The organism is Streptomyces sp. CNX435 (assembly GCF_059570575.1).
In genome coordinates this window covers 57,672-112,783 of sequence record NZ_JCANTA010000021.1, presented here as the reverse complement: position 1 = coordinate 112,783, position 55,112 = coordinate 57,672, and the positions used below count along the sequence as shown (strand labels likewise).

Genomic DNA, 55,112 nt, shown 5'->3' with positions numbered 1-55,112 from the left:
GCAGAGGTGCGCCTGGCTCGCCAGTCGGTGCTGTCCCGGCCTGATTCCCCACCCAAGCTGTGGGCCGTCATCCACGAGGCGGCCCTGCATCAACGGTTCGCCGTCCGCCCGGCTACGATGCGCGACCAGCTCAGGCGGTTGCTCGATGCGTCTGAACTCCCCAACGTGACCGTCCAGATCATGCCCCTTGACAGCACCCCGCACCCTGGACTCGTAGGTGAGTTCACCATCGCCACCTTCGGGCCGCCACTGCCGGACCTCGTCGCCCTGGAGAACCTGGGCAGCACGGCATACCTTGAAGGCGTGGAGACAGTCACTTTCACGCAGGCGTACGAGCGCATCCGGGCCACCGCACTCCCACCGGAAGACTCGCTCGTCCGCATCACCGAGCTGAAAGAAGGCCACAGGCAATGAACAACAAGACCGACCTTTACGCGCTCGACCTCACGAACTGCACCTGGCGCAAGTCCTCGGCCAGCGGGGCGGAGGGGAACTGCGTAGAAGTCGCCGAGATCCCGGGCGGCGCACGCGCGATACGCGACTCGAAGAACCCGGAGCGGGAACCGCTGCGGTTCACGGCGTCGGAGTGGGCGGCGTTCCGGGCCGGCGTGATAGCCGGGGAACTCTGAGGTCCGTGGCTGGTTCGCAGAGCTGAGCCGCGGTTACGTCTCACATTTGGCGAGTCGCTGCCTGTGCGTGGGGCTGGGTTCCGGCCCCGATGCCCGATGTCGTGCAACTGGAGAGCCAGATCGGGTCCGCCTACGCGGAGGGAACCGAAGACGTCGGCATCTTCGCGGACAGTTTCGAACGCATTGTCGCCGCGGCGCTCTCAGAGGACGATACGGTGGTTCTGATCTCGCGGATGGAGAGGGAGCAGCGGAAGTGAACGACCACCGCAAGGCAGAGCTGTACGCCTACGACCTGCGCACATCTACCTGGCGCAAATCCTCCGCCAGCGGCGGAGAAGGCGAGTGCGTCGAAATCGCCGAACTGCCCGGCGGCGGACGGGCTATACGCGACTCGAAGAACCCGGAGCGAGAGCCGCTGCGGTTCACGGCGTCGGAATGGGCGGCGTTCCGGGCCGGCGTGATAGCCGGGGAACTCTGAGGTCCGGCCCGGGAGCACCCTCGCAGCCGAAGCCGATACGGCCCGGGACCACCCCCGCGGGTGCGGGGAGCACACTTCGTGGCCTGCAGTTTCTCGTTGACCCTGCTGGGATTTCAAGCACTTTCGTGGATTAGTGCATACGGGGTTAATGCCTACGAAACGGCCCCGACCCCTGCATACCACTGCCACCGTCTCCAGACGTCGGCGCCAGCAACCGCCCCCCGCCCCGACCGCTCGGATAACGTCGTGCGTACGGCGGCCCATCGGGGCATGATCGGCCGGGGGCCTGCGCGGGCCTTCGGGACCACATCCACCCACCGAGACCGGAGGGCAGCACGTGAGCAAGCCGGCCCATTCCCTCGACGACGCGTTTCTCGCGCTGCCGCTCGGCGCCCTCGCGGACGCCGCGCTCGCGCGGGCGCGGGCGCTCGGCGCCGAGCACGCGGACTTCCGCCTGGAGCGGGTGCGCAGCGCCGCACTGCGGCTGAAGGACGCCAAGCTTGCGGGCTCCATGGACACCACCGACCTCGGCTACGCGGTGCGCGTGGTGCACGGCGGGGCCTGGGGCTTCGCCGCCGGGGTCGATCTGACGATGGACGCCGCGGCCCGGGTGGCCGCCCGGGCGGTGGCCATGGCGAAGCTGTCGGCGCGGGTCATCGCCGCGGCCGGGGCGGACGAGCGGGTGGAGCTGGCGCCGGAGCCGGTGCACGCGGAGAAGACGTGGATCTCCGCGTACGAGGTGAACCCCTTCGCCGTACCGGACGCCGAGAAGGCCGGGCTGCTGACCGAGTGGAGCGAGCGGCTGCTCGGCGCGCAGGGCGTGTCGCACGTGGACGCCTCGCTGCTGGCGGTGCAGGAGAACAAGTTCTACGCCGACACCGCCGGCACCTCGACGACCCAGCAGCGGGTGCGGATGCACCCGGAGCTGACCGCGGTGACGGTCACCGACTCCGGCGACTTCGACTCGATGCGCACCCTCGCGCCGCCCGCCGGCCGCGGCTGGGAGTACGCGACCGGCACCGGCTGGGACTGGGACGCCGAGCTGGCGCAGATCCCCGGCTGGCTCGCCGAGAAGATGGCGGCGCCGAGCGTCGAGGCCGGGTCGTACGACCTGGTGGTCGACCCGTCGAACCTGTGGCTGACCATCCACGAGTCCGTCGGCCACGCCACCGAGCTGGACCGCGCCCTCGGCTACGAGGCCGCGTATGCCGGCACCTCCTTCGCCACGTTCGACCAGCTCGGCCACTTGCGCTACGGCTCCGGCCTCATGAACGTCACCGGCGACCGCACCGCCGAGCACGGGCTCGCCAGCATCGGCTACGACGACGAGGGCGTGCAGGCGCAGTCGTGGGACCTGGTCCGCGAGGGCGTGCTCGTCGGCTACCAGACGGACCGCCGGATCGCGAAGCTCACCGGCGCGGACCGTTCCAACGGCTGCGCCTTCGCCGACTCCCCCGCCCACGTGCCCGTACAGCGCATGGCGAACGTCTCGCTGCAGCCGGCGCCCGAGGGGCCGACGACCGAGGAGCTGATCGGCGAGGTCGAGCGCGGTATCTACGTCGTCGGCGACCGCTCCTGGTCGATCGACATGCAGCGCTACAACTTCCAGTTCACCGGACAGCGGTTCTTCCGGATCGAGAACGGCAGGCTGGCCGGCCAGCTCAAGGACGTGGCGTACCAGGCGACGACCACCGACTTCTGGGGCTCGATGTCGGCGATCGGCGGCCCGGAGACGTACGTGCTCGGCGGCACGTTCAGCTGCGGCAAGGCCCAGCCCGGCCAGGCCGCGTCCGTCTCGCACGGCTGCCCGTCCGCCCTCTTCCGGAACGTCAACATCCTCAACACCACCCAGGAGGCCGGCCGATGACGCGGACGCCCCGGACGACCGAGCCTCACGAGACCGTCGAGCGGGCCCTGGAGCTGTCGCGCGCCGACGGCTGCGTCGTGATCGCCGACGAGGAGTCCAGCGCGAACCTCCGCTGGGCCGGCAACGCGCTGACGACGAACGGCGAGACGCGCGGCCGTACGCTCACCGTCATCGCCACCGTCGACGGCCGGGAGGGCACGGCGTCCGGCGTCGTCTCCCGCGCCGCCGTCACGTCCGACGACCTGGAGCCGCTGGTACGGGCCGCGGAGGGCGCCGCCCGCGAGGCCGGCCCGGCGGAGGACGCCCGCCCGCTGGTCGAGGGCGTGCCGCACTCGGCCGACTTCGCCGCGCCGCCCGCCGAGACCACCTCCGACGTGTTCGCCGCCTTCGCGCCGGCGCTCGGCGAGTCCTTCGCCCGGGCCCGGGCCGGCGGCCGGCAGCTGTACGGCTTCGCGAACCACATGGTGACCTCCACCTACCTGGGCACCTCCACCGGGCTGCGGCTGCGCCACGACCAGCCGACGGGCACGCTGGAGCTGAACGCCAAGTCCCCGGACCGTACGAGGTCCGCCTGGGCGGGCCGCTCCACCCGGGACTTCACCGACGTGGACCCCGCCGAGCTGGACGCGGAGCTGGCGCAGCGGCTGGCGTGGGCGGAGCGCGCGGTGGAGCTGCCCGCCGGGCGGTACGAGACGCTGCTGCCGCCGAGCGCGGTGGCCGACCTGCTGGTGTACATGTTCTGGTCCGCCGGCGCCCGGGACGCGCACGACGGCCGCACGGTGTTCAGCAAGCCGGGCGGCGGCACGCGCGTCGGCGAGAAGCTGGCCGGGCTGCCGCTGACGCTGCGCAGCGACCCGGCGGAACCGGGCCTGGAGTCGGCGCCGTTCGTCGTCGCGCACGCCTCCGGCAACGACTCGTCGGTCTTCGACAACGGGCTGCCGGTCCGGCCCACGGACTGGCTGCGCGAGGGCACGCTGCAGCACCTGCTGACGAACCGCTTCACCGGGGACCTCACCGGCCTGCCCGTCACGCCGGAGGCGGACAACCTGGTGCTGGACGCGGGCGGCACGAGGTCGCTGGACGAGATGGTCGCGGACCTGGGGCACGACGGGCCGGGGCTGCTGCTGACCTGCCTGTGGTACATCCGCGAGGTGGACCCGGCCACGCTGCTGCTGACCGGGCTGACCAGGGACGGCGTGTATCTGGTGGAGAACGGCGAGGTGACCGGGGCGGTGAACAACTTCCGCTTCAACGAGTCGCCCGTCGACCTGCTGGCGCGCGCGGCGGAGGCGGGGGCCACCGAGCGGACGCTGCCGCGCGAGTGGGGGGACTGGTTCACGCGGGCGGCGATGCCGCCGGTGCGGATTCCGGACTTCAACATGAGCTCGGTCAGCCAGGGCGTCTAGGCGGCATTACCCTCGTACGCAGCCGCGGGTGCGGCCGCGTACGAGATCGAGGAGATACGAGAGACGTGACGGACATCGTCGACGAGCTGCGGTGGCGCGGGCTGCTGGCCCTGTCCACCGACGAGGACGCACTGCGCAAGGCGCTCGCGGACGGCCCGGTCACGTTCTATTGCGGCTTCGACCCGACGGCGCCCAGCCTGCACGTCGGCCACCTGGTGCAGGTGCTGACCGTACGCCGGCTGCAGCTGGCCGGGCACCGGCCGCTGGCGCTGGTCGGCGGCGCGACAGGGCAGATCGGCGACCCCAAGCCGGACGCGGAGCGCACGCTCAACGACCCGGAGGTCGTCGCCGGCTGGGTGGAGCGGGTCCGGGCGCAGATCGAGCCGCTGCTCGACTTCGAGGGCCCGAACGCCGCCCGGGTGGTCGACAACCTGGACTGGACCGCGGGCCTGTCCGCGATCGGGTTCCTCCGGGACATCGGCCGGCACTTCCGGGTGAACAAGATGATCGCCAAGGAGGCCGTCGCCCGCCGGCTGGAGTCCGAGGAGGGCATCAGCTACACCGAGTTCAGCTACCAGATCCTGCAGAGCCTGGACTTCCTGGAGCTGTACCGGCGGCACGGCTGCACGCTGCAGACCGGCGGCAGCGACCAGTGGGGCAACCTGACGGCGGGCACCGACCTGATCCACCGGGTGGAGCCCGACGCCGTGGTGCACGCGCTGGCGACGCCGCTGATGACGAAGGCCGACGGCACGAAGTTCGGCAAGACGGAGGGCGGCGCGGTCTGGCTCGACCCGGAGCTGACGACCCCGTACGCCTTCTACCAGTTCTGGCTGAACGTCGACGACCGCGACGTCTCCCGCTACCTGCGGATCCTCAGCTTCCGCGGTCGCGAGGAGCTGGTCGAGCTGGAGCGGCAGACCGAGGAGCGGCCGCAGGCGCGGGCCGCGCAGCGGGCGCTGGCGGAGGAGCTGACGACGCTGGTGCACGGCGCGGAGCAGTGCGCGGCGGTGATCGCCGCGTCGCGGGCGCTGTTCGGGCAGGGCGAGCTGGCGGAGCTGGACGAGGCGACGCTGCGGGCGGCGCTGGCGGAGGTGCCGCACGCGCGGGTGACCGAGCTGGGTCCGGTGGTGGAGCTGCTGGCCGAGGTGGGCCTGGCGCCGAGCAGGTCGGCGGCCCGCAGGACGGTCAAGGAGGGCGGGGCGTACGTGAACAACGTGAAGGTCGCGGGCGAGGACGCCGTGCCGGCCCCGGCGGACCTACTGCACGGGCGCTGGCTGGTGCTGCGCCGCGGCAAGCGCAACCTGGCCGCGGTGGAGCTGGCGGCACCCGGGGCCGGGTGAGCGGCGGAATGAGCGATCGGATACGCGGCCGGATACGCCGCCGGACATGCGGCCGGTCGGCGGGCCGTACGCGCAGCCGCCCGGGCTTATTACGACCCGCCGCCCCGCGGGCACGTACGCACGCGGGGCGGCGGGGCGGGACCGCCTCAGCGGGGGCTGCGCTTCTTGTGGCCGCGCAGCTGGTCGTACAGCGGAGTGCCCAGGGCCACGACGGCCACGGCGCCGGACAGCTGCAGGATGTGCCGGATCCAGTCGATTCCCCTGGTCTCGTCCACTCCGATCCCGGAGGCCACGGAGTTGCCGACGATGGCCCCGATGATGCCGAAGACCGTGGTCAGCCAGAGGGGGATGGCCTGCTTGCCGGGCAGGATGGCCCGGGCGATGACGCCCAGGACCAGGCCCACGATGATGGCCCACAGCCAGCTCATGTCGCCTCCTTGTGCGGCGGTGTCCGCCTGCCGTGCCAGTTTCCGGCAACGGCCCGGGGGGCGCATTCCGGCCACGGCCGTTCGGGTTGCCGGCCCAGGTGGGCCGCCCCGGCTTCGAGTGACGGGTCTGTGCGGCGTACCGTGGGGAAGTACCCAGCACCAGGGGGTGGAGCGTGAAGCGGAAGCGCCACGGCGATAGCGACGTGTTCCGGATCACCGGCGCGCGGCAGAGCCTGGACGACGACGTACGCGGCCGGCAGCGGCGGTACGTGATCTCCATGCTCGTCCGTGCGGCCTCGGTGGTGGCCGCCGCGCTGCTCTGGAACGTCGAACGGCACATCGCCGTCGTCGCGCTCGTCCTCGGCATGTTCATCCCGTATTTCGCCGTCGTCATCGCGAACGCGGGCCGGGAGAACGTCCGTTCGCTGCCTTCCACCTTCGCCGTCGCGCCGCCACGGACGGTGATCGCCCCGCCGCCGCGGACCGCGCGGGAGACCGAATCCCCTGGTGAACGAGGCGAGGCCGAGAGCGAGTCGACGACCAGCGACAGCGCTCCGCCGACGGTTTGATCACCAAGAGTGCAAGCTCAGAAAAACCTCAAATCAAATATGCGGATCCGGTGCCGAGCGGGCGGCCCTGCGTGACATACTTCGTACGCGCTCCGCATCCCCCGTCGGAGCGACGGACCGACGCCGGGCGGCTCCCCCCGTGGCTGCCCGGCGTCGCCCATTTTCCGGGACGTAGGCTGGGGCCCCGTGAACACCGCTGATCCCGCTCTCATCTGCTCCGCCAAGGCCTGCCGTACGCCCGCGGTGTGGGTGCTCGCCTGGAACAATCCGAAGCTGCACACGCCGGAGCGCCGCAAGACGTGGCTCGCGTGCGAGGAGCACCTCGAATATCTCAGCCGTTTTCTGGGCCTACGCGGGTTCCTCAAAGAGGTCGTGACGCTGGCGGACTGGCAGGACGCGGAGAAGAGCGCGGAACGGGACGCCGAGCAGAGCGCCGGGAAGGACTCCGGCGGCGGCAGCGACCGGCCGGAACCGGAAAAAGGCTGAAAGCCCGCCGCACGCCCGGCCGTCCGGTCGTCCGCGGGTGCGCCGCGTCACCCCGCGTCACCCGCCGATCGCGGACATCGGCCGGTCCGGCTGGACGAACGAGGGGTCGTCGAGCCCCGCGCCCGCCTTCTTGCCCCACATCGCCTCCCTCCACAGCCGGGCTATCTCCGCGTCCGGTGCGCCGGCGCGCAACGCGCCCCGCAGGTCGGTCTCTTCGCGGGCGAACAGACAGTTGCGCACCTGCCCGTCGGCGGTCAGCCGGGTGCGGTCGCAGGCGCGGCAGAAGGGGCGGGTGACGGTGGCGATGACGCCGACGCGGGCCGGGCCGCCGTCCACCGACCAGCGCTCGGCGGGCGCGGAGCCGCGCGCCGCCTCGATCTCCGGGGTCAGCTCGAAGCGGGTGCGCAGGGAGGCGAGGATCTCGCCGGCGGTGATCATCCCGTCGCGCTGCCAGCCGTGCTGTGCGTCGAGGGGCATCTGCTCGATGAACCTCAGCTCGTAGCCCTCCGCGACGGCCCAGGCGAGCAGGTCCGGGGCCTCGTCCTCGTTGAGCCCGGGCATCAGCACGCTGTTGACCTTCACCGGCTCCAGACCGGCGGCGCGGGCGGCGGCGAGGCCGCGGAGCACGTCGGCGTGGCGCTTGCGCCGGGTGAGCCGGTGGAACACGTCGGGCCGGAGCGTGTCCAGCGAGACGTTGACCCGGTCGAGGCCGGCGGCCCTGAGGGCCGGGGCCGTACGCTCCAGGCCGATGCCGTTGGTGGTCAGGGAGAGCCTCGGGCGGGGCGCGAGCGCGGCGCAGCGCTCGATGATGCCGACGAGCCCGGGGCGCAGCAGCGGCTCGCCGCCGGTGAAGCGCACCTCGGTCACGCCCAGCTCGACGACCGCGAGGCGGACGAGGCGGACGATCTCGTCGTCGGTGAGCAGCTCGGGCTTGCCGAGCCACTGGAGCCCTTCTTCCGGCATGCAGTACGTGCACCGGAGGTTGCAGCGGTCGGTGAGCGAGACGCGCAGGTCAGTGGCGACTCGTCCATATGTGTCACGCAGCATGGTGACGGCCCCTCCCACGGCGGTTCCTGACCTTGGCAGCCTACGCCAGGCGCCTGACATTCAACAGTTTGTTGAGATCGCGGGGCGACGGGTCCCGCCGCACGGGCGTCGTGCGCGCGTCGTACGCGCGTGACGACAGGGCCGCATGGGGCCTGACGTGCACGACACGCCAAAAGACTGTGCAGGGGGATCTATTGATGGGCGCGGGTGATCAGCGCTACGTTCGCTTGCCGTGTACCTGACCGCGGATTCGCCCGCGGCGGATTCCGACTGATGATCTGGAGATCCCATGACTCATCTCCGACCCCGCGGCCGGCGCCTGCTGGCAGTGCCCCTCGGGCTGACCCTCGCGGCGGCGCTCGGCCTCCTGCCGGGGGCGGCCTCCGCCGCGTCGGCTCCCGAGCCCGCCGGCGCCGCTGCGGCGGCCGACGAGACCCTTTCGTATGTGGTCAACACGAAGACCGACGGCGAGACGATCGCCCGCGTCGAGGACGCGATCGCCGACGCGGACGGCTCGGTGGTCGTCACGTACAAGAAGATCGGCGTGTTCATCGCCCACTCCACCAACCCGGACTTCGCGGCGGAGCTGCGCGACGTGCGCGGCGTGCAGTCCGCGGGCGCGACCCGTACCGCGCCGCTGAAGCCGTCGGGGACGCTGGAGACCAGCGCACCGGACGTCTACGAGGGCGCCGCCAGGGCCCGTTCGCAGGATCCGGACGTCGAGCCGCTGGAGAACGAGCAGTGGGACCTGCCGGCGATCGGTGCCGACAAGGCGCACAAGGTCTCCATCGGCAGCCGGGACGTGACCGTCGGTGTCATCGACACCGGTGTGGACGACACGCACCCCGACCTCACGGCCAACTTCTCCGCCGAGCAGTCCGCCAGCTGTGTCGGCGGCGTCGCCGACACAGCTGAGGGCGCCTGGCGGCCGTTCGACCCGGAGGGCGACTACCACGGCACCCACGTCGCGGGCGAGATCGCCGCCGCACGCAACGGGGTCGGCGTGGCCGGCGTCGCGCCCGGCGTGCAGGTCGCCTCGCTCAAGGTGAGCGAGGCCGACACCGCGCTGTTCTTCGCCGAGGCCGTCGTCTGCGCCTTCGTCTTCGCCGCCGATCACGGCATCGAGATCACCAACAACAGCTACTACGTGGACCCGTGGCTCTACAACTGCCTCGACGACCCCGACCAGCGGGCGATCGTCGACGCGGTGAACCGGGCCTCGAAGTACGCCATGAACAAGGGCACCCTGCACCTCGCCGCGGCCGGCAACTCCAACGACGACCTGGCCTCCGACGAGCTGACGGACGCCTCCAGCCCCGACGACAGCACGCCGGTGGAGCGCACGGTCGACCCGTCCGAGTGCTGGGACGTGCCGACGCAGCTGCCGGGCATCGTGACCGTCTCGGCGACCGGCGTGAACGACGACAAGTCGTACTACTCCAGCTACGGCAACGACGTGGTGGACCTCGCCGCACCCGGCGGCGACGGCTACCAGATCCCGGAGACGCCGTCGAAGAACGGCCGCATCCTGTCCACCCTGCCGGAGAACAAGTACGGCTGGCTGCAGGGCACGTCGATGGCCACCCCGCACGCCGCGGGCGTCGCCGCGCTCCTGAAGAGCGAGCACAAGCGGCTCTCGCCCACCCTGCTGCACATGATGATGAAGGCGCAGGCGGACAACCCGGGCTGCCCGGAGTTCTACGACCCGGACGGCAACGGCGTGGAGGACTCCACCTGCACCGGAGGCAAGCGGGGCAACGGCTTCTACGGAGCCGGGATCGTGGACGCGTACGACGCCGTAGGGCGGTGAGGGCCGGCCGGTGACGTAGTACGCAGGACGCCGACGGCGCTCAGAGGGCGGCCCGCAGGGCCTCTCCGCCGGGCCGGGCGGCGGTGCCTCAGAGCGCCGCCGCCCGGCCTTCGCCGTCCGCGGCTCCGCCAGGCATGGTTGCCCACCGGTTCACCACCTCTGCCCGCCGGGCGACGCGCGGCGGGCAGAGGTGGGTCGGGCGGTTCAGGCGGTGCGGGCGGGGGCCGGGGGGTGGCTGGGGGCGGGGCTGGGGACGCGGGCCGGGCGGAGGGTGGGGGAGGCGGGGAGTTGGTCGGTGTGGCGGCGGGCGAGGCGCAGGACCGCGCGCAGCGTGGGCTCCGCCGAGCCCGGGTCCGGGCGCCAGCGGGCCTCGATGGCCACCGGGCCGGGGCGGGTGGCGAGCGGGAGGTCGACGAGCCCGCCGTCCTCCAGGTCCCGTACGACCGCCAGCCGCGGCAGCAGCGCCAGTCCGCGGCCGTGCGCCGCCAGGCGGCGCAGCGCGGGCAGAGAGTCGGCCGCCGTGGCGGCGCGGGTGCGGCCGGGGAGGTCGCGGCTGAGGCGGTCGTAGAGCACGGTGGAGCTGCAGCCGGGCTCCGCGACGAGGAAGTCCGCGGCCAGCACGTCCGCCTCCGTCACCTCCGCCGCGCCCGCGAGCGGGTGGGCCGGCCCGGCGACGACCACGACCTCCTCGTGGCCGACGACGACGCTGGGGCCCGCGGCCCGGCTGCCGTCGTCGAAGTGGAACGCGAGGTCCAGTTCCCCGGCGGCCAGTTGCTCCGCCAGCAGTACGCGCGGCCCGACGACGACGCTGATCTCCGCGTCCGCGTCCGGCCCGCCGGCGCCGTAGTCCAGCGCGGTGACGATGTCCGGCAGCCACTCGCCCGCCAGCGCCTCCGGCGCCCCGATGCGCAGCCGGGGCCGGGACGCGGCGGCGGCGCGGCGCATGCGTTCGTCGACCTCCAGCGCCTCGCGCGCGTACGGCAGCAGCCGGCGGCCGGCGTCGGTGAGGGAGGCGCCGGTGGAGGTGCGGACCACGACCGTCACGCCGAGTTCCTGCTCCAGCCGGCGCAGTTGGGCGCTGAGGCTCGACTGCGCGTAGCCCAGGCGCTCGGCCGCCGCCGATATCCCGCCGGTCTCGGCCACCGTCACGAAAGCGCGCAGATATCGTGAGTCCACCCTGGGATCGTGTCACCGCCCTCTTCGCCCGCGCCATCACTTTTTGCATGGACGCGCCACACGGTACGCCCTGCGGTCAGGCTGAAGTGGCCCCGGGGGCCGGGAAGTTGGCCGTCGGCCGCCGTGCCGGGCGCGCTCCCTCGTCGCCGCTCCCGGCACGGGCCGTCATACCGCGGCGTCGAGCCCGAATCCGTCCAGCTCGATCCCGGACCACGCCAGCTCGACGAGCACGTCCACCGCCCGCCGGCTGTCCGGCACCTCAGCGATCAGCACCGCCGGGTCGGCGCCGGCCAGCGGGGGGATCTCGAGTACGAACGCGAGCAGCCGCCGCGCCTCGGCGCGGCGCGCGGGTGCACGCAGCCGGAGCCGCAGGTACCGTGCGCCCCCCGCCGCCACCTGCCACGCTCCGGCGCCCCGCGGCGGCGCCGGCTGTGGGATCCGTACCCGCTGGACTCCGTCTGCTCCGTGAAGGGGCATGGTGGGCCTCCCGTCTGCCGTGCGCGTGCCGGCCGTCTCCCGGCCGGCTGCCGTCGGGCTCCACGATCCGCCCCTCCCCCGCCGCCCGTCATCGTCCGCCGAGTGGCTCCCGCGCTGCCGCCGGGGGCGTACGGGCCCGCCGGCTGCAACCTGCGCAGCAGCGCCCGCTGCGCCTGACGGAGGACGCCTGACCGGCGCCGATTGGTTACGGTGCAGGGCATGACGGCGGCCACGCAGACGGAGGCGACCAGCGAGCGCACGGTCTTCCACTACCTCACGGCGGCGATCGAGGGCGGGCGGGAGTCGGCGCGCCGCTCCCGCGTGTGCACCAAGGACGCGGGCTTCGCCGCCGCGGTGGCGCTCGCCTCGGTGGGCACGATGCTGCTGGCGCCCGACGGGCGGCACGGCTTCGACGCGCTCGCCTGGGTGCTCGGCACGGTGGGCAGCGCCGCGCTGGTGGTCTCGAACCGCTTCCCCCGTACGGTGCTGGTGGTCGCGGTGCTGGCCATGCTCGCGTACCAGCTGCGCGGCTACCCCGACGGCAGCCCGGTGCTGCCCGTGCTGGTCGCCGTCTACCGCTGTATCCGCAGCGGGCACCGCGTCTTCTTCGCCGTCACCGCCCTCGCCTCCCTCGCCGTCGGCCTCGGCTCGCTGCCCCTGCTCCCCCTCGGCGACGAGGCGCTGCGTGCCGCGCTGGAGAAGCGGTTGCTGTCCTTCGGCTGGGTGGTGGCGTGTGCGATGGGTGCCGCGATGCGCATCCAGCACGAGGCGATGCTCGCCCAGGCCGAGGAGCGGGCGGCCGAGAACGCGCTGCGCAGCGCCGACGAGGAGCGGCTGCGTATCGCCCGCGAGCTGCACGACACCCTCACGCACAGCATCTCCGTGATCAAGGTGCAGGCCGGGGTGGCCGTGCACCTGGCGAAGAAGCGCGGCGACGAGCCCACGTCGGCGCTGCTCGCCATCCAGGAGGCCAGCGGCGACGCCGCGCGCGAGCTGCGCGCCACGCTGCACGTGCTGCGCAACGCGGACGGCGGCGGCGCGGGCGTCGGCCTCGAACGGTTGCCGGAGCTGGTCGAGCGGGCCCGGGGCTCGGGGGTGCCGGCGACGGTGGCCGTGGCCGGCGAGCGGCCGGCGCTGCCGGCGGAGGTGGACCGGGCGGCGTACCGGATCGTGCAGGAGTCGCTGACGAACGTCGCCCGGCACGCCGGGCCGGCGGCGGCGGTGGCCGTGCACGTGTCGTACGCGCCGGACAAGGTCGTCGTCCAGGTCGACGACGACGGCGCCGCCGACCCCGGGGCGCCGCCGGAGCCGGGCATCGGGCTCACGGGGATGCGCGAGCGCGTCACCGCGCTCGGCGGCGCGCTGCACGCCGCGCCCCGCCCGGAGGGCGGCTTCCGCGTACGCGCCGAGCTGCCGCTGCGGCAGCCCGGCGGGCCCGCCGCGGAGGCGGCCCGGTGATCCGGGTGCTGCTCGTGGACGACCAGGCCCTCATCCGGGGCGGGTTCCGGGCGCTGCTCGACGCCGAGGACGACGTCGAGGTGGTCGGCGAGGCCGCCGACGGCGCCGAGGGGGTGCGGCTCGCCGCCCGCCACCGGCCGGACGTGGCGCTGGTCGACGTGCAGATGCCGGTGCTCGACGGCATCGAGGCGACCCGCAGGATCGCCGCCGACCCCGACCTGGCCGGCGTGCACGTCGTCATCCTCACCAACTACGGCGTGGACGAGTACGTCTGGGGTGCGCTGCGCGCCGGGGCGGCGGGGTTCCTCGTCAAGGACATGGAGCCGGAGGACCTGCTGCACGGCGTACGGGTCGCCGCCCGCGGCGACGCCCTGCTGTCCCCCGCGCTGACCCGCAAGCTGATCCAGGAGTACGTCTCCCGCCCCGCCGGCGGCGCCCCCGACGCGGAGTACGTGCTGCGCGACCTCACCCGGCGCGAGCGGGAGGTCGTCACCCTCGTCGGCGGCGGCCTCAGCAACGAGGAGATCGCCGCCCGGCTGTACATCAGTCCGATCACCGCAAAGACGCACGTCAGCCGGGCGATGACGAAGCTCGGCGCCCGGGACCGGGCCCAACTCGTCGTGATCGCCTACGAGACGGGCCTGGTCACCCCGCGCGGACCGGCGGCCGGACAGCCGTCCGGCTGACGCACCCGGGCACCCGGACGCCCCGCGTACGGCACCCGGGCGGCACTCGTACGCCACGCGTACGGCCCCCGGCGGCACCCGGGCGCGCGGCGGTGTCAGTGGCAGGCTCTATGCTCTGACTCCATGCTCGAAGACCGCGCGGCGCACCTGAGTCCCCGTCAAGTCGCGCGGCAGCAGCCGCTTCCGGGCACCGATCCGGTCGCGCTGCAGCCGACCCTCCCACTGTCCGCGCCGGCCGGGCCGGCCGGCGCGGACGAGATCGCGGACCCCGCGCGTACCGCCGGGACCGGGGCAGGGCCGGGGACCGCCGACGGCACCCGACCCGACGCCGCGGGACACCCCGGCATCCCCGCGCCCGGCGCCCCGGCCGACGGCTGGCCCGCCGACTACCCCGAGGCGTACGCCGTCGTCGACGTCGAGACCACCGGGCTGCGCGCCGACGACCGCATCGTCTCCGCCGCCGTCTTCCGCCTCGACGCCCGCGGCGTGGTGGAGGACAGCTGGTACACCCTGGTCGACCCGCAGCGCGACCCCGGCCCGGTCTGGATCCACGGCCTCACCCGCGAGATGCTCGCCGACGCCCCGCTCTTCCCGGAGATCGCCGAGGAGTTCGCGGCCCGGCTGGAGGGCCGGGTGCTCGTCGCGCACAACGCGGTCTTCGACTGGATGATGATCGCCCGCGAGTACGCCCGCGCCGGGCTGACCGCGCCGGTGCGCCGGCGGCTGTGCACCATCGCGCTCGCCCGGCAGCTGCGGCTGCCGCTGCCCAACGCCCGGCTGGCGTCGCTGGCCGCCCACTTCGGCGTCGCCCAGCGCCGGGCCCACGACGCCGAGGACGACGCCCGCGTCCTCGCCGAGGTCTTCCGCCCCAGCCTGCGGCAGGCCGCCGAGGCCGGCGCCCGGCTGCCGCTGCTGGCCTGCCAGCCGCTGACGGAGTGGGCGGAGCCGGCGGCGGCCGGAGGCGGCGGCGGCACCCGTTCGCCGGGCGGGCACGGCGCGTACCAGTGGCGCACCTGGCGGCCGAACCGCCGGCTGCCCCCGTCCCCGTACCCCAACCCGGGTCGGTACGTGCGCGGCGGCCGGCTCAAGCAGGGCATGCGCGTGGCGTTCTCCGGCGACACGTCGGTGGACCGCGGCCTCCTGGAGGACCAGGCGGTCGAGGCCGGGCTGCACGTCGCGAGCAGCGTCTCGCGCCACACGAGCCTGCTCGTCACCAACGACCCCGGCGCACCGACGAGCAAGGTGACGCGGGCCGCGGCGCACGGCACTCCGGTGATCGACGAGGCCGCCTTCCTGCACCTCATGCGGGACGTCGAGCCGGCCGACGCCCTGCCGGAGGGGGACGGCGGCCCGGGGTAGCCGCCCCGCCCGGGGTCCCCTCGGGCGGCGGTGTGCCGGGGAGTACGGTCAAGGGGTGTACCGCTTCCTGTTGTCCCGGCAGTGGGTGATCGTCACCCTCGTGGCCGTCCTGCTCATCCCCGTGATGATCCAGCTCGGCTTCTGGCAGCTGCACCGCCACCAGGACCGGGTCGCACGGAACGACCTCGTCGCCCAGAACCTTCAGGCGAAGCCGGTCCCGGTGGACCGGCTCGCGCGGGAGGGGCGCGCGGTGCCGCGCGGGGACACCTGGCGCAGAGTCACCGCCACCGGTTCGTACGAGCCGGAGCGGGAGGTCGTCGTACGGCAGCGGCTCGGCACCGACGACAAGCAGGGCTACTTCGTCGTCACCCCGCTCCGCCTCGCCGGCGGCGCCGCCGTCCTCGTCAACCGCGGCTGGGTGCCCGCCGGCGCCGACCTCACCACCTTCCCCGAGGTGCCGCCCCCGCCGGCCGGCGAGGTCACCGTCACCGGCCGGCTCCGCCCGGACGAGACGACGGACAGCGGCATCCGCGACAAGGCGGGGCTGCCCGACCGCCAGGTGATGCTGATCAACAGCGAGTCCGTCGACGCAGCTGCCGACGGGCTCCCCGGCCCGGTGCTCGGCGGCTTCGTCGAGCTGACCGGCACCGCGCCGGAGCCGGGCGGCAAGCAGCCGGAGCCGGTCGGCGAGCCGGACCACAGCAGCATCGGGGTGCACATCGCGTACGCCATCCAGTGGTGGATCTTCGCGGCGGCGGTGCCGCTCGGCTGGTGGATTCTCGTACGCCGCGAGCGCCGCGACCGCGACGCGGCGGCGGCCAAGGCGGCGGAGGAGACGACGGCGGACGGCCCGGCGGTGGGCGACGCGGAGCAGGCCGCGGACGACGCGGGGAAGCCGGCCGCGGACGACGAGCGTGCCCCATCCCTGGCGCCCGCCGAGCAGATGGCGGCAGACTGACCCCATGGATCTTGGACTCAACGACCGCGCCTACGTCGTGACCGGGGGCTCTCGCGGCCTCGGTCTCGCCGTCGCCGAGCAACTGCTCGCCGAGGGCGCGAGGGTGGTGCTCAGTGGCCGCGACAAGGACCGTGTGACGAGCGCCGCCGCCGCACTCGGCGAGTCCGCCGTCGGCGTCGCCGCCGACAACGCGGACCCGGCCACCCCGGACCGGCTCATCGCCGCGGCCCGGGAGCGCTTCGGCCGTTTCGACGGCGTGCTCATCAGCGTCGGCGGCCCGCCCGCCGGTAACGCCACCGCCAACACCGACGCCGAGTGGGAGGCGGCGTTCGGCTCCGTCTTCCTCGGCGCGACGCGGATGGCCCGGACGGCCGCCGGCGAGCTGGCGGCGGGCGGGGTCATCGGCTTCGTGCTCTCCGGCTCCGTCCACGAGCCGATCCCGGGGCTCACCATCTCCAACGGGCTGCGCCCCGGCCTCGCCGGGTACGCCAAGTCCCTCGCCGACGACCTCGGGCCCCGCGGCGTGCGCGTCGTGGGGCTGCTGCCGGCCCGGATCGACACCGACCGGGCCCGCGAGCTGGACGCGCTGTCCGGCGACGCGGCGGCGGCACGGGCGCGCACGGAGGCGAAGATCCCGCTGGGCCGCTACGGCACGCCGCAGGAGTTCGGCCGCACGGCGGCGTTCCTGTTGTCGCCGGCGGCGTCGTACCTGACCGGGGTCATGCTGCCGATCGACGGCGGCATGCGGCGGAGCATCTGAGCCCGGCAGGCTGCCGGACGGCGCGCACGCGCACGGACGTCGGTCGCGGACACCGGTTGCGCGGGGTGTGACGAGCGGCGCGGGGTCATGCGGCCGATCGCGCGCAGGACCTATGGGCCCGCGCCCCCCGCGGCGTCACGAGACCCGCTCCGGGCGGTGCTTGGCCGAGCGGAAGCGGATCTCCGCGGGCAGCCGGGCCAGGCCCACCGACGTGCGGGCCGGCGCGAGCGCCCGCTCCTCGATGTGGTCCACCGCCGCGGCGGGATGGGCGCCGGGGCCCAGCAGCACGCCGAAGCTGGCGCGCGGCGCCGTACGGCGGCCGGTGAGGGTGACGCGGGCCCGCTCCACGCCCTCCAGCGCCCCCGCCTCCTCCGCGAGCACCTCCTCCAGCGCGGAGCCGCGCAGCAGGGCCAGCGGGGCGGCCGGCAGCGTGAGCGTGGCCGGGCCGCCGGGCTCGGCGCCGTCGGGGTCCGAGCCGGAATCCGGGCCCGGGTCCGGGTCCGTAGCGGTGGCCCAGTCCCCGCCCCGGCCGCGGTCCGCCGCGGACGCGTCCGGTCCGGCCACGGCGCCGCCGCCGGTGTCGACGACGACCTCGCCGAGCCGGGCCCGGCGCAGCTGGGCGGTCAGCCACCAGCCGCTGCAGAGCACGAGCAGCGACAGCCCGCCGACCACCGTCGGCCACCACCAGCCCGCGTCGCGCCGGCGCAGCCGCGTCTCGCGGCTCAGCAGCACGTCGTCGGGGCCGTCGGCGTACGGCGCGAAGCCCGGCCGCGGCAGGTCGAGGCCGGCGGCGAGCACGGCGATCCCGGCCGCGGCGACCGCGAGTCCGATGAGGGCGAGCAGGATCCGGTTGACCACACGCAGCATCGCGCTCACCCTTTCGCCGGCGGCCGGCGTACGTGCACGGACAGCTCGGGCGTGCGGGCGAGGCCGAGTTCGCGGATGCCGTCGCCCAGCACGGCGGCGAGGTCGGCGCGGACGTCGTCCAGCTCGCGGAAGTGGGACTCGGCGCGGGCGCCGACCCGGCGGCGGCCCACCGTGACCCGCACCGAGCGCACGCCGGAGATCTGCATGGCCCGGTCGCGCAGCACGACCGACGCCGCCCGCCGGTCGAGCCCGGCCCGCAGGTCCGGCGACGCGTGCCGCATCGGCAGCACGCCGCGCAGCCCCGGCGTCACGGCCAGCAGCACCAGACAGGCGCCGACCAGCACGGCCAGCCCGGCGGCGGCCAGGACCCAGGGGTCGTCGAGCGGGCGGGCGGCCAACTCGTCGGCGACGCGGCGGCGCCAGCGCATCGCGGGCCGTTCGGCGCGTACGGCGACGATGTCGTAGAGCAGCAGCCCGACGCCCGCGGTGGCCGCGGCGGCGGTGAGGGCGGCGGGCACGCGGCGTACGGACCAGAAGCGGGCCGCGGCGTCGCCGAGCCCGCCGCCCGCGCCGGCCGGCCCGGCCGCATACCCCGACGCCGACGTGTTCTGCCGCCACTCGTCCGGCTCCGCGGACGCCTCGCCCGCGGGCCTGGACTTCGTCTTCCCGGCGCTCATCGCACCCTCCCCCGCGGCGCGTTCGGCCGCTCCGTGGCGTGCAGCCGCTCGACTTCCACGGCCACCTCCGGCACCTCAAGCCCGACCAGGGCCCTTACCCGCTCGGTGACGGCCCGACTCACGGCGCAGCACTGGGCGCCGAGGTCGGACGGGAAACCGAGGTGGACGCCGACGCGGACGCGGGCGGTGTCACCGCGTACGACGACGGCGGCGTGCGCGGCGTCCGTGCCGGGCGCGCCGAGCAGCGCCTCGCGGGCCGCCTGGGAGGCGATCTTCGCGATGACACGGTCCTCGATCCGGGTCGCGCCCCGCTCCCCCGCCGGCACGCCGGGCCCGGCGGCCTCCGCGTGCGCGGCCGACCCGTCCCCGTCCCGTGCCGACCCGTCCCGTGCCGCCTCTTCCTGCTCGGCGTGGTCGTTCGCGAGGGACGCCACCGGTCACCGCCGCCGGTCGTCGCGCTCGTTCGGCCGGCGGAAGAAGTCCCCCGGCTCCAGGTCGCCGTCCAGCACCCGGCCGACGACGAAGCCGATCGCGCCGAGCGCCGCCACCAGCAGGAAGGCGCCGAATCCGCCGAAGTAGCCGGCGAAGCCCAGCGCCATGCCGGCCAGCAGGCCGACCACTGCCATGCTCATCGCACGCACCTTCCCGAAGCTCCCCGGGGCGGCCTGCCCGCCCCGCCGTCACTGCAGCCGCGGCTGCTCGGCGGCCTCTTCCTCGTCGTCGGGCAGCTTCACGTCGGTCACCGCGATGTTGACCTCGACCACTTCGAGGCCCGTCATCCGCTCGACGGCGGAGATGACATTCTCCCGTACGGCGCGGGCGAGTTCGGTGATGGAGACCCCGTAGTCGACGACGATCTCCAGGTCGAGGGCGGTCTGCACCTCGCCGACCTCGGCCCGCACCCCGGCCGGCGACCGGGAGGTGCCGGGCGCGCGGTCGCGTACGGCGCCCGTGGTGCGGGAGAGCCCGCTGCCCATGGCGTGCACGCCGACGACGTCGCGCGCGGCCAGGCCCGCGATCTTCTCGACCACGCCGTCGGCGATGGTCGTACGCCCTCGTGTCGCCGGATCGCCGGTGCCGCGCCGCGTGCCCAGCACCTTCGGCGGGGCCGGTGCCGACTCCCGCGTGGCCTCCCTGACCGTGGACTCGCTGCTCACCGTCTCCACCCTTCCTGGTGCCCGTGCCGCTCGTTTCGCTCCCCCACTATCCGTCCCCTGCCCGGGGTGGGCCAGGGGAATGCGACAGCCGGCCCACCGGAGATCGGCGATCGGGTGGCGCGGGTGGGGGAGGATGGACGCATGACGGCGCGGAGCTGGGAGCAGGCGGTGCGCGAGCAGGTGGGGCTCGGCAGGCTGCTGCCCCTGGGCGACGCGGCGGACGGCGCGTGGCTCGCGGAGCGCGCGGCGGCGGGTGTGCTGCGGCGCGCGGCGGCGGCCGTACGCGGGGCCCGGGTGACGGTGCTGCGGGTGGAGCCGGCGGACCGGAACGCGGAGGGCGTCGGTGGCGAGGCGGGACCGGTGGGCGACGCGGGGGCGGCGGGTGGTCCCGGCGAGGCGCGGCGGAACGGTCCGGGTGCCGGGTCCCGCGCGGAGTCCGTACGCGACGGGGGCGGCGGCGCGGTGTCGGCGGGGGCCGAGGTGCGGTACCTCGGCGAGCGGGGCCGGGGCAGGGCGGACGCGGGCCGCCGGCCGGCGGTGGGGCCGCCGCCCGTGAGTGCGCTGCCGTACGGGGAGTTGCGGATCACGGCGGAGTGCGAGGCCGCGACGGACCGGCCGATGACCGCCACCGCGGAGGCCCTGCGCGAGGCGCTGTGGCGGGGCGCCGAGGAGCGTCTGGGGCTGCGCGTGGCAGCGGTCGACATCCACGTGGCCGGACTGCTGGGAGCCCCGCAGAACGCCGCTCAGCCAGACGACACGTACGACACGCAGACGGCGGCTCCGGGCGGCAGCCCGCGCGCCGAGGCGCTCCGCGTACCCGGGGTGCTCGACCTCGACGTCCGCGAAGACGGCGACCACGCCGAGGTACGCGCCGTCACCGATGCCCGGCACCGCGCGCTCGACGTCGCCACCGCCGTACGCGTCCGTATCCCCGCGGCGACCGTCACCGTCCTCATCACGGACATCCGGTAACCCGCCGGGCACCCGCACAAGCCCACGCACAGCCCCACGGGCCCGCACACGCACACGTCCCCGCCACACGGCCCGCCGCCGGGGACCGCCCGGCCGCTACTCCCCCACCCCCGCGAGGTCCCGCAGCCTGCGGCCCTGCGCCGCACGCTCCGCCGCGCGCTGCTCGTCGTCCGTCCGGCCCGCGGCCTCCCGCAGCAGCGCCTTCGTCTCGATCACCGCGTCGCGCGGCGCCGCCAGCAGCGCCGCCGCCAGGTCCGCGACCGCGGCGCGCAGCTCCGCCGCCGGGACGACGAGGTTCGCCAGGCCCACCCGCTCGGCCTCCTCCGCGTGCACGAATCGTCCGGTGACACACATCTCCAACGCCCGTGCATATCCGACGAGTTGTACCAGCGGACGGGTTCCGGTGAGATCGGGCACCAGCCCGAGCGAGGTCTCCCGCATCGCGAACTGCGCGTCGTCCGCGCACACCCTGAGGTCGCAGGCAAGTGCCAGCTGAAAACCCGCGCCGATGGCATGTCCCTGCACCGCCGCGAGGGAAACGATGTCATTCCGCCGCCACCAGGTGAACGCCTCCTGGTATTCGGCGATGACGGCGTCGAGGTCTCCGTCGGAATAGCGGGCCAGCTCAAGGAATGACGGCTCGTCCGCAAAGCCTTCGGGGGTGAATGCCTGCCGGTCGAGTCCGGCGGAGAAGGATTTACCCTCGGCGCGCAGCACCACCACGCGCACGCTGCCGGGGAGTTCACGCCCCGCGGCGGCGAGCGCCCGCCACATGGCGGGCGACTGCGCGTTGCGCCGGTCGGGGTGGTCGAGGGTCACCGTGGCCAGCGAGCCGTCCTCGCCGTCCAGGGTGAGGCGTACGCCGTCTCTGTTCAGCAGCTCTGTCATATACCGAACAGTAACCACCCGGCCGGTCCGACGGACCGGCCGGGTGCCCGTGCGGGGCCGGGGCGCCGGTCACGGCGGCCGCGGCAGTCCCTCAGGACGACGCCTTCTTGCCTCGCGTCGCTCCGCCGCGACCGCGCAGGGTCACGCCGGATTCACTGAGCATCCGGTGCACGAATCCATAGGAGCGGCCCGTTTCTTCGGCCAGCGCCCGGATACTCGCCCCGGAGTCGTACTTCTTCTTCAGGTCAGCCGCGAGCTTTTCGCGCGCGGCGCCGGTAACCCGGCTGCCCTTCTTCAGAGTCTCGGCCACCCGTGCCTCCTCGTACGGAAGTGCGCTCTGGACTCTCATGATCACCCCTTTATCGCGTCCTGGCCACCCATTCGGCAAGGTCCGCGGCACGAGGTTTTCTCCCCAGTTCCCACCGCGGACCGTCGGAACCGCACGTTCCGAGCCGCCCCGCGGACCGGGGAGGACCGCTGCGCTGAGTGATTAGGCAGGTCAGGGGCGGTGATGTGGTGACGCGTCGGCGGCGTTGCACGTAGCCGTCACCGCACGCCCGGTGACCAGGCGCCACACCGTGGTACGAGCACCTCTCACTCAGATGATGGATCACGCATGAGCCGAATGATCCAGACAGAGGTGATCAAGCAAGCGCTACCAGGTCTGCGTAGTCCTCGTTCCACAGGTCCTCCACGCCGTCCGGCAGCAGGATGATCCGCTCCGGCTCCAGCGCGTCCACCGCCCCCTCGTCGTGGGTGACGAGGACGACGGCGCCGGTGAAGGTGCGCAGCGCGCCGAGGATCTCCTCGCGGCTGGCCGGGTCGAGGTTGTTTGTCGGCTCGTCGAGCAGCAGCACGTTGGCCGAGGAGACGACGAGGGTGGCCAGCGCGAGCCGGGTCTTCTCGCCGCCGGAGAGCACCCGGGCGGGTTTGTCGACGTCGTCGCCGGAGAAGAGGAACGAGCCGAGCACCTTGCGCATCTCGACGGCGTCCATGTCGGGCGCGGCCGAGGCCATGTTCTCCAGCACCGAGCGGTCCGGGTCGAGGGTCTCGTGCTCCTGCGCGTAGTAGCCGAGCTTGAGGCCGTGGCCGGGGGTGACCGCGCCGGTGTCGGGCTTCTCGACGCCGGCCAGCAGCCGCAGCAGCGTGGTCTTCCCGGCGCCGTTGAGGCCGAGGATGACGACGCGGGAGCCCTTGTCGACGGCGAGGTCGACGTCGGTGAAGACCTCCAGCGAGCCGTACGACTTGGACAGCGCCTCGGCGGTCAGCGGGGTCTTCCCGCACGGGGCCGGGTCGGGGAACCGCAGCCGCGCCACCTTGTCGGCCTGCCGCTGCTCGTCGAGGCCGGCGAGCAGCCGCTCGGCGCGCCGGGCCATGTTCTGCGCGGCGGTGGCCTTGGTCGCCTTGGCGCGCATCTTGTCGGCCTGTGCGTTGAGCGCGGCGGCCTTCTTCTCCGCGTTGGCGCGCTCGCGGCGGCGGCGCTTCTCGTCCGCCTCGCGCTGGGCGAGGTAGAGCTTCCAGCCCATGTTGTAGACGTCGATGTGGGCGCGGTTGGCGTCGAGGAGGAAGACCTTGTTGACGACGGTCTCGACGAGGTTGACGTCGTGGGAGATGACGACGAAGCCGCCGTGGTACGTCTTCAGGTAGTCCCGCAGCCAGCCGACGGAGTCGGCGTCGAGATGGTTCGTGGGCTCGTCGAGCAGCAGGATCTCGGAGTCGGAGAAGAGGATCCTGGCCAGCTCCACGCGGCGGCGCTGGCCGCCGGAGAGGGTGTGCAGCGGCTGGCCCATGACCCGGTCGGGCAGTCCGAGGCTGGCGGCGATGGTGGCGGCCTCGGCCTCGGCGGCGTACCCGCCCTTGGTGAGGAACTCGGTCTCCACGCGCTCGTAGCGCCGCATGGCCTTCTCGCGGGTGGCGCCCTTGCCGTTCGCCATCCGGTCCTCGTCCTCGCGCATCTTGCGGATGACGGTGTCGAGGCCGCGGGCGGAGAGGATGCGGTCGCGGGCGAACACGTCGAGGTCGCCGGTGCGCGGGTCCTGCGGCAGATAGCCGACGGTGCTGCCGCGGGTGACGGCGCCGGCGGCGGGCTGGCCCTCGCCGGCCAGGACCTTGGTGAGGGTCGTCTTGCCGGCGCCGTTGCGGCCGACGAGGCCGATGCGGTCGCCCCTGGCGATGCGGAAGGTGGCGGATTCAAGGAGGATGCGGGCGCCGGCGCGCAGCTCCAGGCCGGTGGCGGTGATCACGGAAGTTCTCCAGGGCAGGCAGGGTGGACGGCGGCAGGGACGGTGCGGACGCGCTACCCGTTTAATGCACGTGGAGAGTGGCCATGCGGCCAGTGTATCGGGGGCCGCAACCCGTTTTGCCGGCCGGACCCCGGCTGCCGCACGGGGGCCGCGGCCGGGCTGCCGGTGTCGGTGGCGGGTGCCAGACTGCCCGTAACGCCATGGAGAGGACGTGATCGGCATGCCCGGCAGCGAGAGCACCCCCACTGTCTACCCGACGCTGCTGTACAGCGACGCCAAGGCCGCCGTCCGGCTGCTCACCGAGGGGCTGGGCTTCCGGGAGGTCGCGGTGTACGAGGGCGAGGACGGCAAGGTGGCGCACGCGGAGCTGGCCCAGGGCAACGGGCTGGTGATGCTGGGGTCGAAGGGCACGGGCAGCGAGTTCGACAAGGCGGTGGGCGCCGGCGGCCCGACCGGCGTGTACGTGGTCGTGGCGGACGTGGACGCGCACCACCGGCAGGCCGTGGCGCACGGCGTGGAGATCGTCATGCCGCCGACCGACCAGGACTACGGCGCGCGGGACTACATGGCGCGCGACCACGAGGGCAACATCTGGAGCTTCGGCACGTACGCGCCCGCCCTCGGCTGACTGCGAGGATTCACAGCGGCCGCCCGCCCCGCTCACGCCCCGCCGGTGTGCACCCGGAAGGCGGCCCGGCGGACGGCCTTGGCCACCGCCGGGTCGGGATGCGCGGCGGCCAGCGCCACCAGCACTTGCACCGTGCGCGGATGCCCCGCGCCCCCCACCTCCGCCAGCAGCGCCGGCACGCTGCCCTGCACCGCGGACTCCAGATGCCGGACGAGCAGGCTCCCCTCGCCGTGGTCGGCGACCGCGGCGGCGGTGTCGACCCACAGCCAGGTCGCCTCCTCCCGGCTCAGCGCACTCAGCACCTCGTCCGCGTCGCCACCCTCCTGCTCCGCCAGCCACAGCAGCGCGTACGGCCGCAGCATCGGCTCGTCGCACGCCTCCCGCACCGCGCTCTCCGCCGCCGCGCCCACCGTCCGCAGCGCCTCGAACGCCAGCCCGCGCAGGAGCGCGTCGTCGCCACGCGCCACCTCCAGCAGCTCCGCGACCGCGCTCCCGGAGGGCCGCGCCGCCAGCCACGCGCGGTACTCGGCGCGGGCCGGGCCCGGGGTCAGCCCCGCGCAGCTGCGCAGCATCGCCTCCGCGGGCTTCTCGATGTGCCCCTCCGGGCCCTGGGCGGCGATGCAGATCTGCTCGATCTTCATCCACACGGCCCAGTGGCCCAGCGGCGTCAGCGACACCTCGCCGCCCTCGCGCGTCAGCGCCCCCACGGAGGCGAACGCCTCCAGCGCCCAGTCCAGCAGCCCGGGCAGCAGCCCCGCCAGCTCCGCCTCCGGCACCTGGGCCGCGGGCGGCGTGGCGGCCCGTCCCGGCACGGGGGTGCCCTCGCTGCCGTACGCCACCTCGCAGCGCTCGGTGCGCAGCTCCTCGACGCGCTGGCCGAGGAGGTCGAGCAGGGCGGGTACGCGCACGGGGCCGCCGGTGAGGTGGAGCAGGGCGAGCATCTGCGGCATGGCCTCGATCGCGTCGCCGAGTGCGACGGAGTCGTGGGCCAGCGGCTCGGGCGCGGGGTGGGCCAGCGACCAGGCGTCGAAGAGCGCGACCCAGCCGCGGAGCACGGCGCGCTCGTCGCGTTCCCAGGCGCGCAGCCGCCAGGCCGGGCGGGCGTACGCCCCCTGCACCTCGACCAGGCCGGCGAGCCGGGCCCGGTCCCACTCGGCCGGCGGCGCGTCGGTCCAGGGCCGCGGGCGGCCCTCCGCCGCCCGGGCGACGCGGACCGCCTCGGCGAGCAGCGTGCGGGCGTGGCCGGCGAGCACCCGGGGCGGCGCGATGCCCTCCGGGGGTCGCGGCGCGGGGCGTAGGGCCCGGTCGACGACGGCCCGGCGGGCGGCGGCTGCCATCTCGCGACGGGGCTGCCTGGGGACGAGGCGGAGCGGCGGGTGGTGCGAACGGTGCGCCATCACGCACCAAGTCTCGCCGGTGGGGCTGCGAAAGCCCAATCCGGGGTTGGCGACGGGTGGGCGGAGCCGGTGCCGGCGGGCTGGCGGACCGGGCGTGGGTGCTGCCGGAACGGCGGGGTCGGCGGGCGATAGGCCCTAGAGCAGCGGGGTCAGGAAGCGGCGCACGGCTTCCTCGTACGCGTGCGGGGTGGCGTTCCACAGCGCCGCGTGCCGGCCGTCGGGTACCTCGCGGAGCAGCAGCCGGTCGCCGCCGCGGGCCGCGAACGCCCGCGCCGCGGCGAGCGGGGCGACGTCGTCCGCCCGGCCCTGCAGCACCAGCGTCGGCGCCGCGGGTACGCCGAGCGCGGTGCCCAGCTCCCCGTGCTCCCCGGCCGCCAGCACCGCGAGACCGCGCAGCCGCTCCGGCAGGGCGAGCCGCCCGGGGGCGCCGGAGCGGCCGGCCAGGGCCCGTACCGCGGCGCGCCAGTCGAGGACCGGCGAGTCCAGCACCAGCCCCGCGACGCCGTCGGCCGCCGCGGACTCCGCCGCCGTGCGCAGCGCCATGGTGGCGCCGACGGACCAGCCGTACAGCACCACGCGCCGCGCGCCGTGGCGCAGCGCCCAGCCGAGGGCCGCGTCGAGGTCGGGCCACTCCGCGTGGCCGAGCCCGCCGCGGCCGTCCGGGGGCGGCGGGGCGCCGGGATCGCCGCGGTAGGCGGGGGCGAGGACGGGCAGGTCCAGCTCGCGCAGCAACGGCAGGGCGGTCAGGGCCTGTTCGCGGGTGTCGCCGAGGCCGTGGACGGCGATGACCCAGGTGCCGCGGGCGCCCGGCACGTACCACGCGGGCAGCGGCCCCAGCGGGCCGTCGACGGTCACGTCCTCGTAGGCGAGGCCGAGCGCCGAGTGCGGCGTGCCCGCGTACACCTTCGGCGTCAGCCGCACCCGGGTCCCGGGGGCGAGGCTGCCGTACGTGACGCGCTCCAGGCTGCGGACGAGCCGGCCGCCCGGCCGACGCCCCCACGGCGCCGCACCCAACAGCGGGCCGACGACGGCGTGCACGCCGTCGCCCGTCAGGCCGTACGTCTCGGGGAGCAGGGCGGGCGCCGAACCGGGCCCGAGGACGACCTGTCCGTCGGCCGCGGCGATCACGCGCAGCCGGGCGCCGTCGAGCCCGACGGGGCCGGCGGGCGCGGGCCGCAGGGCGGCCCGGGAGCCGTACCGCCCGGCGGCCACGGCGGCGGCCCCGGCGCCGAGTCCGGCGGCGACGAGGCTGGTCACGGCGGCGGCGACCGGTTTGATGCGCATCCCGGCCATTGTCCGCGTACGGCCTGGCCCCTGCCAGTGCGCGCGCCCACCCGGGTCCGGGCCGGCGGCCTCACCGCTGGCCGTAGCCCTGCAGCTTCTCCGCCACCTCCCCCAGCTGCCCCGCCGACAGCAGCGACGGACTCAGCCCCGGCACCGAACTCGCCGCCAGCCACACCCGGCACATCCACTCCAGCTGCGCGGTCCGGTCGTACGCCTGCGCCAGGTCGTCGCCGTAGGCGACCGTGCCGTGGTTCTGCAGCAGGCACGCCGACCGGCCGGCGAGCGCCCGCAGCATGCCCGCGGCCAGCTCGTCCGTCCCGTACAGCGCGTACGGGGCGACGCGCACCGGCCCGCCGAGGGCCGCGGTCGCGTAGTGGACGACCGGCAGCTCCGGCACGAGCGTGGAGACGGCCGTGGCGTGCACGGCGTGCGTGTGCACCACGGCGCGTGCCTCGGTACTCGTGTACACCGCGAGGTGCATGGGCAGTTCGCTCGTCGGCCTGAGCGTGCCGTCCGTCTGCCGTCCCCGGAGGTCGACGGCGACGAGGTCGTCGTCCCCCAACTCGTCGTACGGGACGCCGGTGGGCGTGATGAGCACACGATCGCCCACCCGAACGGAGACGTTACCCGAGGTTCCGACGACCAGCCCATCGGAGTACGTCCGCCGGGCCGTCCCAATCAGCTCACGCCACGCGTGACGCACCAGTATCCTCCCTATGACCAGCGCATGAAGCGGCCGGCAGGCGACATTGCGACACCCATTCGCCCCCGTCACCGTCACGTCCGGCTCAGTTCACCTTGCGTTCACTCGAAGTACCTACGTTCCTCACGGCCCCCGACCTTCGAGCCGATTGCTGGGTACATGGAACACCTCACTCTCATCATCGGAGTCGTCATAGTCACGGCCCTGGTGTTCGACTTCACGAACGGGTTCCACGACACCGCTAACGCCATGGCCACCACCATCTCCACCGGGGCGCTGAAGCCCAAGACCGCGGTGGCGATGAGCGCGGTCCTCAACCTCGTCGGCGCCTTCCTCTCCGTGGAAGTCGCCAAGACCATCTCCGGCGGCATCATCGACGAAGGGTCCGGCATCCAGCCCGAAGTGATCTTCGCGGGGCTGGTGGGTGCGATCGTCTGGAACCTGCTGACCTGGCTCGCCGGGCTGCCCTCCAGCTCCTCGCACGCCCTCTTCGGCGGCCTCATCGGCGCGACGCTCGTCTCCGTCGGCTGGGGCGGCGTGCACATGGACGCCATCGCCATGAAGGTCCTCATCCCCGCCGTCGCCGCACCGCTGGTCGCGGGCATCGCGGCCGCGGTCGCGACCCGGCTGACGTACCGGCTGGCCCGCCGCCGCTCCGCGGCCGGCACCGCCAAGGGCTACCGCGCCGGCCAGATCACCTCGGGCGCGCTGGTCTCCCTCGCCCACGGCACCAACGACGCGCAGAAGACGATGGGCGTCATCACCCTGGCGCTGATCGCCGGTGGCTCCCTCGCCCCCGACTCCGACCCGCCCACCTGGGTCATCGTCTCCGCCGCCCTCGCCATAGCGCTCGGCACGTACCTCGGCGGCTGGCGCATCATCCGCACCATGGGCAAGGGCCTCACCGACATCCAGCCGCCGCAGGGCTTCTCCGCCCAGACCAGCTCGGCCACGGTGATCCTCGCCTCCTCCCACCTGGGCTTCGCCCTGTCCACCACCCAGGTCTGCTCCGGCTCGATCATGGGCTCGGGCGTGGGCAGGAAGGGCGGCGTGGTGCGCTGGAGCACGGCCGGGCGGATGGTCGCCGCGTGGGGGCTCACGCTGCCCGCCGCGGGGCTCATCGCCGGGGCGGCGGCGTTCCTCGCCGACCGGGGCGACTGGGGTGTGGTGACGGTCGCGGTCCTCGGCGCCGCCGCCTGCGCGACGATCTGGGCGGCCTCGCGCCGTGACCGGGTCGACCACTCCAACGTCAACGACGTGGACCCGGAGGCGGGCCAGGCGGCCACGGTCCCCAGCGGCACCGCCGAGGCCGGCCCCGACGGTGCCGTGGAGCCGGTGAGCATTCCGTCGCCGAGGACCACATCCGGACCCGCGTCCCGGGCCCCGGCCTGACCGGCCGCCCCTCCCTCGTACCCTCCCCCCGCCCCTTCCACTGAGACCTGAGGAAGCAGTATGGACATCGACTGGGCAGCACTCGGCGAGGTCTTCGGCGTCAGCCTCGTGGTGACCGTGGCGCTCGTGGGCCTCTTCACGGCCGGCATCGTCGGCCTGTCCCCGAAGACGGAGCCCGGGGGGCCCGGCGGCTCCCCGGGCCCGGAGACCGCCCCCACCGCGCTGGCCAGGGCGGGTGCGTACGTATGCTTCACGCTGTGTGCAGCGGCAGTGGCGTACGGGATCTATCTGATCGTCAAGTGACGGCGCGTGCCGGCGGCCTGCTGGTCGCCGGCACGACGTCGGACGCGGGCAAGAGCGTCGTCACCGCCGGCATCTGTCGCTGGCTGGCCCGGCGCGGCGTCTCCGTCGCGCCGTTCAAGGCACAGAACATGTCGCTCAACTCGTACGTCACCCGCGAGGGCGCCGAGATCGGGCGCGCGCAGGCCATGCAGGCGGCGGCGGCCCGGACCGAGCCCAGCGCGCTGATGAACCCGGTGCTGCTGAAGCCGGGCGGCGAGGCGCACAGCCAGGTCGTGGTGCTGGGCCGGCCGATGGCGGAGCTGAGCGCGGCGGGCTACCACGGCGAGCGGCAGCGGGCGCTCTTCGACACGGTCACGGACTGCCTGGAGGAGCTGCGGCGTTCGTACGACGCGGTGATCTGCGAGGGCGCGGGCAGCCCGGCGGAGATAAACCTGCGGCACAGCGACATCGTCAACATGGGCCTGGCACGGGCCGCACGGCTGCCCGTGGTGGTGGTCGGGGACATCGACAGGGGTGGCGTCTTCGCGTCGTTCTTCGGCACCACCGCGCTGCTGAGCGAGACGGACCAGCGGCTGGTCGCGGGCTATCTGGTGAACAAGTTCCGGGGTGACGTCGGGCTGCTGGAGCCGGGGCTGTCCATGCTCCGCGGGCTGACGGGGCGGCAGACGCTGGGGGTGCTGCCGTACCGGCACGGGCTCGGCATCGACGAGGAGGACGGGCTGCGGCTGTCGCTGCGCGGACGGATCCGGGAGCTGCCGGCGGAGCGGCCGTACGGGGCCGAGGTGCTGCGGGTCGCGGTGGTGCCGGTGCCGCTGATGTCGAACTTCACGGACGTCGACGCGCTGGCCGCGGAGCCGGGCGTCGCCGTGCAGTTCACCGACCGGCCGGAGGAGTTGGCGGACGCGGACCTGGTGGTGCTCCCGGGGACGCGGGGCACGGTGCGGGCGCTCGGCTGGCTGCGGGAGCGCGGCATCGACTCGGCGGTGGCCCGGCGGGCGGCGCAGGGGCGGCCGGTGCTGGGGGTCTGCGGCGGGTTCCAGCTGCTCGCGGAGCGGATCAGCGACCCGGAGGGCGTGGAGGCGCGACCGGCCGGGGAGGTCGACGGGCTGGGGCTGCTGCCGGTACGGGTGGCGTTCGCCGCCGGCAAGACGCTGGGCCGGCCGACGGGGACGGCGCTGGGCGAGGCGGTGGCGGGGTACGAGATCCACCACGGGGTCGCGGAGGTGCTGGGCGGGGAGCCGTTCCTCGACGGGTGCCGGGTGGGGCAGGTGTGGGGGACGCACTGGCACGGGGCGCTGGAGAGCGACGGCTTCCGGCGGGCGTTCCTGCGCCGGGTGGCGGCGGACGCGGGGCGGGCGTTCGTGCCGGCGCCGGACACGTCGTTCGCGGGGCTGCGGGAGGCGCAGCTGGAGCGGCTGGGGGATCTGATCGAGGAGCACGCGGACACCAAGGCGCTGCTGCGGCTGATCGAGTCGGGCGCCCCGGGCGACCTGCCGTTCCTGCCGCCGGGGGCGCCGACGCGCTGAGCGCCTCCGGCGAGGCCTCCGCACCGCACCGGCACCGAACTTTCGCCGGGGCACGAGGCCGCCGTTCACCCCATCGGGCGAATCGCCCCCCGGAAGTTCGACTCCCGGCCTACCGCCCACGGGCCCTCTGGTATCAGCCGACGATCCGGCCCCGGAGCACGATCCGCCGCGGCGCCGTCAGCACCCGCACGTCGGCCAGCGGATCCGCCTCGTATACGACGAGGTCCGCCGGCGCGCCCTCCACCAGCCCCGGCCGGCCCAGCCACTCCCGCGCGCCCCAGGTCGCCGCCGAGACGGCGTCCGCCGCCGGGATCCCGGCGGCGGCCAGCTCGCCCACCTCCTGCCCGACCAGCCCGTGCGCCAGCGAGCCCCCGGCGTCGGTGCCCGCGTAAACGGGGATTCCGGCGTCGTAGGCGGCGCGCACGGTGTCGTACCTGCGGGTGTGCAGCCGGCGCAGGTGGTCGGCCCAGCGCGGGAACTTGGCCTGGCCGCCCGCCGCGAGCTGCGGGAACGTCGCGATGTTGACCAGCGTGGGCACGATGGCGACGCCGCGCTCGGCGAAGAGCGGGACGGTCTGGTCGGTGAGTCCCGTGGCGTGCTCGATGCAGTCGATGCCCGCCTCGACCAGGTCGCGCAGCGAGTCCTCGGCGAAGCAGTGGGCGGTCACGCGGGCACCGAGACGGTGGGCCTCGGCAATGGCGGGGGCCAGCGCCTCGCGCGGCCAGCAGGGGCGCAGGTCGCCGGCGTCGCGGTCGATCCAGTCGCCGACGAGCTTGACCCAGCCGTCGCCCCGGCGCGCCTCGCGGGCGACGTACGCGACGAGGTCGGCCGGTTCGATCTCGTGGGCGAAGTTGCGGATGTACCGGCGGGTACGGGCGATATGACGGCCGGCGCGGATGATCCGCGGCAGGTCGTCGCGGTCGTCGATCCAGCGGGTGTCGGCGGCGGAGCCCGCGTCGCGCAGCAGCAGGGCGCCGGCGTCGCGGTCGGTGAGGGCCTGCTTCTCGCTGGTGGCGGCGTCCACGGCGCCGTACGTGTCGAGCCCGACGTGGCAGTGGGCGTCGACGAGCCCGGGCAGCGCCCAGCCGTCGACGTCGACGACGTCGCGCGTGGCGGCCGGTGGCGTGAAGGTGACGCGTCCGCCCACCACCCACAGCTCGTCCCGGACCTCGTCGCGGCCGGTCAGCACCCGGCCCCTCACGCGCAGCACCGGCCCCTCATTCATAGGGGCACCCTAACCAAGCGCCGTTCCCGGGTGATCTCCGGGCGTACCACAGGTACCTTCACGCGAAGGGGCGACCACGGTGTGTGAGGCATTGACGGATGTTTAACGGCAGTTTATCTTCGCCTGGCGACAGTGATTTTCCCGTCTTCTTCTGCCCGCTTCCCGGCCAGGTAAACCAGGTAAATTTTCGGCCAGTCAACCTTCTCAATCCGGACAGCGGCCGGAGTCGTTATCAATCCGTTACCTTCCCGTTCCGGGTGCCTCGTCCCCCCGGGAATTCCGTGAGATACCGGGCATATCCCGTCCGGCTCGCGCGCTCGCGCGTGCCCGCGAATAACACACCTACGTCCCTTTTGTAACCCCTGCTGGCCGTGCGATTTCAATTTCCGCTAGGTAAATTCAATGTGCATGACTGCCGCACAAGCAGACCTAGCAGGCCCTCCTGATAAATCCCGCACCGCGGCTGCAGACGAGGCGGGTGTCCGGCTGGACACCCCGCGAATCGAGGACGGCGCCGCAATCTGGCGCATCGCACGCGACTCCGGGTCGCTGGACCTCAACTCGTCGTACAGCTACCTGCTGTGGTGTCGCGACTTCGCCGACACCACCGTCGTGGCGCGGGACACGGAAGGCGCCCCGGTCGGCTTCGTCACCGGCTACATCCGGCCGGCCCGGCCGGAGACGCTCGTCGTCTGGCAGATCGCCGTTGACGCCGCCTTCCGCGGCCGCGGCCTCGCCGGCGCCCTGCTCGACGGACTCACCGAGCGCGCGCTGCAGGACCGCGGCATACGGCGCCTCGAAACGACCATCACCCCGGACAACTCCGCCTCCGACCAGCTGTTCCGCTCGTACGCGCGCCGCCACGGCGCCGACGTCGACCGCGACGTGCTGTTCCACGGGGAGCACTTCCCGGACGGACACGAGCCCGAGCTGCTGTACCGCATCGGCCCGCTCGCGGGCTGAGCGCCCTGCCTGTCGCCCGCCTATTCCTACCCCCCGCACACCGGATCATCTCCCAGGAGAACGCTGTGACCATCACACCGCCCGCCCTGAGCGTCTTCGAGACCCTGGAGTCGGAGGTGCGCAGCTACTGCCGTGGCTGGCCCGCGGTCTTCGACCGGGCCCAGGGCAGCTATCTGTACGACGAGGACGGCCACACCTACCTCGACTTCTTCGCCGGCGCCGGATCCCTCAACTACGGCCACAACAACGCCGTGCTCAAGCGCGCACTCCTCGACTACCTGGAGCGCGACGGCATCGTGCACGGCCTGGACATGGCCACCACCGCCAAGCGCGCGTTCCTGGAGACCTTCCAGGACGTCGTCCTGCGCCCCCGCGACCTGCCGTACAAGGTGATGTTCCCGGGGCCGACGGGCACCAACGCCGTCGAGGCCGCGTTGAAGCTGGCCCGCAAGGTCAAGGGCCGCGAGGCGATCGTCTCGTTCACCAACGCCTTCCACGGCATGTCGCTCGGCTCGCTCGCCGTCACCGGCAACGCGTTCAAGCGCGCCGGCGCCGGCATCCCGCTGGTGCACGGCACCCCGATGCCGTTCGACAACTACCTCGACGGCCAGGTCCCGGACTTCCTGTGGTTCGAGCGGCTGCTGGAGGACCAGGGCTCCGGGCTCAACAAGCCCGCCGCCGTCATCGTCGAGACCATCCAGGGCGAGGGCGGCATCAACGTGGCCCGCGCCGAGTGGCTCCGCGGCCTCGCCGAGCTGTGCAAACGCCGCGACATGCTGCTCATCGTCGACGACATCCAGATGGGCTGCGGCCGCACCGGCGGCTTCTTCTCCTTCGAGGACGCGGGTATCACGCCGGACATCGTCACGCTGTCGAAGTCCATCAGCGGCTACGGCCTGCCGATGTCGCTCGCGCTCTTCAAGCCGGAGCTGGACATCTGGGAGCCGGGCGAGCACAACGGCACGTTCCGCGGCAACAACCCGGCGTTCGTCACCGCCACCGCGGCGCTCGACACGTACTGGGCCGACGGCCAGATGGAGAAGCAGACCCTCGCCCGCGGCGAGCAGATCGAGCAGGCGCTGGTCGCGATCTGCGCGGAGCACGCGGACGCCGACGCCACGTACCGCGGCCGCGGCATGGTGTGGGGGCTGGAGTTCCCCGACCCGGCCCGCGCCTCCCGCGTCTGCGGGCGCGCTTTCGACCTGGGGCTCATCCTGGAGACCTCGGGCCCGCAGAGCGAGGTGGTCAAGCTGCTGCCGGCGCTGACGACCACGCCGGACGACCTCGACGAGGGGCTGCGCACGCTGGCCCGGGCGGTCCGCGAGACCGCCTGACGCCCCGGGCCGCCCGTCCCGTCCCGGCGGGTACGGGTTCGTATCCGCCGGCCCGCCGGGAGACCGCCGAACCGAGCCGCAGACCACCGGAGAGAAAGGCACAGAAGCAACGTGATCGTCCGATCCTTCAACGAGCTTGAGGGCACCGACCGGCACATCAAGTCCGCGTCGGGGACCTGGGAGAGCAAGCGCATCGTGCTCGCGCAGGAGCGCGTCGGCTTCTCCCTCCACGAGACCGTGCTCTACGCGGGCACCGAGACCTCCATGTGGTACGCCAACCACGTCGAGGCCGTCGTCTGCGTCGAGGGCGAGGCCGAACTCACCAACGACGAGACCGGCGAGAAGCACGTCATCACGCCGGGGACGATGTACCTGCTGGACGGGCACGAGAAGCACACGATGCGGATCAAGCAGGACTTCCGCTGCATCTGCGTCTTCAACCCGCCGGTCACGGGCCGCGAGGACCACGACGAGAACGGCGTGTACCCACTGCTGATCGAGGAGGACTGAGAACCATGGCCACCCCGACTATCACCGACCTCTACCCGACGCGCGGCGCCGAAGAAGTGAGGACGCCCCGTCAGGACCCGGTGGTCTGGTCGGAACCGGGTGCCGACGGGCCCATCCCGCCCTGGGAGCTGGAGGGCTATGAACGCAACGGCTACCTGACGGTCGACCAGCTGATCACCGCGGAGGAGGTGGAGACGTACCGGGCGGAGCTGGACCGCCTCGTCGCAGATCCGCGGATCCGCGCCGACGAGCGCTCGATCATCGAGGCCAGCACGCAGTCCGTACGCTCCATCTTCGAGATCCACAAGATCAGCGACGTCTTCGGCAAGTTGGTGCGGGACGAGCGCGTCCTCGACCGGGCGCGGCAGATCCTCGGCTCCGACGTCTACATCCACCAGAGCCGGATCAACGTCAAGCCCGGGTTCGGTGCCAACGGCTTCTACTGGCACTCGGACTTCGAGACCTGGCACGCCGAGGACGGCCTGCCGAACATGCGGACCGTGTCCGTCTCGATCGCACTGACGGAGAACTACGAGACCAACGGCGGTCTCATGATCATGCCGGGGTCGCACAAGACGTTCCTCGGCTGCGCGGGCGCCACGCCGAAGGACAACTACAAGAAGTCGCTGCAGATGCAGGACGCCGGCACCCCCTCGGATGAGGGGCTGACGGAGATGGCCGAGGCGCACGGCATCAAGCTGTTCACCGGCGCGGCCGGCTCGGCGACCTGGTTCGACTGCAACTGCATGCACGGCTCGGGCGACAACATCACCCCGTACGCGCGCAGCAACGTCTTCCTCGTCTTCAACAGCGTGGAGAACGCGGCGGTGGAGCCGTTCGCGGCGCCCGTGCGGCGGCCGGATTTCATCGGCGCGCGGGACTTCACGCCGGTGACGTGACGCGCGGACAGCGGCGTCCGAGGCCGTGACGCGCAGGCCACAGGGAAGCCGAAGCCTCCGGTTCGCCGGGGGCTTCGGCTTCCGGCGTGTGGCGGTGCGTCGCAGTCGGTCGGCCGGTCGGCCGGTCGGCCGGTCGACGGTCGGCCGCTACGGAACGTCGCAGGCGTCGTCCGCGCAGACGGCGCCGTCGTCGCCGGCGCCCGTGACGGTCTGCAGCCCGCCCGCGGCGGCGGCCTGCTCCAGGGCCTGCGTGAAGACCGGCGCCGGCTGACCGCCGGAGACGGCGAAGCGGCGGTCGATGACGAAGAACGGGACCCCCGTGGCGCCCAGCTCCGCGGCCTCCTTCTCGTCGGCGCGTACGGCGTCGGCGTAGGCGGTGCCGTCCGCGAGCACCGTGCGCACCTCGGCGGCGTCGAGGCCGGCGCCGGTGGCGATGTCGACGATGGTGTCGTCGTCGCTGATCGGGCGGGCCTGGGCGAAGTTCGCCTCGTACAGCGCGTCGAGCAGCCGGTCCTGCAGACCGCGCTCCTTGGCGAGGTGCAGCACGCGGTGCAGGTCGAAGGTGCCGGTCGAGAACCGGTCGTGGCGCATGCCGAGCCCCTCGGCCGCGGCGGCGGCGCCGACCCGGTCCTCCATGGCCTTCAGCTGCGCGTCGTCGACGCCGTACTTGGCCTTCAGCTCCTCGGCGACGGTCTTCCCGCTCTCCCGCGGCGCCCCGGCGGCCAGCTCGAACGACCGGTGTACGACCTCCACGCCGTCCCGGCCGGCGAAGGCGGCGAGGCCCTTCTCGAACCGGGCCTTCCCGATGTAGCACCAGGGGCAGACGACGTCGGACCAGATTTCTACTCGCATGACCGGCCAAACGGGCGGGACGGCGGGCGGTATTCCCGCCGGGCCCGGATCAGGTGGGACCGGCGGGGTCCGGGGCGATGTCCAGGGCGGGGTCCGGGGCCAGCGGCACCCCGCAGCGCAGGTGCCAGCGGCCGGCGCGGCCGGTCAGCTCGGTGCCGCTCAGGGGCGGCACGTCGAGCCGCCAGAACGCCGCCGAGGGCAGGTCGAGCGCGTGCACCACCGCGGCCCGTACCGCCGCCGCCTCGGCGACGGCGACGACCCGGCGGACCGCACGGGGGCTTTCGGCGCCGTTCGCACGTCGGTCCGTGCCGGCCGTGTCCCGCGCGCCGACCGGGCCGACATCGCCGACGTCGCCGAAGTCGCCGACGTGGTCGGCCGCGCCGGTCAGGCCGTCGAGCCACACGCCCACCCGCCCCCGCAGCTGCAGCAGCGACTCCCCACCGTGCGGCGCCGCCGCCGGGTCCGTCAGCCAGCCCCGTACCGCCTCGCCCTCCTCCGCCGCCAGCTCCTCCAGCCCCCGCCCGCGCCAGCGGCCGACGTCCCAGTCCGCCAGCTCCGCCTCCGGCTCGGCCGCGAGCCCCAGCGCGTCGGCCGTCTGCCGGCAGCGGACCGACGGCGCGGCGTACGCGGGCGCGTGCGTACGGAGCGACACCGCCGCGCGTGCGCCCGCGCGCTCCGCCGCACGCCGACCCGCCGCGTCCAGCGGCTCGTCCGCGCCGAACACCGCGTGCCGCAGCTCGGCGTTGCTCGCCGGCGTGACGAGCATCACCCGGACCGTCACCAGCCGTCTCACCTGCCCCTTCCATCACTCAGCCGACGGAGATCGTACGGCTCCGCCCCGCAGGCGACGGTACCGTCACCACGTCAACCGGACACGACGGCGCAACGGAAGCCCGGCGCCGGGACGACCGCCCCGCGGTGCGGGTCGGTGTGCGTCCAACCGGCGGCCCGGCCGGCGTACGCGCCGCCGAACTCCGCGCCGCCGCGGGCGAACCGCTGCCCGCGTCCCGGCCGGCGCGGTGACGGGCACCTCGACGCCGACCGGCGCCCGCACCGTGACCGTACGGCCGACGCGGTACGCGGTGACGTCCCCGTTCCGTACCGCCTCCGCCCATCCGGCGCGGCGCAGCAGGTTGCGGGCGATCGCGCGCGGGCGCGAGTGCACGAGCGGGGCGGCGGGGGCGAACAGGCGGCGGTAGTCGGCGAGTACGCGGTCGAGCACCGGGTACGCGACGCGGTCCTCGGCGAGGTTCGACTGCTGGACGTAGTGCGGGCGGAGATCGGCCGCGCGGATGTGGCCGAGGGCCGCGCGGACCGCGCGCGGCGCGAGACAGGGCCCACCGTGGCGGTGCTCGTCCGCGTCGGCCTGCTCCTCCTCCCGCCCCGCGCCCGCGAAGAGCCCCTGCGTGTGCCGCGGCACGGTCAGCGCCGTGCCGACGCGGCGCTGCAGGGGGTCGCGGGGGCCGGCCACCCGTACGGGCTACGCGTGCGGGCGGCGTTCGAACCGCCGCCCGCACCCGCCCCGTACGTCAGCTCTCCCGGGTGCCGTTCACCGTGCGGGGCACGCCCGTCGGGTTGGCGTCGCGCAGCTCGGCGGGCAGCAGCGCCTGGGGGGCGTTCTGGTACGTCACCGGGCGCAGCCAGCGCTCGATCGCCGTGCCGCCGACGGACGTCGAGGTCGACGTCGTCGCCGGGTACGGGCCGCCGTGGTGCTGAGCGGGGGCGACCGCGACGCCCGTGGGCCAGCCGTCGACGAGGATCCGCCCGGCGAGCGGCGTCAGTTCGGCCAGCAGCCGCGCCGCGCCGGCGTCCCCGGTCTCCCCCGCCTCCGCCGCGCCCAGGTGCGCGGTCGCCGTGAGGTTCCCCGGTATCCGGGCCAGCACCGCGGAGACCTCCGCGACGTCCCCGTACCGCACGATGACGGTCACGGGCCCGAAGCACTCCTCGACCAGCAGGTCGTACACCCCGCCGCCGGCGAGGCGATCGGCGTCGACGGTGAGGAAGCCGCCGCTGACGGTGTGCTCCCCGTTCGCGCCCGGCGTCACCGGGCTCTGCACGCCGGCCAGCTCGGCCCGCTCCCGTACGCCGGCGACGAACGCCGCCCGCATCCGCGGGTCGAGCATCACGCCCGGCTCGGTGTCGCTGACCGCCGCCGTGAGCGACGTGACGAGCCGGTCCCCGTCCTCGCCCGCCGGCACCAGCACCAGCCCCGGCTTCGTGCAGAACTGGCCGACGCCCAGCGTCATCGACCCGCCGAGCCCCGCGCCGATCTCCTCGGCCCGCTCCGCGGCAGCCGCCTCGCTGACGACGACGGGGTTGAGGCTGCCCAGCTCACCGTGGAACGGGATGGGCTGAGGGCGGGCCGCCGCGGCGTCGAACAGGGCCCGCCCGCCGCGGATCGAACCGGTGAACCCGGCGGCGGCGACGACCGGATGGCGCACCAGCTCGACGCCCGCGTCGAAGCCGTGCACGACGGAGACCACCTCCTGCGGCACCCCCGCCTCCCCCGCCGCGCGGTGCAGCAGCGCCGCGCACAGCTCGGAGGTGCCGGGGTGGTCGGGGTGCGCCTTGACCACGACGGGGCAGCCGGCGGCGAGCGCGCTGGCGGTGTCGCCGCCGGGGACGGAGAAGGCGAGCGGGAAGTTCGAGGCGGAGTAGACGGCGACGACGCCGAGCGGCACCTTCCAGCGGCGCAGGTCGGGCCGCGGCGGGGCGAGGGAGGCGTCGGCGTGGTCGATGCGCACGTCGAGGAAGTCACCGGCCTCGGCGATGTCGGCGAAGGCGCGCAACTGGTAGGTCGTGCGGGTGAGTTCGCCGCTGAGCCGGCCGGGGCCGAGGGCGGTCTCGGCGTCGGCGCACTCGACGACCTTGTCGACGTGCTGGTCGAAGAGGTCGGCCGCGGCCCGCAGGAACCGGGCGCGCTGCGCGCGTTCGACGAGCGCCGGGGCGGCGGCGTGCGCGGCGCGTACGGTCTTGTCGATCTCCTCGGCGGTCGCCTCGGTGGCGACCTGCTCCCGGCGGTTACCGGTGCGGGGATCGACGCTCCAGACTGGTGCGGACAACTGAGATCTCTCCGTTCCTCTTGCACACATGGCGGACGGTGACCGACGATACCGGTGGTTCGGTATCCTGAACGCCGTCTCTATACATGAATCTCTTTGCTCTTTGGACTTTTACAGCTGCTCAAGCGGAGGGTCAAGCGCCATGGGGGTCGCCGACGCCGGTGGAGGCGGACAGGTCAAGTCTGCCGTCCGCACCGTGGAACTGCTTGAGTATTTCGCGGCCAGGCCCGGAATGCACAGCCTCGGCGACGTCCAGCAAGCCGTCGGCTACCCCAAGTCCAGCCTTTATATGCTCCTCCGCACGCTCACCGAGCTGGGCTGGGTGGAGACGGACGCGACCGGCACGCGGTACGGGATCGGGGTGCGGGCGCTGCTCGTCGGCACGTCGTACATCGACGGCGACGAGGTCGTCGCCGCCGCCCGCCCCACCCTCGACCGGCTCGCGGACGACACCACGGAGACCATCCACCTGGCGCGGCTGGACGGCGTGAACATCGTCTATCTCGCCACCCGCCAGTCGCAGCACTACCTGCGGCCGTTCACCCGCGTCGGCCGCCGGCTCCCGGCGCACGCGACGGCGCTGGGCAAGGCGCTGCTCGCGACGCACTCCGACGAGGAGATCCGCAAGCTGCTGCCGGAATCGCTGGCGCCGATGACCGAGCACACGGTCACGGACCGGGAGCGGCTGATCGAGGAGCTGCACGGGGTGCGCGAGCGCGGGTACGCCCTGGACCGGGAGGAGTCGACGCTGGGGCTGCGCTGCCTGGGGGTCGCGATCCCCTACCGGACGCCGGCGCGGGACGCGATCAGCTGCTCGGTGCCGGTGGCGCGGCTGACGCCGGCGCACGAGCAGGGGATCCGGGACGCGCTGCTCGACGCCCGCGACCGCCTCACGCTGGCGACGCGCCACCTCTGAGCGCGGGGCGCCGGGACGTACGCACGGTACGGGCCCGCCTCCCCCGCGCGGCGGAGGCGGGTCGTCGGCGCGGGCGACCACGGGTCGGGGCATGTCCTACACCCCGAGCAGGTTCTCGACCGGCTCGATCGCGAAGTAGACCGCGAACAGCGCCGACGCGGCCCACATCAGCGGGTGCACCTGCCGGGCGCGGCCCATGACCGCCTGGAGGACCACGTACGCGATGAAGCCCGCGCCCAGGCCGTTGGTGATCGAGTACGTGAAGGGCATCACGGCGATCGTCAGGAAGGCCGGGACGGCGATGTCGTAGCGGGTCCAGTCGACGTGGCGTACCTGCGTCATCAGCAGGAAGCCCACCGCGATCAGCGCCGGCGCAGCCGCCTGGGAGGGGACGACCAGGGCGAGCGGGGTGAAGAGGAGGGCCAGGCCGAAGAGGCCGCCGGTGACGAGGTTGGCCAGGCCGGTGCGGGCGCCCTCGCCAACGCCCGCGGCGGACTCGATGTAGCTGGTGTTGGAGGAGCCGGAGGCGGCGCCGCCGAAGACGGTGGCGAGGCCGTCGACGAAGAGGAGGCGGCCCAGGCGGGGGACGCGGCCGCGGTCGTCGAGGAGGCCCGCCTCGCTGGTGACGCCGACGGCCGTGCCCATGGTGTCGAAGAAGTCGGTGAGGAAGAGGGTGAAGACGAGCAGCACCACGGTCACCGCGCTGACCTCGTCGAACGCCCCGAAGAAGCTGAACTCCCCGAGCAGCCCGAAGTCCGGCGTCTCGACCACGTCACCGGGCCAGTCGGGGACGGTCAGGCCCCACGCCTGGTCGGCGATGTCGGCGACCGAGTTGATGACGATGGCGACCACGGTCATCGCCAGGATGCTGATGAGGATCGCGCCCTTCACGGCCCGCGCGAGCAGGGACACGGTGAGCAGCACGCCGGCGCAGAACACGACGACCGGCCAGCCGCTGAGCGTTCCGCCGCCGCCGAGCTGCAGCGGGACGGTGGTGTTGGCGGCGTCCGGGATCCGGGTGGCGAAGCCGGCGTCGATGAAGCCGATGAGCGCGATGAACATGCCGATGCCCACGCTGATCGCCATCTTCAGCGGCTGCGGGATGGCGTTCATCACGGCCTCGCGCACGCCGGTGGCGGCGAGCAGGCAGACGACGATGCCCTCCAGCACGATGAGCCCCATCGCGTCGGGCCAGGTCATCAGCGGAGCGATCTGGTACGCGACGACCGCGTTGATGCCGAGCCCGGCGGCGAGGGCCAGCGGCAGGTTGGCGGTCAGCCCCATGAGCACGGTCATCACGGCGGCGACGAGCGCGGTGACGGTGACGAGCTGACCGAAGTCGAGCTGGTTGCCGTATTTGTCCTCGGCGCCGCTGAGGATGATCGGGTTGAGCACGAGGATGTACGCCATCGTGAAGAACGTGGCGAGCCCGCCGCGTATCTCCCGGCCGACCGTCGAGCCGCGTTCGCGGATGCGGAAGAGGCGCTCCAGGGCGGCCGAACTCGGCGCCGGGGCGGGGGACTTGTCGGTGACGTGGTCGGACACGGGGTGCTCCTGAGCGGCGGAGGGGGACGGTTGCCGTGGCCACGGCAGCTGGCATTGTGCCTGCTGAGGGGCCCGGTCAGGTTGAGCTTGTGTTACGCCTCAGCGGCGGAGCCGTACAGCACGGCGTCGAGCCACCGGAAGACCCCGTCCTGCAGCGGCACCGCGAAGGCGTGGCCGTGATCCGGCCATATGCGCGTAAGGAGCCGGTCCCCCGCGCCGGCCGCGCGCCAGACGGCGCGCAGCCTCCCGTACGCCGCGCGCACGCCGGCGGGCGTGAAGTGCGGATCGAGACCGCCGTGGAAGAACAGCATCGGGCGCGGGGCGGCGATGCTCGCGACGTCGGGGAAGTCGAGGTGGCGGGCCAGGCCCGGGTGCAGCAGGTGGTACGCGGACTGGCCGCGCAGCGCGTCGCCACCCGGGGCCGTGAGGTCCTGCACGCCGGTCATCCAGCACACGCAGGCCGCCGCCGCGACGTCGTCGCTGAGCGCGGCCAGCTGCCAGGCGCGGAAGCCGCCGAGGGAGAAGCCGAGGGCCGCGACCCGCCGCGCGTCGACGCGGGCCAGGCTCGCGAGGAAGCCGGCCGCGCGCACGTCCTCGCGGGCGGTGAGGCCCGCGAGGGAGCTGCCGAGGTGGAAGACGGCGCTGGCCAGCGCCTGTTGTCCGGCGTACGCGAGCGGGCCGCGGTCGCCCCAGCCGAGCGCGTCGACGGCGAGGACGACGTGGCCGCGGGCGGCCAGCTCGTCGCCGACGAACCGGCCGCCGTAGCACCGCCGCACCCACCGGCGCGCTGCCGGCAACCGCGCCTCGCCGTCGTACCAGGGCGCGACCACCTTCTCCTTGCCGATGCCGAACGTCGCGCCGTGGTCGTGCAGGAGTAGCACCGCCGGGAACGGGCCGTCGCCGGACGGCGTCAGCAGCACCGCGCGCACGCGTGCGTAGCGGGAGAGGGTGAACGTGACGGTCTCGCGGCGGTAGGCGCGACCGTCGAGGACGGCCGGGGCGCGGTCGGCGAACTCCGGGTCGTACGGGATCTCGCCGGGGTCGTCCGCCGGGGCGAGGAGGTGGGATTCGACCGTGGCGCGGGCGGCGCGCCGCCAGGCTTCGAAGTCGGCGATACCGGACCTGCCCCAGGCGAGCGGGAAGGTGAGCTCGTCCCGGAGCCGCCGGTGGAACGCGGGCAGGCACCCGTCGACGACGCCGGCACGAGCGGGGTCGGGTAGGGGGTCGGGGACGGGCGCGGCGTCCGCGCCCGGAGCGGGCCGCTCTGGGCGCGGTCGGTGGCCCCGCTCCCCCGGATCCGTCAGCGGATCCTCCCCGCCCGTGTCCGTTGACGCATGGTGCGGCTCCTTCACCGAGCTGGTACGGACAGGGAGGAGGGAAGAGGCGGAGGGCCGGCGGCGGAGCGCGACGCGACGTACGCGACCGCCGCCGACCCGGTCGGGGAGGAACCGGCGGTGCGCTACTGCTGGTCCTGCCACTCCGCCTGGGCCTCGTTCAGCTGCTCCGCCAGCTGGTCCAGGAACTCCTTCGCGTCCATCTCACCGAGGAGCACCTTCTGGAAGGCGGGCTCGTTGTCCGTCTTGCTGATGTTGTTCCAGTCGGGCAGGTAGTACGGCAGCTGCACGATGGTCGTGCTGCCGTCCGTCAGCGACTCGAAGGCGCTGTTCCCCTGCGCCGACTCCTTGATCCAGGCGTCCTCGGCCGCCTCGGTGTTGGCGGGGATCTGCCCGGCCGACTCGTTCCACTTGCTGTTCGACTCGTGCGCCGCGGCGAACTCGATGAACTTCCAGGCCGCGCCCTTGTTGTCGCTCGCCTTGAACAGCCCCAGACCGTCCACCGGGTTGGAGACCTGCACCCGCTTCCCGCCCGGCCCGGTCGGCTGCGGCAGGCCGGCGAACTTGTCCTCGCCCAGCGCCTTCACGTGGTCCTGGTACGAGCCGAGGTTGTGGCTCAGCATCCCGATGTCGCCGTTGTCGAACTGCGCGACCATCTTCACGAAGTCGTTGTTCAGGTCCGCCTCGGGCGTGACGTCCTTGTACAGCCCGACGTACTTCTCCAGCGCCGCGACGTTCTCCGGCGCGTTGACCGTCGTCTCGCCGCCCTTCCAGAACTCGGTGATACCGGACTGCCCGTACATCACGTCCAGCGCCTGGGCGAGGGAGCCCTCGCCGCCGCGGATGGTGTAGCCGAAGGCGTTGTTCTCCTTGTCGGTCAGCTTCTCCGCCGCGTCGTAGAAGGCGTCCCAGGTGGTCGGGGCGTCGAGCCCGGCGTCCTCGAAGAGGTCCGTGCGGTACCACAGCGTGCCGTTGTTGGCGGAGGTCGGTACGGAGTACATCTCCTCGCCGCGCCCGCCCGCGGCCGCGACGCTCTCGGTCATGCTCTCGGCCAGCACGCCCTTCAGCGCACCGTCCGCGATCCGGTCGCCGACGGGCTCCAGCGCGCCCTGGGCGACCATGTTGGCGAGGTACGAGGTGCTGACGCCGCCGACGTCCGGCAGTCCGCCGCCCTGGATGGCGGTGTCGTACTTGGACTGCACGTCGTTGATCGGGATCGGCACGTACTCGACGTCGATGTCCGGGTGCGCCTTCTCGAAGTCCGCGATGATCTCCTTCCACACCGGCGTGCGCACACCGCCGTTGTTGTCCCAGAAGGTGATCGAGCCGGAGCCCTCCCCCTCGCTGCCGCCGCCGCTGGTGCCGTCGTCGCCGCAGGCGGACGCGGTGAGGGTGAGCGCGGTCGCCAGGCAGACGGCGGCGGCCGCTCTGAACGGTGTGGTCATGGTCATGTGTCGGCTCTTTTCGGAAGAGGAATCAGCGGGTCGTTCGTGATGCGGAACCGGTCGAAGTGCGCCGTCCCGGCGGCGTCCGCGCCGGGCCGCGGGGCCGTGGCGAAGAGGCCGAGCAGGGCGCCGACCCAGCGCCACGGCGTGGCCGCGAAGACCGGCCCCGACTCCCGCGGGCCGTCGCCGGTGTCGGCGGCGAACTGGCAGCGGGCGCCGGGCCGGGCGTCGATGTGGAGGAGGGCGCGGCCGGCCGGCGCCGGGCGCGGGTGGGCGGCGTCCCGCTCCCGCTCGGCCACGTCCTCCGCGAAGCGGTGCACGAGCCGGACGCCGTCCGGCCCGCGCTCCAGGCCGATCCAGGCGAACGCGTCGCCCAGCACGGCCAGTCCGGCCCGCGCGCCTTCGGCCGCGCTCTCCAGCGTCAGTTCCACGGTCACCGCGCAGGGCGCACCGGGCAGCCGCTGCGTGAGTACGTTCGGCAGCAGCCGCAGGTCGTGGGCGTCGGCGGTGCGTACGCAGGCCAGCCGGAGCCCCGCGCCGTCGTGGGTGGCGGCCCAGCCGGGGCGGGGGTTGGCGGTCCACTGCCACTGGGGGCCGAAGGCACCGCCGGGGAAGTCGTCGTCCGCGGCCGGGACTGCCGTCGGGCCCGCAGTCGCCCCCGCAGTCGGCTGCGCAGCGGGCTGCGGGGCCGCGGGAGGCGTCGCGGGTTTGCGGGCCGTGGCGACCGGCTCGCCGTCCCGGCCGATCACCGGCCAGCCGTCGTCGTCCCAGCGCATCGGCTGCAGGTGCACCACCCGCCCGTACGCGCCGCGTTGCTGGAAGTGCAGGAAGTAGTCCTCGCCCGCGGCCGTGGTCACCCAGGCGCCCTGGTGCGGTCCGTTGACGTCGGTGGTGCCCTGTGCGAGGACGACGCGCTCCTCGTACGGGCCGTGGAAGGCGCGCGAGCGGAAGGCGCCCTGCCAGCCGGTGGCCACTCCGCCGGCCGGGGCGAAGATCCAGAACCAGCCGTCGCGGCGGTACAGCTTGGGTCCTTCGAGGGTGAACCAGCCGGGCAGCCGGTCGCCGTCGACGATGACCGCGCCGGGGTCGAGCAGCTCGCGGCCGTCGGGGCTCATGCGGTGGCCGGTGAGGCGGTTCTTGACCCCGGAGCGGGACTTGGCCCAGGCGTGCACGAGGTACGCCTCGCCGGTCTCCTCGTCCCACAGCGGGCACGGGTCGATGAGCCCCTTGCCGGCCTTGAGGAGGTGCGGCCGGGTCCACGGGCCGCGGATGTCGGGCGCGTTGACCTGCTGGATGCCGTGGTCGGGGTCGCCCCAGAAGATCCAGAAGCGGCCCGCGTGGTGGGGCAGCGCGGGGGCCCAGACGCCGCAGTCATGACGGGGTGCGGCGAACGCCTCGGCGGGTTCGAGGCGGTCCAGGGCGTGGCCGAGGAGGGTCCAGTTGACGAGGTCGCGGGAGTGCAGCAGGGGCAGGCCGGGGACGCGGCCAAAGCTGGAGGCGGTGAGGTAGTGGTCGGCACCGACGCGGACGGCGTCGGGGTCGGAGTAGTCGGCGTTGAGGACCGGGTTGCGGTACGTGCCGTCGCCCCGGTCGGGGACCCACGGGGCACCGCCCCGCACGCCACCGCCCTTCACGCCGCCGTCCATCACGCCACCGCCTTGCGCGCCAGCGCCGCGGCGGCGCCGCGGTCCAGCCGGCCGTCGGCCACCGCCGTGACGACCCGGCGCGTCAGGCTCTCCCCCGGTGCCAGCGGCACCCGCTCGGACCAGGCCAGCGCGGACCCGACTCCGGGGTAGTCCTGGACGCGTACGAACCAGGGGTCGCGGCGCGTGACCTCGGTGGCGCCGGCGAAGACCAGCGTCCAGTCGTCCGACGCCAGCGCCAGCCAGCCCGCGGGCCGCCCGTGCACCGCCTCCTCGCCCTCGGCCGCCGCGGTGAACACTTCTGGCGGGCGCTCCCCGCGCGGCGCCCGCCAGAAGTAGCCGCCGTAGCCCGCGCCGGGGCGGCCGTTGGTGGCCGGGCTGCCGAACGAGACCGGCGCGCCGGAGACGTTGGTCAGCGCGAACGACACGCCCAGCGCCCACGCCGCGTCACCCGCGGGGGCGACGGCGACGGCGCGGCGCTCGCGCAGCACCTCGGCGCCGTCCGCGTACCAGCTCAGCTCCTCGACGAAGCCGTCCGGGTCGCGCAGCAGCCAGCCGGCGTGCCGCTGCTCGCCGTGGTTGTCCAGCTCGACGGGGCCCCGGCCGCGGACGAAGGTGCGCCCGCCCCAGAAGTTGCCGCCCGCGACGTCCGGGACGGCGATGCTGACGCCGAGGTGGTGCGGATGGTCGCCGGGCATCAGCTCGGTGACCGGCACCCCGGCCAGCGTGGTGAGCGGGTGGAGGTACGGGCGGGGGGACAGCCGGCGGGCGAGGTGCGGGCGGTGTACGTAGCGACCGACGCGACGGCCGGCGCAGCTCAGCAGGGTGGCGGCGTCGGTGCCGTTGTGGCTGGGCTGTCGGTTGCGGGTTGTCATACGTGGCTCACCTCGCTGCCGGCGGCCCAGGGGGCGCCGAGTTCGGAGTAGAGGGCCAGCCGCTCCGCGCCGTCGGCGACGAGCGCGTCGACGCCGGGCACCACGCGGCGGACGGCCGGCGGCCCGGCGGCGGCCGGCGCGGCGCGCCAGGCGGCGGCGGGCAGCGGCACGGGGTCGGGGGCGGTGCGTACGGCCTCGACGACCCGCATGAACGCACCGCCGTCCGCGACGGGCACGAGCAGCGGTGTGCCGCCGCGGAGGTGGTCGACGAGGTTGCCGAGGAGGTCGGTCCTGCGGTACGTGATCTCCTCCGGGCCGTGCCCGGCACGCTGCAGCAGGACGCGGTCCTCCTTGTACCAGAACGTGATCCGGCCGGTGGCGCCGTGCACCATCACGTACGGCTCGGCCGCGCGCTCGGCGCAGAGCGTGACGGCCGCGACGATCTCGGTGCCGCGGGCGGTGGTCAGCCGGACGGCGGAGGTGTCGTCCGCCTCGATGTCGTGCGCGCGGTACAGCTCCAGCTCGATGCCGGTGACGTCGCCGGCCCGTACCGTGCCGTCGACGGCGAGCGCGGTGGCGACGGCGTGCGCGAGCGGGTTCGTGAGCACGCCGTCGACGACGTCGACGCCGTCGAGGCGGCGCCGCCCGGTCCAGGGGGCGCGGCGGAAGTACGCCTCGTCGCGCACCCACGCGCCGGCGGCGCCGATGCCCCGCACCGCGCCGACGGCGCCCTCGGCGACCAGCGTGCGGATGGCGGGCAGGGCATGCGAGCCGAGCGACTGGAAGCCGATCTGGCAGGCGACGCCGGCGGAGCGGCAGGCGGCCTCGATGCGCTCGTACAGCGCGAACGACGGCGCCGGCGGCTTCTCCAGCAGCAGGTGCACGCCGTACGCGGCGGCGACCACGGCGAAGTCGGCGTGGGTCGGGATCGGCGTGGAGACGACGGCCAGCCGGGCGCCCGTACGCTCCAGCAGCGCGGCGAAGTCGGCGTCCTGGTCGACCGGTTCGCCGGCGAACTCCGCGGCGGTCAGCGGCCGGGTCTCGCAGACACCGGCCAGTTCGACCAGGCCCGCCCGCTGCAGCCTGCGGATGTTCTCCAGGTGCCGGCGGCCGTGCCCGCGGGCACCGGCCAGCACGACGGGCACGGGCGGGGTCAGGGGCGTACCGGATCCGTTGCGGAGGCTCATCCCTTCACCGCCCCCGCGCTGAAGCCGGTGATCAGCCACCGCTGGATGAACGCGAAGACGATCACCACCGGCACGGCCGCGATCACCCCGCCCGCCGCCAGTGCCCCCAGGTCGACGCTGTCGGCGCCGATGAGCGTGTTGAGACCGACGGGGATCGTCTGCTTGTCCTGCTCGCTGAGGAACATCAGGGCGAAGAGGAAGTGGTTCCAGCTGTGCACGAACGCGAAGGAGCCGACGGCGATCAGCCCGGGCCGCAGCAGCGGCAGCACCACCGCGCAGAACGCCCGGAAGCGCCCGCAGCCGTCGACCCAGGCGGCCTCCTCCAGCGAGTACGGCACGTTCTTGATGAAGGTGCTGATGAGGATCAGCGACAGCGGCAGCTGGAAGACCGTCTCGGCGATGATGACGCTGCCCAGCGAGTTGATCATCTGCAGGTTGCGGAAGATCTCGAAGAGCGGGACCAGCATCAGCGCGCCGGGGATGAACTGCGAGCACAGCAGCCCGAGCAGGAAGACCTTCTTGATCCGGAAGTTGAAGCGGGCGAGCGCGTAGCCGCCGGCGAGCGCGACGCCGGTCGTCATCAGCAGCGTGGCGATGCCGACGAGCATGCTGTTCTGGAAGAAGGTGGCGAAGCTGCGCTCCGTCCACACCTTCTCGAAGTGCTCGAACGTCATCGGCCACGGCACCAGCGAGGTGGAGCCGGCGGGGCGTACCGCGAAGAGCAGCATCCAGTAGAACGGGATGAGCGTGAACAGCAGGTAGAGCCCGAGCGGGAGCCAGATCTGCCAGCGCGGCACGTCGTCGTACGCCCGCGGCCGGCGCCCGCGGCGGCGGGCCGGCGGGGCCGGGGTGTCGTCCCGGGAGTGCGGGGGCGCGGCGAGCGCGGTCGGAGCGGTGGTCATCGGTTGTCGCCTCCGAACTTGCTCAGGCGCAGGTAGACGATCGAGAAGAAGAGGAGGATCACGAACGCGACGGTGGTCAGGGCCGAGGCGTAGCCGAAGTCGTGGCCGTGGATGCCGGTGTTGGCGACGTAGAGCGGGAGTGTGGTCGTCTCGCCCGCGGGGCCGCCGCCCGTGAGGGTGTAGAGCAGGTCGACGTTGTTGAACTCCCAGACCGCGCGCAGCAGCGTCGACAGGATGATCGCGTCGCGCAGGTGCGGCAGCGTGATGTGGAAGAACTGCCGCAGCCGGCCGGCGCCGTCGACCGCGCTGGCCTCGTACAGGTCCTTGGGGACGGACTGCAGGTCGGCGAGGATGAGGATGGCGAAGAAGGGCACGCCGCGCCAGAGTTCGGCCAGCACGGCGGCCCAGAAGACGGTGCCGGTGTCGGAGAGGACGGACGTGCCGTACTCGCCGATGCCGGCGTCGGCGAGGTAGCGGCTGACGCCGGTGGACGGGTTGTACAGCAGCATCCAGATCGTGGTGGTGAGCACCCCGGAGACGGCCCACGGGGAGAACACCAGCGCCCGGGCGAACGCCCGGCCCAGGAACGTCTGGTTGACGATCAGGGCGAGGGCGAGGCCGAACGCGAGCTGCAGCCCGACCTCGACGACGACCCACTGGGCGCTGAAGGCCAGGGAGTCCCAGAACAGCGGGTCGTCGGTGAACAGCGTGGTGAAGTTCTCCAGGCCGGCGAAGCCGTTCCGCCAGGGCTTGGTGACGTTGTAGTGCTGCAGGCTGTAGTAGAAGACGGTGAGCATCGGGTACGCGATGAAGCCCAGCATCAGCAGCCCGGCGGGGGCGATCAGCAGATACGGAAGGCGCCGGGACCCGCCGCGGCGGCTTCCCCCGCGGCGGCTCTCCGCGCGCCGCCGGGCCTTTGCGGGCGGCCGCGCCACGGCTTGGGCCATGTCTGCTCCTATCGGTGCCTCGAAGCGCTTTGCGTACGTCATTCGGTGGGTCGGACAAGGTCGGACAAGGTCGTGCAGGTGGGCGGGGCGGGGCTGCCGGGCCCGGGCGGTCAGCCCGCGTAGGGCTCGGGCACCTGGCCCGTACGGGCCAGGAAGGCGAAGTCGCAGCCGGTGTCGGCCTGCGTGATCTGCTCGGCGTACAGGGCGCCGTAGCCGCGCTCGTAGCGCGGGGGCGGCGGCGTCCAGGCGGCACGGCGGCGGGCCAGCTCCGCGTCGTCGACCTCCAGCCGCAGGGTGCGGGCGGCGACGTCGAGGGTGATGAGGTCGCCGTTCTCGACGAGCGCCAGCGGCCCGCCGACGTATGACTCGGGGGCGACGTGCAGCACGCAGGCGCCGTAACTCGTGCCGCTCATCCGGGCGTCGGAGATCCGCACCATGTCGCGTACGCCCTGCTTGAGCAGGTACGCGGGGATCGGCAGCATGCCGTACTCGGGCATGCCGGGGCCGCCCAGCGGGCCCGCGTTGCGCAGCACCAGCACGTGGTCGGCGGTGAGCGCGAGCGCGGGGTCGTCGATGGTGCGCTGCAGCTCGCGGTAGTCGTCGAAGACGGCGGCGGGGCCGGTGTGCGCGAGCAGCCCGGGCTCGGCGGCGACGTGCTTGATGACGGCGCCGTCCGGGCAGAGGTTGCCGCGCAGGACGGCCACGCCGCCCTCGGCGGCGACGGGGTTGTCGCGGGGCCTGATCACCTCCGCGTCGTGCACCCGGACGCCGGCCAGCTGCTCGCGCAGCGTGCCGGCGACGGTGGGGCGGTCCAGGTGCAGCACGTCGGCGAGGCGGGACAGCAGCGCGGGCAGCCCGCCGGCGAAGTGGAAGTCCTGCATCAGGAACCGGCCGCCGGGGCGCACGTCGGCGAGCACCGGCACGGTGCGCGCGATCCGGTCGAAGTCGGCGGAGTTCAGGTCGACGCGGGAGCGGCCGGCCATGGCGATGAGGTGGATGACGGCGTTGGTGGAGCCGCCGAGGGCGAGGACGGTGGCGACGGCGTCCTCGTACGCCTCGCGCGTAAGGATCCGCGCAGGCGTCAGGTCCTCCCACACCATCCCGACGATCCGCGCGCCGGCCGCGGCGGCCATCCGCTCGTGCCCGGAGTCGACCGCGGGGATCGAGGAGGCGCCGGGCAGGGTCATGCCGAGCGCCTCGGCGGCGGCGGTCATGGTGGAGGCGGTGCCCATGGTCATGCAGTGGCCGGGCGAGCGGGCGAGCCCGCACTCCAACTCGGCCAGCTCGCAGTCGCCGATGAGCCCGGCGCGGTGGTCGTCCCAGTACTTCCACATGTCCGTGCCGGAGCCGAGGACTTCGCCGCGCCAGCGGCCGGGCAGCATCGGCCCCGACGGTACGAAGAGTGCCGGCAGGCCGGCGCTGGCGGCGCCCATGAGCAGCGCGGGGGTGGTCTTGTCGCAGCCGCCCATGAGCACCGCACCGTCGACGGGGTACGAGCGCAGCAGTTCCTCGGTCTCCATGGCGAGGAGGTTGCGGTAGAGCATGGGCGTGGGCTTCTGGAAGGTCTCCGACAGCGTGGCGACGGGGAACTCCAGCGGGAAGCCGCCGGCCTGCCACACGCCGCGCTTGACGGCCTGGGCGCGCTCGCGGAGGTGGGAGTGGCAGGGGTTGATGTCGGACCAGGTGTTGAGGATCGCGACAACCGGCTTGCCGAGGTGTTCCTCGGGCAGGTAGCCGAGCTGCCGGGTGCGGGCGCGGTGGCTGAAGGAGCGCAGTCCGGCGGCGACCCCGTCCCCGTACCAGCGGTGGCTGCGCAACTCGTGTGCCTGCCGGGGTGCTTCGCCGCTCATATGCCCCACCCCCCGACCAGCCGCGCCACCCGCTCGCGCACCGGCTCCGGCAGCAGCCGCCCCGGTGGGCGCACGTCGCGGCGGGCGAGGCCGAGGGCGGCCAGGGCCTCCTTGACGACGGAGACGTTGTCGGCGGAGGCGTCGGCGGCGCGCAGCTCCTCGAAGGGGCGGATCTGCTCCCAGACCCGCATGGCCGCGGGGTAGTCGGCGGCGCGCAGCGCCTCCAGCATCGCGAGCGAGACCTTGGGGGCGACGTTGACCAGGCCAGAGGTGAAGCCGGTGGCGCCGCAGGCCCAGTAGGCGGGCGCGTACAGCTCGGCGAGCCCGGCGACCCAGACGAACCGCTCGCGGCCGGCGTCGCGCGCGAAGGCGGCGAAGCGGGCCGCGTCGGGGACGGAGTACTTGACGCCGACGACGTTGGGGCACAACTCGCCGAGCCGGGCCAGCCGGGCGCCGTCGAGCCGGTCGCTGCGGATGTACGGCACGACGCCGAGCCCGGGGACGGCCTCGGCGACCGCACGGTGGTAGTCGACCCAGCCGCTCTGCGAGACGTACGGGTGCACCGGCTGGTGCACCATCACCATCTCGGCGCCCGCGTCCCGGGCGTGCCGGGCGGCGTCGACGGCGGTGGGCAGGTCGTGGCCGACGCCGACGATGACGGTCGCCTCGCCGCCGACCTCGGCGACGGTCAGCTCGGTGACGCGGCGGCGTTCGCCGGGGTCGAGGGAGTAGTACTCGCCGGTGTTGCCGTTGGGGGTGACGGTCCGTACGCCGCCGTCGAGGAGGCGGCGCAGCAGCGCGCGGTACGTGTCCTCGTCGACGGCGCCGGCGGCGTCGAAGGGCGTGACGGGGATGGCGACGGCCTCGGCGAGCGCGGGCCTGAGGTGGTCCATGGGGCCGGCCTTCCTGTCGGTGTCGGCGGCTGCGCCGCGGGGGCTCTCGTCGGGGGTCATGCGGGGAACGCCCGGTCGAGGAAGGACGCGATGTGGTCGTGCAGCGCCGCACCGGCCGCCTCCGCGTCGCCGGCGGCGGCGAGCCGGAGGATCTCCCGGTGCTCGCCGGCCTCGCGCTCCCAGGAGGGGTTGGCGGACCAGGCGACGGTGGAGACCAGCGCGGCCTGGTCGCGGAGGTCGTCGAGCATGCGGCTGAGCAGCGGGTTGCCGCAGGGCAGGTAGAGGGCGCGGTGGAAGTCGCGGTTGGCGAGGCTGCGATCGGCGGCGTCGGGCGCGGACTCGGCGCGTTCCAGGGCCTCTTCGGCGGTCCGCAGGGACGCGTCGAGCGCGACGGTGCGGCGCAGGGCCTCGGGTTCGAGCAGCAGCCGCACGTCGTAGACCTCGCGGGCCATGGTGGCGTCCACGGTGCGCACGGTGACGCCCCGGTACTGGCTCACCACCACCAGCCCGGAGCCGGCCAGCGTCTTGAGCGCTTCGCGCACCGGCGTCTTGGAGACCCCGAACTGCGCGGCGAGGTCGGTCTCGACGAGTGGCTGCCCTGGGGTGAGCTTGCCGGTGAGGATGGCGTGTTTGATCGCTTCCTGCACGTACTGCGTGCGGGAGGGGATCGGGCCGGGAGCGAAGGTCATGACTGCCCTCAGATCTCAGGTATCGCGTCTCATATATGACGTACGAAGTACGACGCGCTGAAGGTAGGGCGGCCGGAAGGGCTCGTCAATGGGTGCGGCGGCACGACTTCCGCGCCGCCGCGGGGCGTTGCGCGGCGCGCGGGGTAAGCGCTTGTTCCCGTACGGGCGTTGACCTCGGGCGACGTCAGCCGGTGCAGCCGGCGCGCAGCAGCGCGGCCTCGGCGAGCCGCCGGGAGACGGTGACGGGATCGGGCACGGCGGACAGCCCGTAGAGCACGGTCGCGCCCTCGTGGATCAGCAGCAGTTCGTCGGCGAGCAGCCTGGGGTCGGCGGCGCCGGCCCGCTCGCACAGCTCGCGCAGATAGCCGCGCAGCCAGTGCTTCTGGTCGGCGATCACCTGGCGTCCCGTGTGCCCGGGGTCGGTCAGCTCGGCGGCGGCGTTGACGAAGCTGCAGCCGCGCGGGGACTGCCCGCGCATCCAGGTGCCGAGCGCGTCGAAGGTGGCGAGGATCTTCTCGTACGCGGAACCGCCGCCGGCGGTGCGCTCGACCTCGGCGGGCAGCCACGTGCGCCAGCGCTCGTCGCGCCGGCGCAGGTAGGCGGCGACGAGGGCGTCCTTGGAGCCGTAGCGGTCGTAGATCGTCTTCTTCGTCACGCCCGCCCGGCGGGCGATCAGGTCCACGCCCACGGCGGTGATGCCGCGGTTGTAGAACAGGGTCTCCGCGGCGTCCAGGATCTTCCGCGCCGCCGGCGTCAGCCGCGTCTGCGCCGTCTGCGCCGTCTGCGCCGTCTGCGAGACCATCTCCGACCACCTCCACCCGCGAGTATACCGACCTGTTTAGTACACTGGCCAGGAGCAGTAACCCGATCGGTATATTCAAGGAGGTCAGCATGGGTGCTACGGCCGTGTCAGCCGGCCTGGTCGCCTTCTGGAGCTCCGGCTTCATCGGCGCCGAGCTGGGCACCCGCGAGGCCGCGGCGGACACCCTGCTGATGTGGCGGTTCCTCGCCGCGGCGGCGCTCTTCGGCGCCGGCTGGCTGCTGTTCCGCCGGCGCCGCGTCCCGCG

58 protein-coding genes (2 of these 58 cut by a window edge) are annotated in these 55,112 nt (G+C 73.9%); 26 read left to right on the top strand and 32 right to left on the bottom strand.

Translation table 11 applies throughout. From position 1 onward, the window contains the following. The 7 genes from T328_RS28080 to tyrS all read left to right on the top strand — a co-directional run. Positions 1–414, top strand: the 3' end of a protein-coding gene (locus T328_RS28080; RefSeq protein ID WP_496498987.1) for a helix-turn-helix domain-containing protein. It extends 453 nt beyond the left edge of the window; 414 of the gene's 867 nt are visible here — the last part of the coding sequence; its start codon lies beyond the left edge, outside the window; it ends in the stop codon at positions 412–414. Continuing rightward, positions 411–629 (top strand): DUF397 domain-containing protein, encoded by a 219-nt coding sequence (locus T328_RS28075; protein WP_496498986.1) that lies wholly within the window; start codon positions 411–413, stop codon positions 627–629. The genes T328_RS28080 and T328_RS28075 overlap by 4 nt, the downstream gene beginning before the upstream one ends. An 89-nt stretch (positions 630–718) precedes the next feature. After that, entirely contained in the window at positions 719–886 is a 168-nt protein-coding gene (locus tag T328_RS28070) for a Scr1 family TA system antitoxin-like transcriptional regulator (protein WP_496498985.1), read from the top strand. Then, on the top strand, positions 883–1,107 hold the full coding sequence (locus T328_RS28065; RefSeq protein ID WP_496498984.1) for a DUF397 domain-containing protein: 225 nt from the start codon (positions 883–885) through the stop codon (positions 1,105–1,107). Before T328_RS28070 ends, T328_RS28065 begins: the two co-directional genes overlap by 4 nt. Before the next feature lie 337 nt (positions 1,108–1,444). Then, the gene (locus T328_RS28060) at positions 1,445–2,974 is read left to right on the top strand and encodes a TldD/PmbA family protein (RefSeq protein WP_496498983.1); all 1,530 of its coding nucleotides are present in this window, start codon (positions 1,445–1,447) and stop codon (positions 2,972–2,974) included. Beyond that, entirely contained in the window at positions 2,971–4,380 is a 1,410-nt protein-coding gene (locus tag T328_RS28055; RefSeq protein ID WP_496498982.1) for a metallopeptidase TldD-related protein, read from the top strand. Before T328_RS28060 ends, T328_RS28055 begins: the two co-directional genes overlap by 4 nt. Positions 4,381–4,445: 65 nt before the next feature. Continuing rightward, the gene (gene tyrS / locus T328_RS28050) at positions 4,446–5,723 is read left to right on the top strand and encodes a tyrosine--tRNA ligase (RefSeq protein WP_496498981.1); all 1,278 of its coding nucleotides are present in this window, start codon (positions 4,446–4,448) and stop codon (positions 5,721–5,723) included. 146 nt (positions 5,724–5,869) lie between these two features. On the opposite strand, the gene T328_RS28045 is transcribed toward tyrS, so the two are convergent. After that, entirely contained in the window at positions 5,870–6,151 is a 282-nt protein-coding gene (locus T328_RS28045) for a GlsB/YeaQ/YmgE family stress response membrane protein (RefSeq protein ID WP_496498980.1), read from the bottom strand. Positions 6,152–6,324: 173 nt separating this feature from the next. Between T328_RS28045 and T328_RS28040 the strand changes: the two genes are divergently transcribed. Together T328_RS28040 and T328_RS28035 are read left to right on the top strand one after the other, a co-directional pair. Further along, positions 6,325–6,720: a DUF3099 domain-containing protein gene (locus T328_RS28040; RefSeq protein ID WP_496498979.1), complete on the top strand. Its 396-nt coding sequence runs from the start codon at positions 6,325–6,327 to the stop codon at positions 6,718–6,720. A 159-nt stretch (positions 6,721–6,879) separates the two neighbouring features. After that, positions 6,880–7,206: a hypothetical protein gene (locus T328_RS28035; RefSeq protein ID WP_496499019.1), complete on the top strand. Its 327-nt coding sequence runs from the start codon at positions 6,880–6,882 to the stop codon at positions 7,204–7,206. A 57-nt stretch (positions 7,207–7,263) separates the two neighbouring features. Here the strand turns inward: T328_RS28035 and moaA are convergent, their stop codons facing one another. Further along, positions 7,264–8,253, bottom strand: coding sequence for a GTP 3',8-cyclase MoaA (moaA, locus tag T328_RS28030; RefSeq protein WP_496498978.1), 990 nt, complete (start codon positions 8,251–8,253; stop codon positions 7,264–7,266). Between the two features lie 289 nt (positions 8,254–8,542). Here moaA and T328_RS28025 point away from each other — a divergent pair, with 289 nt between their 5' ends. Beyond that, positions 8,543–10,063, top strand: a complete 1,521-nt coding sequence (locus T328_RS28025) for a S8 family peptidase (protein WP_496498977.1) — start codon at positions 8,543–8,545, stop codon at positions 10,061–10,063. A gap of 204 nt (positions 10,064–10,267) precedes the next feature. On the opposite strand, the gene T328_RS28020 is transcribed toward T328_RS28025, so the two are convergent. Both T328_RS28020 and T328_RS28015 read right to left on the bottom strand, forming a co-directional pair. Continuing rightward, positions 10,268–11,239, bottom strand: coding sequence for a LysR family transcriptional regulator (locus tag T328_RS28020; RefSeq protein ID WP_496498976.1), 972 nt, complete (start codon positions 11,237–11,239; stop codon positions 10,268–10,270). A gap of 165 nt (positions 11,240–11,404) precedes the next feature. Continuing rightward, entirely contained in the window at positions 11,405–11,716 is a 312-nt protein-coding gene (locus T328_RS28015; protein ID WP_496498975.1) for a hypothetical protein, read from the bottom strand. A gap of 219 nt (positions 11,717–11,935) precedes the next feature. On the opposite strand from T328_RS28015, the gene T328_RS28010 reads away from it, so the two are divergent. The 5 genes from T328_RS28010 (at position 11,936) to T328_RS27990 (ending at position 16,937) form a co-directional block, all read left to right on the top strand. Then, a complete protein-coding gene (locus T328_RS28010; RefSeq protein WP_496498974.1) occupies positions 11,936–13,174 on the top strand; it encodes a sensor histidine kinase in 1,239 nt (412 codons plus the stop codon). After that, positions 13,171–13,860, top strand: coding sequence for a response regulator (locus T328_RS28005; RefSeq protein ID WP_496498973.1), 690 nt, complete (start codon positions 13,171–13,173; stop codon positions 13,858–13,860). Before T328_RS28010 ends, T328_RS28005 begins: the two co-directional genes overlap by 4 nt. 123 nt (positions 13,861–13,983) lie before the next feature. Beyond that, entirely contained in the window at positions 13,984–15,219 is a 1,236-nt protein-coding gene (locus T328_RS28000) for a DEDDh family exonuclease (RefSeq protein ID WP_496498972.1), read from the top strand. 55 nt (positions 15,220–15,274) lie between these two features. After that, positions 15,275–16,177, top strand: a complete 903-nt coding sequence (locus T328_RS27995) for an SURF1 family cytochrome oxidase biogenesis protein (protein WP_496498971.1) — start codon at positions 15,275–15,277, stop codon at positions 16,175–16,177. 4 nt (positions 16,178–16,181) lie between these two features. After that, positions 16,182–16,937: an SDR family oxidoreductase gene (locus T328_RS27990; protein ID WP_496498970.1), complete on the top strand. Its 756-nt coding sequence runs from the start codon at positions 16,182–16,184 to the stop codon at positions 16,935–16,937. Between the two features lie 135 nt (positions 16,938–17,072). On the opposite strand, the gene T328_RS27985 is transcribed toward T328_RS27990, so the two are convergent. Genes T328_RS27985 through T328_RS27965 form a run of 5 tightly spaced genes read right to left on the bottom strand, consistent with a single transcriptional unit; the run spans position 17,073 to position 19,647 of the window. Further along, complete coding sequence (locus T328_RS27985; protein WP_496498969.1) at positions 17,073–17,804, bottom strand: hypothetical protein; 732 nt, start codon at positions 17,802–17,804, stop codon at positions 17,073–17,075. Positions 17,805–17,809: 5 nt separating this feature from the next. Next, on the bottom strand, positions 17,810–18,481 hold the full coding sequence (locus T328_RS27980; protein WP_496498968.1) for a DUF6286 domain-containing protein: 672 nt from the start codon (positions 18,479–18,481) through the stop codon (positions 17,810–17,812). Next, positions 18,478–18,915: an Asp23/Gls24 family envelope stress response protein gene (locus tag T328_RS27975; RefSeq protein ID WP_496498967.1), complete on the bottom strand. Its 438-nt coding sequence runs from the start codon at positions 18,913–18,915 to the stop codon at positions 18,478–18,480. Before T328_RS27975 ends, T328_RS27980 begins: the two co-directional genes overlap by 4 nt. A gap of 3 nt (positions 18,916–18,918) precedes the next feature. Continuing rightward, complete coding sequence (locus T328_RS27970) at positions 18,919–19,113, bottom strand: hypothetical protein (RefSeq protein WP_496498966.1); 195 nt, start codon at positions 19,111–19,113, stop codon at positions 18,919–18,921. A 48-nt stretch (positions 19,114–19,161) separates the two neighbouring features. Then, entirely contained in the window at positions 19,162–19,647 is a 486-nt protein-coding gene (locus T328_RS27965; protein WP_496498965.1) for an Asp23/Gls24 family envelope stress response protein, read from the bottom strand. A gap of 132 nt (positions 19,648–19,779) precedes the next feature. Between T328_RS27965 and T328_RS27960 the strand changes: the two genes are divergently transcribed. Beyond that, positions 19,780–20,610, top strand: a complete 831-nt coding sequence (locus T328_RS27960) for a hypothetical protein (protein WP_496498964.1) — start codon at positions 19,780–19,782, stop codon at positions 20,608–20,610. Between the two features lie 96 nt (positions 20,611–20,706). On the opposite strand, the gene T328_RS27955 is transcribed toward T328_RS27960, so the two are convergent. From T328_RS27955 to T328_RS27945, 3 genes are all read right to left on the bottom strand, one after another. Next, positions 20,707–21,498, bottom strand: coding sequence for an enoyl-CoA hydratase/isomerase family protein (locus tag T328_RS27955; RefSeq protein WP_496498963.1), 792 nt, complete (start codon positions 21,496–21,498; stop codon positions 20,707–20,709). A 91-nt stretch (positions 21,499–21,589) separates the two neighbouring features. After that, complete coding sequence (locus T328_RS27950) at positions 21,590–21,808, bottom strand: helix-turn-helix domain-containing protein (RefSeq protein ID WP_026276177.1); 219 nt, start codon at positions 21,806–21,808, stop codon at positions 21,590–21,592. Between the two features lie 334 nt (positions 21,809–22,142). Beyond that, positions 22,143–23,741, bottom strand: a complete 1,599-nt coding sequence (locus T328_RS27945) for an ABC-F family ATP-binding cassette domain-containing protein (protein WP_496498962.1) — start codon at positions 23,739–23,741, stop codon at positions 22,143–22,145. A gap of 220 nt (positions 23,742–23,961) precedes the next feature. On the opposite strand from T328_RS27945, the gene T328_RS27940 reads away from it, so the two are divergent. Beyond that, positions 23,962–24,369 carry a VOC family protein gene (locus T328_RS27940; protein WP_496499018.1) on the top strand — a complete coding sequence of 136 codons (408 nt, stop codon included), beginning with the start codon at positions 23,962–23,964 and terminating at the stop codon, positions 24,367–24,369. Positions 24,370–24,401: 32 nt separating this feature from the next. Here T328_RS27940 and T328_RS27935 read toward each other — a convergent pair whose 3' ends face one another. From T328_RS27935 to T328_RS27925, 3 genes are all read right to left on the bottom strand, one after another. Beyond that, the gene (locus T328_RS27935) at positions 24,402–25,706 is read right to left on the bottom strand and encodes a hypothetical protein (protein WP_496498961.1); all 1,305 of its coding nucleotides are present in this window, start codon (positions 25,704–25,706) and stop codon (positions 24,402–24,404) included. Between the two features lie 195 nt (positions 25,707–25,901). Further along, on the bottom strand, positions 25,902–27,050 hold the full coding sequence (locus T328_RS27930) for an alpha/beta fold hydrolase (protein WP_496498960.1): 1,149 nt from the start codon (positions 27,048–27,050) through the stop codon (positions 25,902–25,904). Between the two features lie 70 nt (positions 27,051–27,120). Then, positions 27,121–27,753 (bottom strand): class II aldolase/adducin family protein, encoded by a 633-nt coding sequence (locus T328_RS27925; protein ID WP_496498959.1) that lies wholly within the window; start codon positions 27,751–27,753, stop codon positions 27,121–27,123. A 159-nt stretch (positions 27,754–27,912) separates the two neighbouring features. Here T328_RS27925 and T328_RS27920 point away from each other — a divergent pair, with 159 nt between their 5' ends. From T328_RS27920 to T328_RS27910, 3 genes are read left to right on the top strand one after another with little or no spacing between them, the layout of a single operon-like run. Continuing rightward, the gene (locus tag T328_RS27920; RefSeq protein WP_496498958.1) at positions 27,913–29,145 is read left to right on the top strand and encodes an inorganic phosphate transporter; all 1,233 of its coding nucleotides are present in this window, start codon (positions 27,913–27,915) and stop codon (positions 29,143–29,145) included. A gap of 60 nt (positions 29,146–29,205) precedes the next feature. Further along, entirely contained in the window at positions 29,206–29,448 is a 243-nt protein-coding gene (locus T328_RS27915; RefSeq protein ID WP_496498957.1) for a hypothetical protein, read from the top strand. Then, on the top strand, positions 29,445–30,974 hold the full coding sequence (locus tag T328_RS27910) for a cobyric acid synthase (RefSeq protein WP_496498956.1): 1,530 nt from the start codon (positions 29,445–29,447) through the stop codon (positions 30,972–30,974). The genes T328_RS27915 and T328_RS27910 overlap by 4 nt, the downstream gene beginning before the upstream one ends. Positions 30,975–31,107: 133 nt before the next feature. On the opposite strand, the gene T328_RS27905 is transcribed toward T328_RS27910, so the two are convergent. Next, positions 31,108–32,199, bottom strand: a complete 1,092-nt coding sequence (locus tag T328_RS27905) for an amidohydrolase family protein (RefSeq protein ID WP_496498955.1) — start codon at positions 32,197–32,199, stop codon at positions 31,108–31,110. Between the two features lie 408 nt (positions 32,200–32,607). Here T328_RS27905 and ectA point away from each other — a divergent pair, with 408 nt between their 5' ends. The 4 genes from ectA (at position 32,608) to thpD (ending at position 35,905) form a co-directional block, all read left to right on the top strand. Continuing rightward, entirely contained in the window at positions 32,608–33,162 is a 555-nt protein-coding gene (gene ectA / locus T328_RS27900; protein ID WP_496498954.1) for a diaminobutyrate acetyltransferase, read from the top strand. 65 nt (positions 33,163–33,227) lie between these two features. Then, on the top strand, positions 33,228–34,496 hold the full coding sequence (gene ectB / locus T328_RS27895; protein ID WP_496498953.1) for a diaminobutyrate--2-oxoglutarate transaminase: 1,269 nt from the start codon (positions 33,228–33,230) through the stop codon (positions 34,494–34,496). Between the two features lie 111 nt (positions 34,497–34,607). Continuing rightward, on the top strand, positions 34,608–35,006 hold the full coding sequence (locus T328_RS27890) for an ectoine synthase (protein WP_496498952.1): 399 nt from the start codon (positions 34,608–34,610) through the stop codon (positions 35,004–35,006). 5 nt (positions 35,007–35,011) lie between these two features. After that, positions 35,012–35,905, top strand: coding sequence for an ectoine hydroxylase (gene thpD, locus T328_RS27885; RefSeq protein WP_496498951.1), 894 nt, complete (start codon positions 35,012–35,014; stop codon positions 35,903–35,905). Positions 35,906–36,052: 147 nt separating this feature from the next. On the opposite strand, the gene T328_RS27880 is transcribed toward thpD, so the two are convergent. The 4 genes from T328_RS27880 to T328_RS27865 all read right to left on the bottom strand — a co-directional run bounded on the left by T328_RS27880 (position 36,053) and on the right by T328_RS27865 (position 39,849). Continuing rightward, positions 36,053–36,757, bottom strand: a complete 705-nt coding sequence (locus T328_RS27880; protein WP_496498950.1) for a DsbA family oxidoreductase — start codon at positions 36,755–36,757, stop codon at positions 36,053–36,055. A 49-nt stretch (positions 36,758–36,806) separates the two neighbouring features. Further along, positions 36,807–37,523, bottom strand: coding sequence for a histidine phosphatase family protein (locus T328_RS27875; protein ID WP_496499017.1), 717 nt, complete (start codon positions 37,521–37,523; stop codon positions 36,807–36,809). Positions 37,524–37,613: 90 nt separating this feature from the next. Then, complete coding sequence (locus tag T328_RS27870; protein WP_496498949.1) at positions 37,614–38,228, bottom strand: hypothetical protein; 615 nt, start codon at positions 38,226–38,228, stop codon at positions 37,614–37,616. Between the two features lie 58 nt (positions 38,229–38,286). Beyond that, positions 38,287–39,849: an aldehyde dehydrogenase (NADP(+)) gene (locus tag T328_RS27865; RefSeq protein WP_496498948.1), complete on the bottom strand. Its 1,563-nt coding sequence runs from the start codon at positions 39,847–39,849 to the stop codon at positions 38,287–38,289. Positions 39,850–39,961: 112 nt separating this feature from the next. Between T328_RS27865 and T328_RS27860 the strand changes: the two genes are divergently transcribed. Beyond that, positions 39,962–40,735: an IclR family transcriptional regulator gene (locus T328_RS27860; protein WP_496498947.1), complete on the top strand. Its 774-nt coding sequence runs from the start codon at positions 39,962–39,964 to the stop codon at positions 40,733–40,735. A gap of 96 nt (positions 40,736–40,831) precedes the next feature. On the opposite strand, the gene T328_RS27855 is transcribed toward T328_RS27860, so the two are convergent. The 12 genes from T328_RS27855 to T328_RS27800 form a co-directional block, all read right to left on the bottom strand. Continuing rightward, the gene (locus T328_RS27855) at positions 40,832–42,280 is read right to left on the bottom strand and encodes an NCS2 family permease (RefSeq protein ID WP_496498946.1); all 1,449 of its coding nucleotides are present in this window, start codon (positions 42,278–42,280) and stop codon (positions 40,832–40,834) included. 92 nt (positions 42,281–42,372) lie between these two features. Next, positions 42,373–43,584: a dienelactone hydrolase family protein gene (locus T328_RS27850; protein WP_496499016.1), complete on the bottom strand. Its 1,212-nt coding sequence runs from the start codon at positions 43,582–43,584 to the stop codon at positions 42,373–42,375. Between the two features lie 155 nt (positions 43,585–43,739). After that, complete coding sequence (locus tag T328_RS27845; protein ID WP_496498945.1) at positions 43,740–45,065, bottom strand: ABC transporter substrate-binding protein; 1,326 nt, start codon at positions 45,063–45,065, stop codon at positions 43,740–43,742. Further along, on the bottom strand, positions 45,062–46,705 hold the full coding sequence (locus tag T328_RS27840) for a glycoside hydrolase family 43 protein (protein WP_496498944.1): 1,644 nt from the start codon (positions 46,703–46,705) through the stop codon (positions 45,062–45,064). Before T328_RS27840 ends, T328_RS27845 begins: the two co-directional genes overlap by 4 nt. Next, a complete protein-coding gene (locus T328_RS27835) occupies positions 46,705–47,577 on the bottom strand; it encodes a DUF6807 domain-containing protein (protein WP_496498943.1) in 873 nt (290 codons plus the stop codon). Before T328_RS27835 ends, T328_RS27840 begins: the two co-directional genes overlap by 1 nt. Beyond that, the gene (locus tag T328_RS27830; RefSeq protein WP_496498942.1) at positions 47,574–48,764 is read right to left on the bottom strand and encodes a Gfo/Idh/MocA family protein; all 1,191 of its coding nucleotides are present in this window, start codon (positions 48,762–48,764) and stop codon (positions 47,574–47,576) included. The genes T328_RS27835 and T328_RS27830 overlap by 4 nt, the downstream gene beginning before the upstream one ends. Next, a complete protein-coding gene (locus tag T328_RS27825) occupies positions 48,761–49,666 on the bottom strand; it encodes a carbohydrate ABC transporter permease (protein ID WP_496498941.1) in 906 nt (301 codons plus the stop codon). Before T328_RS27825 ends, T328_RS27830 begins: the two co-directional genes overlap by 4 nt. After that, the gene (locus tag T328_RS27820; RefSeq protein WP_496498940.1) at positions 49,663–50,613 is read right to left on the bottom strand and encodes a carbohydrate ABC transporter permease; all 951 of its coding nucleotides are present in this window, start codon (positions 50,611–50,613) and stop codon (positions 49,663–49,665) included. Before T328_RS27820 ends, T328_RS27825 begins: the two co-directional genes overlap by 4 nt. 110 nt (positions 50,614–50,723) lie before the next feature. After that, entirely contained in the window at positions 50,724–52,463 is a 1,740-nt protein-coding gene (gene araD, locus T328_RS27815; RefSeq protein WP_496498939.1) for an L-arabinonate dehydratase, read from the bottom strand. After that, positions 52,460–53,356 (bottom strand): dihydrodipicolinate synthase family protein, encoded by an 897-nt coding sequence (locus T328_RS27810; RefSeq protein WP_496499015.1) that lies wholly within the window; start codon positions 53,354–53,356, stop codon positions 52,460–52,462. The genes araD and T328_RS27810 overlap by 4 nt, the downstream gene beginning before the upstream one ends. 56 nt (positions 53,357–53,412) lie before the next feature. Next, the gene (locus tag T328_RS27805; RefSeq protein ID WP_496498938.1) at positions 53,413–54,045 is read right to left on the bottom strand and encodes a GntR family transcriptional regulator; all 633 of its coding nucleotides are present in this window, start codon (positions 54,043–54,045) and stop codon (positions 53,413–53,415) included. Between the two features lie 184 nt (positions 54,046–54,229). Continuing rightward, positions 54,230–54,847 carry a TetR/AcrR family transcriptional regulator gene (locus tag T328_RS27800; RefSeq protein WP_496498937.1) on the bottom strand — a complete coding sequence of 206 codons (618 nt, stop codon included), beginning with the start codon at positions 54,845–54,847 and terminating at the stop codon, positions 54,230–54,232. An 89-nt stretch (positions 54,848–54,936) separates the two neighbouring features. On the opposite strand from T328_RS27800, the gene T328_RS27795 reads away from it, so the two are divergent. Then, on the top strand, positions 54,937–55,112 hold the 5' end (the start) of the coding sequence (locus T328_RS27795; protein WP_496498936.1) for a DMT family transporter. Its footprint extends 781 nt past the window's final position; 176 of the gene's 957 nt are visible here — the first part of the coding sequence; it begins with the start codon at positions 54,937–54,939; its stop codon lies off the right edge, out of view.

Coding starts and splice junctions, on each gene's coding strand:
- T328_RS28075 (WP_496498986.1), top strand. CDS start 411: ATGAACAACAAGACCGACCTTTACGCGCTCGACCTCACGAACTGCACC.
- T328_RS28070 (WP_496498985.1), top strand. CDS start 719: ATGCCCGATGTCGTGCAACTGGAGAGCCAGATCGGGTCCGCCTACGCG.
- T328_RS28055 (WP_496498982.1), top strand. CDS start 2,971: ATGACGCGGACGCCCCGGACGACCGAGCCTCACGAGACCGTCGAGCGG.
- T328_RS28045 (WP_496498980.1), bottom strand. CDS start 6,151: ATGAGCTGGCTGTGGGCCATCATCGTGGGCCTGGTCCTGGGCGTCATC.
- moaA (WP_496498978.1), bottom strand. CDS start 8,253: ATGCTGCGTGACACATATGGACGAGTCGCCACTGACCTGCGCGTCTCG.
- T328_RS28025 (WP_496498977.1), top strand. CDS start 8,543: ATGACTCATCTCCGACCCCGCGGCCGGCGCCTGCTGGCAGTGCCCCTC.
- T328_RS28015 (WP_496498975.1), bottom strand. CDS start 11,716: ATGCCCCTTCACGGAGCAGACGGAGTCCAGCGGGTACGGATCCCACAG.
- T328_RS28010 (WP_496498974.1), top strand. CDS start 11,936: ATGACGGCGGCCACGCAGACGGAGGCGACCAGCGAGCGCACGGTCTTC.
- T328_RS28000 (WP_496498972.1), top strand. CDS start 13,984: ATGCTCGAAGACCGCGCGGCGCACCTGAGTCCCCGTCAAGTCGCGCGG.
- T328_RS27990 (WP_496498970.1), top strand. CDS start 16,182: ATGGATCTTGGACTCAACGACCGCGCCTACGTCGTGACCGGGGGCTCT.
- T328_RS27985 (WP_496498969.1), bottom strand. CDS start 17,804: ATGCTGCGTGTGGTCAACCGGATCCTGCTCGCCCTCATCGGACTCGCG.
- T328_RS27980 (WP_496498968.1), bottom strand. CDS start 18,481: ATGAGCGCCGGGAAGACGAAGTCCAGGCCCGCGGGCGAGGCGTCCGCG.
- T328_RS27970 (WP_496498966.1), bottom strand. CDS start 19,113: ATGAGCATGGCAGTGGTCGGCCTGCTGGCCGGCATGGCGCTGGGCTTC.
- T328_RS27960 (WP_496498964.1), top strand. CDS start 19,780: ATGACGGCGCGGAGCTGGGAGCAGGCGGTGCGCGAGCAGGTGGGGCTC.
- T328_RS27955 (WP_496498963.1), bottom strand. CDS start 21,498: ATGACAGAGCTGCTGAACAGAGACGGCGTACGCCTCACCCTGGACGGC.
- T328_RS27940 (WP_496499018.1), top strand. CDS start 23,962: ATGCCCGGCAGCGAGAGCACCCCCACTGTCTACCCGACGCTGCTGTAC.
- T328_RS27935 (WP_496498961.1), bottom strand. CDS start 25,706: ATGGCAGCCGCCGCCCGCCGGGCCGTCGTCGACCGGGCCCTACGCCCC.
- T328_RS27930 (WP_496498960.1), bottom strand. CDS start 27,050: ATGCGCATCAAACCGGTCGCCGCCGCCGTGACCAGCCTCGTCGCCGCC.
- T328_RS27920 (WP_496498958.1), top strand. CDS start 27,913: ATGGAACACCTCACTCTCATCATCGGAGTCGTCATAGTCACGGCCCTG.
- T328_RS27915 (WP_496498957.1), top strand. CDS start 29,206: ATGGACATCGACTGGGCAGCACTCGGCGAGGTCTTCGGCGTCAGCCTC.
- T328_RS27905 (WP_496498955.1), bottom strand. CDS start 32,199: ATGAATGAGGGGCCGGTGCTGCGCGTGAGGGGCCGGGTGCTGACCGGC.
- ectA (WP_496498954.1), top strand. CDS start 32,608: ATGACTGCCGCACAAGCAGACCTAGCAGGCCCTCCTGATAAATCCCGC.
- thpD (WP_496498951.1), top strand. CDS start 35,012: ATGGCCACCCCGACTATCACCGACCTCTACCCGACGCGCGGCGCCGAA.
- T328_RS27880 (WP_496498950.1), bottom strand. CDS start 36,757: ATGCGAGTAGAAATCTGGTCCGACGTCGTCTGCCCCTGGTGCTACATC.
- T328_RS27875 (WP_496499017.1), bottom strand. CDS start 37,523: ATGCTCGTCACGCCGGCGAGCAACGCCGAGCTGCGGCACGCGGTGTTC.
- T328_RS27865 (WP_496498948.1), bottom strand. CDS start 39,849: ATGTGTGCAAGAGGAACGGAGAGATCTCAGTTGTCCGCACCAGTCTGG.
- T328_RS27860 (WP_496498947.1), top strand. CDS start 39,962: ATGGGGGTCGCCGACGCCGGTGGAGGCGGACAGGTCAAGTCTGCCGTC.
- T328_RS27845 (WP_496498945.1), bottom strand. CDS start 45,065: ATGACCATGACCACACCGTTCAGAGCGGCCGCCGCCGTCTGCCTGGCG.
- T328_RS27840 (WP_496498944.1), bottom strand. CDS start 46,705: ATGGACGGCGGCGTGAAGGGCGGTGGCGTGCGGGGCGGTGCCCCGTGG.
- T328_RS27835 (WP_496498943.1), bottom strand. CDS start 47,577: ATGACAACCCGCAACCGACAGCCCAGCCACAACGGCACCGACGCCGCC.
- T328_RS27830 (WP_496498942.1), bottom strand. CDS start 48,764: ATGAGCCTCCGCAACGGATCCGGTACGCCCCTGACCCCGCCCGTGCCC.
- T328_RS27825 (WP_496498941.1), bottom strand. CDS start 49,666: ATGACCACCGCTCCGACCGCGCTCGCCGCGCCCCCGCACTCCCGGGAC.
- T328_RS27820 (WP_496498940.1), bottom strand. CDS start 50,613: ATGGCCCAAGCCGTGGCGCGGCCGCCCGCAAAGGCCCGGCGGCGCGCG.
- araD (WP_496498939.1), bottom strand. CDS start 52,463: ATGAGCGGCGAAGCACCCCGGCAGGCACACGAGTTGCGCAGCCACCGC.
- T328_RS27810 (WP_496499015.1), bottom strand. CDS start 53,356: ATGGACCACCTCAGGCCCGCGCTCGCCGAGGCCGTCGCCATCCCCGTC.
- T328_RS27805 (WP_496498938.1), bottom strand. CDS start 54,045: ATGACCTTCGCTCCCGGCCCGATCCCCTCCCGCACGCAGTACGTGCAG.
- T328_RS27800 (WP_496498937.1), bottom strand. CDS start 54,847: ATGGTCTCGCAGACGGCGCAGACGGCGCAGACGGCGCAGACGCGGCTG.